We start from the raw sequence: 57671 nt of genomic DNA, 5'->3' as shown, positions 1-57671 counted from the left end.
GTAAATTGGCCTTCATGGATTTCTGTCGGCCCTTCACCGAAGGTGCGCCAGTATGACGTATCATAGATGGCTTCGCCATTGACTTTTAGCCATTCCCCAATCTCCAGAAGAATATTCTTGTCCTCCTCGGGAATGGAGCCATCCGCCTTAGGGCCAATGTTCAGCAGCAGATTGCCGTTTTTACTGACGATATCGACCAGATCCCTGATAATCTCTACAGCAGATTTGTAATTGTTGTTTTCGGTGTAGCACCAGGAATTCTTAGCCACGGCGGTGTCTGTCTGCCAGAAATAGGGCTTTAGCCCGGCGAATTGGCCCCGCTCCACATCGGGAACGGCAGCGCCGAACATAAAGGCATCATGCTTGTAATTGATTGCCACCGGATAACCCCATTCTTCACCCCGGTTGTAATAATAAGCAGCGAATTTCTTAAGGTAAGGCTTGAAGGCAGCGGTATGAATCCACCAGTCAAAATAAAACACCTTAGGCTGATACTGATCGACCAGCTCGCAGCAACGGATCAGCCAGTCCTCCAGATATTCATCTGTCGGGGGAGAACCATATAAGTCCTGATGCTCCGGTTCAAGCATTGCCGGCCAGTAGAAATCTCCGGGAACGAGCGGTTCATGAATATCGGATGCGAATTCTTTACCATGCGACATGAAGAACCAGTGCTCTGCACGGTGTGAAGACACGCACAGCTCCAGCTTCTGTTCGGCAAAGGCAGCCTTCATTTCACCCAGCAGATCACGTTTTGGCCCCATTTCGTACGTGTTATAATGAGAGAAAACGCTTTTATACATCTGGAAACCGTCATGATGCTCTGCAACTGGCATAATGTATTTGGCACCGGACTGCTTGAAAAGCTGTGCCCATTCGGCCGCATCGAAGTGCTCTGCTGTAAATAATGGAATAAAATCCTTATAACCGAAATCTGCATGCTTACCGTATACAGCCAGATGATGTTCATATTCCGGGGAGCCCTGAATGTACATATTGCGGGAATACCACTCGCTGCCAAACGCAGGAATAGAATAGAGGCCCCAATGAATGAATATTCCGAATTTAGCCTGCTCATACCACAAAGGAACCCGGAACTCACTTAACGAGTCCCAATTATCCTTGAATCTGCCACACCCAATCGTATCATTGATCACCTTTAAGTAGCTGGCTTTGTCCATTATTGTTCCCATCCTCTCGAAGTTCTTGTACCGCTCTCATTGTAGCGGGGGATGGAGAGAATAGGTATGTAGATCATTAACTTGTTGATGTACAAAAATAACCCTCTAAGGCGGTTTATTTATGAATAACTCTACGCTGCTCACCAGCTACATATCTAACCTGAAGATTGATTTAATTATGGCGGACTATAATCTGTGCAGTACGGATTGGATGGATCTCGGCTACACCCCTGACTATAGCAAGTTTTATTTCATTTGCGAAGGCGAGGGCTGGCTGAAGATCGGTGAACAAGAGTACTATCCCAAGCCCGGTGAGCTTTATTTGATGCCGGAGGGAGTGAAGCAATCTTATTCTTGTATCAGCAGCCAGCCCTTCCGCAAATATTGGTGCCACTTCAGTGTGAAGGCAGGAGATATGAATCTGTTCAAAATACTGGAGCTGAGTCATATATGCAGCTCCGTAGACCGCGAAATCGTCAAGGAGATGTTCAGCAGCATTGTATTCCATGCCAAATCGAGTGAGATTTACGCCCAGCTGCTTGCGAAGAGCAAGCTAATGGAGCTATTTGCCTATTACCTCAGCAAGCTGGACCTGAATGAAATTACCCTTAAGAATTTAACCACCGTTGAAAAGCTAACCAAAATCCTGAATCATATTGAAGCGAATATTGAACAAAATATTACAGTCCATGAGCTTGCCGAGATTGCCCACATGCACCCCAATTCCTTTATCCGCCTGTTCAAGAAGCAGTTAGGCGTGCCTCCCATACAGTACATTACACGAAAAAAAATCGAAAAAGCCAAGGAACTGCTCACTGCTACAACCAGCACGATCAGTGAAATCGCCATGCAGCTCGGCTTCAGCGACCTGTTCTACTTCTCCAAGCAGTTCAAGAAGAATGCAGGGCTTACGCCTACGGACTTCAGAAAACAGATGCAGATCCTTCATTTCGAATAACAGACTCCTGCCAGAGAAGTATTCCCTGGCAGGAGTTTTTGTTATGGGAACATCCTTTAACAACGATGGATGAAATTACCTTTGGAGAGTTTTATTAACTGTGACTAAAGAAATCTTTATTTTGGCACACTTTAGGTTATAGCCTCTCACCTGGAAACTGCAGATTTCATCACGGAGCGTTATTTCAAAAAAAACTACAGTTAAGGATGATCAGGATGTGGTCAACTATCGTTTCTTTTATTCCTGATTGGAAAACATTTATGCAGGCTGCAATAACGCTAGTGTGTCCATTAGGAATTTATTATCTATATAATTCGCTGTACTCTGTAGTGGGGAGCGGAAGGGCCTCGAAAGCGGGGAAAGCTTCAGGTCCTGCTTCACCTGAGAAAATGGCTACTCAAACCAGTCCACAGCTTAGCGGGAATTATAATGCTGATCTTATATCCATTAAACAAGCCATAGGCGAAAACAGTGATGTGCATTTTCGTGAATTTATGGTGTATGGGTTTAATGTACAGGCTGTGCTTATCTTCATAGATGGCATGCAGGATGAAGGGTTGATCAACAAACAAGTGCTGCAGGTTTTGATGCAAGACCTCAAAGTTGATAGTGAGGCTATAACCTTATCCAGTATAAAAGAAAAAATCCTTCCGCTTACGGAGCTTAGTGAAATCAATGAATTGGAAAAGCTCCAGGAGAAGATTCTGTTTGGCTATACAGCATTAATCATAGAAGGGATGTCCACAGCGCTCTTGGTGGGATTGCCAAGCGGTTCCAAACGGGCGATTACAGAACCAGTCTCAGAAGGATTGCTTCGCGGGCCGCGAATTTCATTTTCGGAGGTCCTAAGCGAGAATACCTCCATGCTGCGCCGCCAAGGTCTTAATAAAAATCTGGAGATGAAGCTCTATGAGGTTGGAACCAGCATCAAAAGAAAGCTGGTTGTTGCCTATATTAACGATATTGTAAATCCTGAGCTGCTTCAGGAGGTTAAGGACAGGATTTCAAAAATTGATATGGATTTTATCGCTGAATCCGGATATGTGGAGCAACTGATTGAAGATAATTATATGAGCCCTTTCCAGCAGACTCAGAATACGGAACGGCCCGACCGGGTTATTAACTCTCTGCTGGAAGGAAGAATAGCAATACTGCTGGACGGCACTCCGTTTGCACTCATCGTTCCTGTGACCTTTAGTATGCTGCTGCAATCCCCAGAGGATTATTATGAACGGTGGCTTCCAGGAACCATGTATCGGATCCTGAGGTTCTTCACAGCCTTTCTGGCGTTGCTGAGTCCGGCTTTGTACATTTCTTTTATCTCGTTCCATCCGGGGTTAATCCCCACTCAGCTGGCGATAACCATCATTCAGACCCGTCAAGGCGTTCCATTTCCATCCGTTATTGAAGTTATGATTCTTGAAGTGTCCATTGAGATATTACGTGAAGCTGGGATTCGGCTGCCCAAACCCATTGGACCAGCAATGGGCATCGTAGGGGGCTTGATTATTGGCGATGCCGCTGTGGCAGCCGGAATTGTTAGTCCATTCCTGGTTATCGTCGTGGCGGTGACAGCGATCTCTTCCTTTTCAGTACCGATGTACAGTACGGGCATTACACTCCGCATTTTGCGTTTTGCTGGCATGCTGTTTGCATCCGTACTCGGGATGTTTGGAACGATATTGTTTTTTCTGCTGATCATCATTCATCTCAGTAAATTAAAGAGTTTTGGGGTGCCTTATGTTACTCCCTTTGCTCCCATACGCTTTAGTGACTGGAAGGATCTCTACGTTCGCGCACCTCTGTCACTTATGAAACGAAGACCTGAAATGATGAAAACACAAAAGAAAAAGCGCAGATCCTAGCAAGTAAAAGGAAGGGGGGGAAGAAATGTTTGTACGCTCTGATGATAAAATCACATCGGGTCAGGCATCGTTATTCTTGACGAATACGGTACTGGGGGCGGGTATTCTGACTCTGCCCAGAAGTGTGACGGAATCAGCCAAAACTCCGGACTCCTGGATGTCCGTACTGCTGGGCGGGCTAATTGTAATGTTGGTTATTTTCGTAATGGTGAAATTAAGCCAGCAGTTTCCAGGGAAAACCGTTTATCAATACTCCAAAGGAATTATTGGTAAATTCCCGGGAGGTTTTTTAAGCTCGCTGCTCATTATTTACTTTATTATCATCGCCGGATTTGAAATTCGGGTATTGGCTGAAATTACGATGTTTTTTCTACTTGAAGGAACTCCCGTTTGGGCAATCGTCATTCCATTTATCTGGGTGGGGGCCTATCTGGTGTTTGGAGGCATTAATTCCATCGCCAGAGTCTATCAAATCATTTTCCCCATAAGCCTTTTTATCTTGATTTTATGTTATATCCTTAGCATAAGAGTATTTGATATTAACCATTTGCGTCCTGTACTGAGTGAAGGTCTTATGCCTGTAATTAAGGGACTGAAGTCCACTGTACTCGTCTATACGGGATGTGAGGTAGTGATGACGATTACAGCCTTCATGCAGCATCCCCAGCATGCGGTTAAATCCATGTTAGCGGGGATTGGCATACCTATGGTCTTATACCTTCTGACTGTGATTGTGGTTGTAGGAGGCCTGTCCATAGATTCTGTGACTACGAGCACTTGGCCTACAATTGATTTAGTCCGCAGTTTTGAGATCTCCGGATTCTTTTTTGAACGGTTCGAGTTTCCGCTATTGGTGATTTGGATGATGCAAATGTTTTGTAACTTCTGCAGTTTTTTCTTCAATGCTTCCCTCGGGATCTCTCAGGTGTTCAAGTTGAAAATTGTCCCTGTGATCTTCGGGCTAATGCCGTTGATTTTCATCTCGACCATGGTTCCCAAACGTATGAATGATGTATTTGCCGTTGGTGATGCCATTGGAAGGATGGGAATAATATTGTTTATTTTGCTTCCTGTGCTGCTTTCGGTAGTTTTGATCATTCGAAAGAAAGGATTGAAGCAGAATGTGTAAACGTCATCCTCTCCTTGTATTGCTAGCGGTTACGCTCCTGATCACGCAATCCGGCTGTTGGAGCAGTAAGGAAATTGAAGACCTAAGCCTCTATACCGGTGTGGCTCTTGATACAGGGGAACTATCTTCGACAGAGCAGACATTGGTGGATGAGGGCGGGGATTATTTTAAGAATAATAAGCTTACGGCGACACTTCAAATAGTGCCCAAAAAATCAGCTGGCGGTGCATCTAAATCATCAAATAGCGTAAATAAGCCACAATATATCAATGTCTCGGAAACGGGTGACTCTGTGCTGGAGATTTTTCGCCAATTCTCGGTTCGTCTGGACCGCCCGATCATTGGTCACCACCTGAAGGTAATCGTTATTTCTACAAAACTTGTGGAGCAGCAGAAGATAGAGCAATTGATGGATTTTATGCTTCGTGACAACGATATCCGTCCCAGCTGTGTTGTCTTCTTAAGTACCGGGCGGGCCTCAGATACTTTTACATTGAAAGATAAGGATGATATTCCTTCCTTTCATCTCAGGGAAATGGTCCGCAACCGCTTTAGAAGCAGCAAAGTAATGAAACCCGTCAACTTATCCACTCTGGATGCACGGATGCACTCTAAACAAAGCTTTGTGCTGCAAAATATTATAGAAGCCAAAGGTGATATCGAGTTGTCTGGGGCTGGGATCATCAAGGGGGAAACCGGCAAATGGATTGGGTCATTAGACCAGGACGACATGAGGAGTATGAACTGGATTAAAGGAGATGTCAATGGAGGGACGATCAAGACGTACAATAATAAACATGAAACCATAACCTATGAAATCAAGTCCGCAAAAAGTAAAATAACTTCTAAAATCACGGAAGACAACAAGGTCTCATTTCACGTGAATATAGAATCGGATGGACGCTTAATTGAAAATTGGGACCCGGAGCAGCGCTCAACTAAAATAGGCTCCCTTAAAGAGAGGGAAAAAATTTTTGAAGAGAGATTGAGCATTATGCTTAATCATTTGATGCAACAGATGCAGTCCACTTACAAGGTGGAGGTTGCCGGCTTCGGAGAACGCCTAAGTATTGAACACCCTAAGGTATGGAAAAAGCTGAAGGATCATTGGGATGATACCTTTAGCAAAGTACCGGTAACCTTTAGTATAAAGTTCACCATAACTGATTATGGGTCATTTAATGAATAAACGCACTTAGCAGACTTCTCAGTACTTGGTTGAACAGGCTCCTGACACACTAATTTGGAGAAAAGCAATCTACTGGGCCGTTTCTATGGCTGTACTCCATGCACGGAATCACCTTTACACCAGCGCCGCCCATAACCCCGGGCGGCGTTTTGCTCCATGTTTTATATTCTCCACGTTGAACTTCTGTTTGACAAAAGATCCATATAAATATATTCTGGATATATTAAGTCCGTGATTAAACTTGCATTTCGTTTACCCGGTAATCATGCCTGTGGTTTGCTGAACGAGTAGAAAATTTTTTTGGTACCATCAAGGAGTTAAAGAGTCTTTAATGTATTTCATTAGAAAAAGAGATAAGGCGGGGTAAGGAATGAGAAGTAAACCTGGGATTATGGTCTCCTCACTGGTGATCGCAAATTTTCTGGCACAGCTGATGCAGACGATGCTGAATACTGCACTGCCGCGTATCATGGTGGACCTGAGAATCAACGAGAACAAGGTGCAATGGCTGATTACAATTTATTATCTGGTTGCAGGTATTACTGTGCCTGTTGCCGGATTTTTGGTCGGAAGATTCACTACAAGAGCACTATTCTTTACTTCCGTAGGATTATTTGCCACAGGAACACTGCTGGCTGCAATCGCTCCAGAGTTTGGTTGGGTCCTGACAGGCCGTATCATTCAGGGGATAGGAGCAGGCCTGTTGATGCCGCTGTTTCAGACTACGATTCTAAGAGTTTTTCCAAAGGAAAAGATCGGTTCTGCGATGGGGCTGATCGGTCTGGTGATGGGACTCGCTCCGGCACTGGGCCCGACGTTGTTCGGTTTGGTCGTTCAGGAGCATTCCTGGAGAATTCTGTTCTACGCTGTGCTTCCCGTCGTGATTGCTAATTTGCTGCTGGCTACAGTTAGTCTGAAGAACGTAGGGGATACCCATCATGAGAAGCTGGATCTGAAATCCATCCTTTATTCAACCCTTGGATTTGCAGGATTACTGTATGGGGTAAATCGGGCGGGAGAACAGGGAGGTTCACGTTTGATCACGTGGGCAATCATTTTTGCGGGGATAATCATTATTGTTATGTTTATCCATCGTCAACTTAAGCTGGCCGTTCCGCTCTTGGATTTCAATATATTCCGCAACCGAAGATTTACCCAGTCCTCTATGATCGGAGTGCTGATGTTCATAGTCATGGTAGGGGTGGAACTGCTGATACCGCTATATGCCCAGAATGTCAGGGGATTGACTCCGAAAATGTCTGGTCTGTTGCTGTTGCCGGGGGCAATCCTCTTAGGTATAACCAGTATGGTCTCTGGCAGGCTCTATGACCGGTATGGTATACGGCTGATCATACGGGGAGGCTTTTCTATCATTGCCATCATCACGCTGCTTTTGACTCTTTTGTTGTCAACGCATACTTCAATGGTTCTTGTGGCCGCTATTTATGCGCTGCTTATGGTTGGCATCGGGTTCATTATGACACCGGTAACGGCCTATGCGATGGCAAGCGTTCCCGTCACCATGATTGCTCATGCTTCTCCTATGACAATTACCATACGCTCCTTAAGCAGTTCGATGGGTGGGGTAATGTTAATTTCCATAATGACTGCCTCGATGAGCCATGGTTCAATTCACTTCCCTGAGAGTATACTCCATGGGCTGCATGCCTCCTTCTGGACATTGACAGGGATCGCAGCAATTGGACTCTATATCTCCTTTTATCTGCGAGACCGTAAAGTGGGCCAAGTATAATAATCATAAGGTATGAAACAAATCTATTGTTAGAAAAGATCACCGCCCGCATCCAAATTTCAGGATGTTGGGCTATTTTCATGTAAAGACAGAATAACCAGACAGAAATATGGATCTGTGCTACAATATGAATGAATATTTTATTATTCATTCATTTAACTGGAAATAATAAGACACACTCTAAAAGGAGGACTTCGATGAAAAAAGTTACGGTATTTCTTGGCACTCCACGAAAGCAAGCAACGTATAAGGCGGTACTTGAATTTGAAAAGTATCTGACAAATGATGCAGAAATTGAATTTGAGTATGTGTTTTTAAAGAATTACCGGTTGGACTATTGTCTTGGCTGCAAGCTTTGTTTTAACAAAGGTGAGGAACATTGCCCTTTAAAAGATGATCGTGATTTGCTGTTGGAGAAGATGCAAGCGTCCGATGGCGTTATTTTTGCGACTCCGTTATATGCCTTTCAGGTATCGGCTCCTATGAAGAATTTGCTGGACCGGCTCGCGTTTGTATTCCATCGGCCGCAGTTTTTTGGCAAGACATTCACAGCAATCGTCTCACAAGGAATACTCGGAGGGGGAAAAATCGTGAAATACCTTGACGATATGGGAGGATACTACGGCTTTCAAGTCGCCAAGGGTTGTGTATTGAACGCATTAGAGCCAACCACAGCAGCCGTAGAGGCAAGAAACTCCCGCAAATTGAAGAACGCTGCAGCCAGGTTTCACAAGGAACTCATGCGTACTGCCATTCCTGTTCCTTCTTTGTTCCGTCTGCTGTTATTTCGAATGGCCCGAACAAGTATAAAAAGCATGCTGAATCCCCAGTACCGTGATTATCGGCACTACGAGGAGAAAGGCTGGTTTGAGTCTGGCTATTATTATCCTGTATCACTGGGGCCATACAAAAAATTATTAGGCCGCCTGTTTGATGTATTGGGGACACGTATGGTTAAACGCCCTTAACGGTTGAAGAAAGGAATATAACGATGAAGAAATTATGCCTGAAAATAGTAATGGGAATCTTCGTTCTGCTGATTATAGGCGGCGCTCTATTGTGGAACATGTTATCCAAAGAACATCGTGAAGCCAGGAGCCTGTCACTTGATTCGCATTATTTTAAACATCTCCAAGACGGCATTTATACGGGGAAATATGAAGGCGGGATGTACAAGTGGAGAGCCAACTCCGTTCAGATTACAATCTCCTCCGGAAAGGTTACAGCCATTGAACTGCTGCAGAACAAAGAGAATAAACCCCTTGAATTCACGAATACATTATACGGCAAGGTGATAGCTTCACAGTCTCTGCAGGTAGACACGTTGAGCGGTGCAACCCTCACTTCCAAGGCCTATCTCAAATCAGTGGAGAGTGCACTGTCCAAAGCACAAATTCCTGAATGAGCTGGCTAACGTTTTTCATTCACTGATAACCAGCTTGAAACGAACGAATGGCATGAAATTCGAGACTGTGATTCAGCGAAAAGAATAAACCTATACCCTAAAAATTATGCAAGGTGTCCGATCATTGAGGTATGCGGACACCTCGCCGCGTTTTCATCCAGGTATTATTTTACGATATAAATAATTGTACTTTAAGGCTCAATCCCATAGATCAGCTTCCCTTTATGATAGATTGTGATATGATTATTCGCTGCATAGCTGGTAATGGCCGGTTTGAAGGAATAATCATCCACTTGATTGTAATTCGTCCAATTGTTTTTATGAATGCGGAACTGAATGTCACCGGTTGTGCCGGATGCTGCAAGAGAGCCTGCGCTTGCTGTAAAACCGATCTCTGCATAGGTGTCGGCACCGCTCAATGGCTGCGCCATGGGAACAATTGATGCCAGCAGTTTTTCTTTTCCAATGGCAGCATAATCAAATTCCAAGGTCTGAGCGGTGTTTCCATCACTTGTGTACCAATAGCGGATCGTGAGTTCATTTAGAGGAATAGAGGTGCCTGACTCGTTCTTAAGCTGCAGGCTCGCCCCGATTGAGTTAACAGCAGTCCCCGTTTCACCCACCCGATAAAGAGATATGGCGTGCACGTCACCCGGGTTATCTCCCGGATCAGGAGGAAACGTAACCGGCTTCATGATAGGGTCAAGCATCGCTTGCTTAGGCTCATTCCACGAAACCCAGTCATCCAGTAATAGCCCCCCGGTATCTCCACTGTTAGGATTAAGACTCCAGTAGGTCCAGTAGAGATTATTCTGGCCAATGTAGCTTACAAGCGCATTTTGCCATTTCCCTTCTACGGTAAGGGTATCTACACTGCGGCCGCCGAATTCACCTGCAAGAACTGGAGCGATTTGTTCCTTGCTGATATAACCCCAGGTATCGTCCCACAACTTAGGCAGGTTGTTCGGAAAGTTGGCAGCACTGAACCAAGGCTGTGACGCTACACCGGGCCCGTAATCATGCGGAGAATAGACTACACGGTTCGGCTGGGTAAGCACAACCGGATGATTCCGCACACCAGTCAGGTTGCCGCCCCACCAATAGCTGGTGGAGTTTCCCTGCACGTTGGTTTCTACGCCTTCGACGATGATCAGCCAGTTCGGATTCGCGGCAAGAATCGCATTTCCCGCACGCTCACTGGCCAGCTGCCAGTCTGTGGCAAGATTCCCGGTGCCCCAGCTTGCCGTGCCGTGCGGCTCATTATGCAGATCTGCCCCAATGACCGTGGGGTTATTCGCGTAGCGTTCAGCCAGCATCACCCAATCACTGATCCAACGGGTTTCGGGATAGGACGTAGTGTACCAGAGTGTCGATTGCCCTCCCGAATCTGGACGATGACGGTCCAGAAAGATCCGAATACCACGTTTCCCGGCTTTTTCAACCAGTTTATCCATGATCTGAATCGGCTTTAGACCCACGAGGTCTGGATTTTTGGCATAATCGATACTGTTGGCGGCAGAACCTGCATCCAACATCTGGTTGCAGTAGGGCAGGCGGATCAAGTTATAGCCTTCTGCCTTAATTTGGTCGAGTACATCATCCATGGAACGTGACCATAAGCCGTGCGGAGAATAATTTGCGGTTTCGAAGCCAAACCAATTGAGTCCGTTGAATACTGCGGGGTTGCCTGATGAATCCACGATCCGGCTACCTGAAGTGTGATAATAGCCCTCTGCACCTTGAGCCTTTACCTTTTGGCCCGGAGACGCATAGGCACCTGCCAGCAATACCAATGCAACGAACAGTAAACCAAATTTCCTGAACCCAAACGTCATTCATTTTCCTCCTCTTTATCTTTTCAATGAGGTCAGACTGTATAGCATACGATAGAAATGTAAACGTATTCGTTAGAGCCAAGCTGCAAATATGTAGAAACAGCGACATCACTATAACTTTCATACAATTTCCCTCTTAATTTATGGCTGGAATGTGACGATAATAATGGAAAAATGCTTGAATTAGGAGAGAGACGTCATGGACAACTTAAATGCCTTAGTTTTAGCTGCACCATTCTTCAAACAGATTCATTCCCAGGATATTATGGTCGGGATCACCGACAAGGAAATATTCCATTATTATGCTCCCAGCAAGGTGCTGGATTTCGGTCTGACCAAAGGAAGCCCGATTCCTCCGGATGACCCTTCCCTCGGAAATGCGCTCGCAGGACGAGCCACAACCAACCGGCTGTCGCCCGAGCTGTATGGGGCTACCGTGATTTCTTCAGCTGTCCCGATTTATGATGCTGCAGGGGAGATCATTGGTGCTTTTGCGATCGCCTATACCTTGGAAAACGAGGATAAAATGGAGCAACTGACCGGCAGCATTAATCAAATCAGCGGTCAACTGGTTGATATGGTTCAAAATGTAGCTGCCCAGTCTGAAGAGTTATCGGCTACCACAGCACAGATTCTTGAGAATTCACGAAAGACGGTGGAAGAGTCTAATCAGGTCAGCAAGGTAGCGAGCTTTATCCGTGAAATTTCCGAACAGACCAATCTGCTGGGGTTGAATGCAGCCATCGAAGCCGCGCGTGTTGGACAGGAGGGGGCTGGCTTCGGTGTCGTCGCCACGGAAGTGCGTAAATTGTCCGTACATACGAGGGATGCGACCAAATCGATTGAGGATTCACTTCATACGGTTCAACGCTCAATCCGTCAAATGGAAACGGAAATCGAAGCCATAGCCGCTTCATCCTCTGAGCAGGCCGAAAGGGTCATCGAGTTCAGCGATGTTATTGAACGGCTGAACCAGACCAGCGTCGAGATGGCAAAATTCATTAACTCCATGATTCAGTAACGTCAAATCCCGTAAAAAAAATCCGCAGACAGGACTTCAAAGTCCATAATCTGCGGATTTTTACCCATTTCTAGACCTCAATGATAATGGGCAGAATCATAGGTCTGCGTTTTGTGCGTTCATACAGGAATTTACTTAATGTTCCTTTGATGGTTTCCTTGATGATATTCCATTGACCGAGATCTGCGGTGCTCATCTTCTGAAGAGTAGCTGTAATCAGCTGGTTGATCTCTTCCATCAGCGTATCCGAGTTGCGCACGTACACAAAACCTCTGGAGATCGTATCCGGCTCGTTCAGAATCCGCCCGTCACTTTGGCTTAATGTAATGACTGTAATCAGAATCCCATCCGCAGACAGCTGCCTGCGGTCGCGCAGTACAACACTGCCAATATCCCCGATTCCCAGTCCGTCCACGAAAATTTGTCCAGCTGTGATCCGTCCGGTTTGGCGGACATCTCCGCCATTTGACTCAACAATTTCCCCATTTTTCAAAATAAAGATATTCTCACTCTTCACCCCTACAGCTTCAGCCAGCAAACTGTGATGATGGAGCATCCGGTACTCCCCGTGAATCGGGATAAAATATTCGGGTTTCATCAAGGTCAGCATCAGCTTCAATTCCTCCTGGCTGCCATGCCCCGAGACATGAAGCTCACTCCGTGATCCGTAAATTACTCGTGCACCCAGCATATACAGATTATCAACGATTCTGGAAACGTTGCGTTCATTACCCGGAATCGGATTCGCCGCGAGAAGTACGGTATCTCCCCGGCTGATCTCAAGCTGCCTGTGACTGGAATTCGCGAGGCGGGATAGTGCTGCCATAGGCTCCCCCTGGCTTCCGGTACATAATATAGCGATCTTATCGCGTTCCACATTGCCCGCCTCAGCCGTCTCTACCAGCATGCCCTCGGGGATATGTAGATACCCCAGTTCTTGTGCTACTCCAACGACATTGACCATGCTTCTGCCCAGCAGGGCGATCTTGCGTCCTGTATGCTCTGCTGCGTCAACAATCTGCTGCAAACGGTGCACGTTCGAAGCAAAGGTAGAGATAAAGATTCGATTCTCCGCTTTTTGAAAGGCTTCCTCCAAATGAGCGCCTACCAGCCTTTCCGAAGGAGTAAAGCCAGGCCGTTCAGCATTTGTACTCTCCGATAAAAGAAATTTTACCCCCTTTTCTCCGATCGCCGCCATTTTATGTATATCTGGATACTGCTTGTTAACAGGAGTCATATCGAACTTGAAATCGCCGGTATGAACCACTGTTCCTTCGGGTGTATCGAAGACAATGCCAAGGCAATCCGGAATACTGTGGTTTGTCCGGAAAAAGGTAGTGGTGATGGAACCGAAATTCAGCGTGGACTCCGTATCAATGCAATGAAGCTCAGTCTGGCGCAGAAGTCCATGCTCCTTAAGTTTGATCTCAATTAAGCCGAGTGTCAGGCGGGAAGCATAGACCGGAATATTCAGTTGTTTGAGGAAATATGGGATTCCGCCAATATGATCTTCATGTCCGTGGGTAACCACCAAAGCCCTGACTTTATCTATATTACTAAGTAAATAGGAAATATCGGGAATAATTAGATCAATACCAAGAAGCGTCTCATCCGGGAATTTTGACCCGCAATCAATGACAATAATGTCTTCGGCGTATTGCAGAAGATACATGTTTTTGCCAATTTCATATACACCACCCAGAGCTGCAATCCACAGCCGGTCGCCCGTCATCTTCATGCTGATGCCTCCTTTATTTAGATAACGTATAGTATGAGTAATTCTTTGCAGGTTTATCCAGAGAGACTTGAATTCATATATTCTGCAGGAGAATCTTAATACAATCTTAATGCTTGATCCAAAACCGTAATGCTATGCTGATTTGCCTCATGCTATACTTACAGTAAAACGATTACAGCTGCATTAGCTGCGGATAGACAGAAAGAAGGCATGGAATGGCAGTACGGGGAAAGCTAAAAATATATTTCAGCTATGCGGCAGGAGCCGGCAAAACCTGTGCCATGCTGAGTGCTGCCCGGGAAGAGCAAAAAGACGGAATGGATGTTGTTGCCGGGATCATTGAGAACCGGGACAGGCCGGAAACGGAGGCACTGCTGGTTGGTATGGAACAGATTCCTCCTCAGGAAATATCCCGGGAAGGAACGGTCATGCATGAATTTGATTTGGACCGGGCGATCCGGAGACATCCCGAACTGATTCTGCTGGACGAGCTTGCACATACCAATCCTGCGGGAAGCCGGCACAAAAAAAGATATCAGGATATGGAGGAATTGCTTCGCGCTGGAATTAATGTCTATACTACCGTTAATGTCCAGCATATAGAAAGCCTGCAGGATCTGGTGGTATCCATCACTGGTCTTTCCGTACACGAACGCATTCCGGATCATGTATTAGACAGTGCTGATCAAGTGGAACTGATCGATATTGAACCTGATGATCTGATCGACCGTCTGAACAGAGGGAAAATCTATCATGAACAACCTCAAGGCCAAAATGCGAGCGGGTTTAGCCCGGAAAAGCTGATTGCGCTCCGCGAGATTGCCCTGCGCTACACGGCGAGCCAGCTGAACCGGATTGCGCTTCAAATTAGTAGCCAGGAAGCTAACCAAGAGCATTATTCCAATGAGCATATACTCGTTTGTCTGTCATCGGCAGCGTCTAATAAGAAGGTAATCCGTACTGCCGCGAGAATGGCTGAGGCGTTCCACGGGGATTTCACAGCGCTGTTCGTGGAAACACCGGAAACGAAGGGGCTCACCCAGAAGAATAAAACAGAGCTGAGAGCGAACCTGCGGCTTGCGGAACAGCTTGGTGCTCAGATTGCGACAACTTACGGGGAAGATATTTCAGGACAGATCGCAGAATATGCCAAAACAAGCCGGGTCTCCAAGATTATTTTGGGCCGCTCACACTCTAAAAAGAGCTGGTTCGGTAACACTAATATCATGGACAAACTGGCTGCGGCCTCCCCGAATATGGATATTTATATCATCCCGGATACCCAGCCTTCCCTTTACAACAGATTTCCGCAATATCGGATTTCGCCGCGGCTGTCACTGACCAGCACCTTCATAACTTTTGGAATACTCCTGGTCTGTACTCTCATCGGCTTGTGGTTTAGTGCACTGGGTTTCAGGGAAGCAAATATCATCACTGTATATATTCTGGGCGTTCTGCTAAGTGCGATGATTACCGAAGGAAGACTCTATAGTGCCGCAACCTCTATATTCAGTGTTCTGGTTTTCAATTATTTTTTTACCGCACCTTACTTTTCCCTGCGGGCATATGATTCGGGATATCCGGTCACCTTCCTGGTGATGCTGGCCGCTTCATTTATAACCAGTACGCTGACAATGCGGGTTAAAGAGCAGGCAAGACAATCTGCGAAAAAAGCCTTTCGTACCGAGGTGCTGCTGGAGACTAGCCGCAAGCTGCAGCAGGCCAAAGATCCGGCTGCCATCATCAATGAAACGGCGCAGCAAATGGTTAAGCTTTTGGACAGGACAGTGATTTTTTATTCTGTATTACCCGGTTCCTTGTCGGAACCGCTTATATTTCCCAAAGAAGATTCGGATGCCAATCTGCATATCTATACAAGCAGCAGTGAGCGTTCAGTAGCCGACTGGGTCTACAAAAACAATAAACGAGCCGGTGCCACCACGGATACTTTTTCTGCTGCCGGCTGTCTGTATCATGCGGTTCGTGGGGGAGACAGCGTTTTTGCCGTAGCCGCTATTGTGATGGAGAACGAAGACCCGCTGGAGGTTTTTGACAAGAGCCTGGTGATTGCTATGCTGGGAGAGTGTGCGCTTGCGCTGGAGAAAGAGCAATTGAATGAAAAACAAAAGGAAATCTCCATCCAGATTCAGCAGGAACAACTCCGGGCGAACCTGCTTCGGGCCATATCTCATGACTTACGCACACCGCTCACCAGCATTTCCGGAAATGCTGGCATTCTTATAGGGAATTCTGGCGTACTGAGCGAGGAACAGAAGACAGGACTGTATACAGATATTTATGACGATTCCATATGGCTGATCAATCTGGTAGAGAACCTGTTGTCGATTAGCCGGATCGAAAATGGAAGCTTAAATCTGAATGTTCAGGCAGAGCTTATCGAGGAAGTCATTGCTGAAGCGCTGCTGCACCTGAATCGAAAAAGCAATGAACATATCATTCGGACCGTGCTGAGTGATGAGCTGATCATGGCCAGAATGGATTCCAGATTGATTATCCAAGTGCTGATCAACCTGCTAGACAATGCGATAAAGTATACAGGAACCGGCTCTCATATCACTGTTTCGGCCAAAAGGGATAAACAAATGGTAGTGGTTGAGGTCGCTGATGACGGTCCTGGTATCTCTGATGAAGCCAAGACCAGGATATTCGATATGTTCTATACGGCGGATAATATCCGTGGGGATGGACGCCGGGGACTTGGTCTGGGCCTGTCTTTGTGCAAATCTATTATTAATGCCCATGGCGGCACATTTGCCGTGCATGACAACTTCCCGCAAGGGGCCCTATTCCGCTTCACCCTGCAAGCAGAGGAGGTAAATGTTCATGAATAAACCTTTGATTCTCGTTGTTGAAGACGACAAACCGATCCGTAAGCTGATAACCACCACACTAGAGACACAAGGGTACAAGTACCATACGGCTGAAACCGGGGAAGCTTCTATCCTTGAAGCAGTATCAGGGCAGCCCGATCTTATGATCCTGGATTTAGGTTTACCGGACATGGATGGTGTGGATATTATCCGAAAAGTACGTTCCTGGTCCAATCTTCCCATTATTGTGGTCAGTGCCCGCAGCGAGGACCGGGACAAGATAGATGCACTGGACGCAGGAGCAGATGATTATTTGACCAAACCATTCAGTGTGGAGGAACTGCTGGCCCGGCTCAGGGTGAGTCTGCGGCGCATCCGGTATGACAGCGAGAAGCTGTTGAAGGATGCCTCTGTTTTCACGAATGAGGGCCTCAAAATCGACTATGCGGCAGGCTGTGTATGGCTGGATGAAGAAGAAATTCATCTGACCCCTATAGAATACAAGCTGCTGGGCCTGCTCGCCAAAAATGTGGGTAAAGTGCTGACACATAATTACATTCTTCATGAAATCTGGGGCAGCCACACGTACGATATTCCCGCCCTGCGTGTTTTTATGGCCACCTTAAGGAAAAAGATCGAGAGAACTCCCTCGCAGCCCAAATTCATTCAAACGCATATCGGTGTCGGATACCGGATGCTGCAGGTTGGCGATGACAACAAAGCCATTTGAACGGGCATGTGTAAAAAGCGGAAGACCAAGGCTGTAAGTATAAGCCTTGGTCTTCCGCTTTTTTTGTCCGGAAAATGATCTTGATTCTCCTCTTTACCTTAACGTGATCTTTATCTGCTCCGGCAAATCCTAATCCTGAATAAATGGCTTCAGTGATACGCTGGAAGGGTAGTGAACAGCTGAAGAGAGAAGGAGTTATGTATGAATGAATTTTTTGAAAATGCAGGTCTTATCTCCATCATAACCGGAATTCTATTTGTTGTGAAAAAATTCTATGACCATTACTATTGGCAAAGCCTGCTTGATGAGGAGAATGAGGACGATAAAGAGACACGCCAATCTTAATGCAATCTTAATTCGCTGCCGGAATCTCTAATCCTTAACTAATGGCAGAAATGTTACGCTGAATTTAAGAAAAAGAGAAAGAGATCAAAAGATGATAGTGAGAGGAGTGGCAAAGAACATGATGGATGTGTATATGGTGGCAGCTCTGGCGGTGCTTTTCGTACTCCTTTACGCCTTTGCACAGTGGTGCGGACATATGACTGACGATACAGGGGGGACGGAACAATGACGGTGGTTATTGCTGCAACTTTACTTCTGTTTCTGTATTTGGTATATGCCTTGATTCATCCAGAGAAATTCTAAAGGTTCATTGAATGATGCGAAAAGAGAGAGTGTCAACTTAAGGAGGGGCCTTCGTGGGTATTGTGCAAATTGCCGCAGTCATTGTCATACTGCTGCTACTGGTTAAGCCAGTAGGAACTTATTTATATCATGTATTCTCAAATGAACCGAGCCGAACGGACCGCATATTTGGCGGCTTCGAACGTGGAATATTCAAACTGAGCGGACTAAAGAACCGTGAGGGAATGACTTGGAAGGGATATGCCATCAGCTTCCTGGGGACAAACATTGTACTGGTTGCTTTCAGTTACTTGTTCCTTCGTCTGCAAGGCGCACTTCCGATGAATCCCAATGGAACCGGGGGCATGGAACAGTCACTAACGTTCAATACAGTCATCAGTTTCATGACGAATACCAATCTGCAGCATTACAGCGGAGAAACGGGTCTATCCTATTTCTCGCAAATGGCTGTCATTACAATGATGATGTTTACTTCAGCGGCGAGCGGCTTCTCCGTGGCAGTCGCTTTTGTGAGAGGCATTACAGGAAGAGACACCGTGGGGAATTTCTTCGAAGATTTCGTGAAATCCATCACCCGCATCTTTCTCCCGCTTGCCCTGCTGGTGACATTGGTATTGGTGGCCCTGCAGGTTCCGCAGACACTACAGCCATCGCTACATGTAACAACGCTTGAGGGTGGTTCACAGCAGATCGCTATCGGTCCGGTTGCCTCACTTGAATCGATCAAGCACCTGGGTACGAACGGCGGCGGATTCTTTGGAGCCAACTCGGCCCATCCGTTTGAGAACCCTTCACCTTTGACGAATGTCATTGAAATCCTCTCGATGTGGACGCTGCCCGCATCCCTGCCTTATATGTACGGATTATTTGCCAAAAACAAACGTCAGGGCTGGATGATCTTCAGCGCGATGATGACCTTGTTCGTATTGCTGCTGGGCCTCAACTATTACGCGGAAACGGCAGGGAATCCGGCAATCAATGCCATGGGTATCGACGCCTCCCAGGGCAGTATGGAGGGGAAGGAAGTCCGATTTGGTATCGCGCAGTCTTCTTTGTTCACTGCTGTAACAACGGCGGCAACTACCGGTAGCGTTAATAATATGCATGACACCCTCACCCCGCTTGGCAGCATAACTCCGCTGTCCCTGATGATGCTGAATAATGTGTTCGGGGGCAAAGGTGTAGGTCTAGTCAACATGCTGATGTATGCGATCCTGGGAGTGTTCCTCTGCGGTCTGATGGTAGGGCGGACGCCGGAGTTCCTTGGACGGAAAATAGAAGCGAGGGAAATGAAGCTGATCGCCATCGCAATACTCATTCATCCGCTGATTATTCTGGCACCTACCGCTGCCGCCTTCTTGACCGAGCTGGGTAAGGGGAGCATCTCAAATCCGGGCTTCCATGGAATGACGCAGGTGCTCTACGAGTTCACCTCTTCTGCGGCCAACAACGGTTCGGGTTTCGAAGGGCTGGCCGATAACACCACCTTCTGGAATGTACTTACAGGGATTGTCATGCTGCTCGGAAGATATGTATCCATTATCGCCATGCTGGCGGTGGCCGGCTCCATGATCCGTAAGAAGCCCGTTCCGGAGACGATCGGCACGTTCCGCACCGACAATGGCCTATTTACAGGAATTCTGATCGGTACGGTGCTGATTATCGGTGCACTGACCTTTCTGCCGGTTGTGGTTCTCGGTCCGGTTGCAGAATATTTGACCTTACGTTAAGAGAGGGAGAACAAGATGAGTACCATACCTAAAAAGAAACTGCTAACCGGCCCTATTCTGCAAAGTGCGGTCAAGGACAGCTTCATGAAGCTGAATCCGGTGACCTTGATGAAGAATCCGGTGATGTTCGTTGTAGAAATCGGCACTATTGTCGTACTAATGATGGTGTTGGCCCCCGGCTATTTCCATACCGAAGACTCCATAGGCTTCAATATTACAGTGTTTTTGATTTTGCTGGTTACAGTATTGTTCGCTAATTTTGCAGAAGCACTGGCTGAAGGCCGAGGCAAGGCACAGGCGGATACCTTGAAGAAAACGAAACAGGATATTTCCGCAAACAAGCTGGTGGGCGGAGCTGTTAAGATCGTTTCTTCTTCTGATCTGCGCAAAGGAGATATTGTGGTCATCAGCCAAGGAGAACTCATTCCCGGTGACGGCGAAGTCATTGAAGGCCTTGCTTCCGTGGACGAATCTGCGATTACCGGAGAATCCGCGCCAGTCATCAAGGAGGCTGGAGGAGACTTCAACTCTGTCACAGGCGGCACAAGAGTAGTAAGTGATCAGATCAAGGTTCGGATCACCAGTGATCCCGGTGAATCGTTTCTGGACCGTATGATCTCGCTTGTCGAAGGGGCCAAACGCCAGAAAACACCTAATGAAATTGCACTCAATACCCTTTTAATAAGCTTAACCATTATCTTTCTGATTGTCGTAGTCACATTGCGTCCGATTGCCGCTTATCTGAATGTCGATTTGGAGATCCCCGTTCTGATCGCGCTGCTGGTCTGTCTGATCCCTACTACCATCGGCGGTCTACTGTCTGCAATCGGAATCGCAGGCATGGACCGGGTTACCCAGTTCAACGTGCTGGCGATGTCAGGTAAAGCGGTTGAAGCCGCCGGAGACATCAATACGATGATTCTCGATAAAACAGGCACCATCACCTTCGGGAACCGTATGGCCAGCGAATTTGTCCCCGTAGGGAATGAGAATGAAGCCGAACTGGCAGGGTGGGCAGCAGTCAGTTCACTGAAGGACGAGACGCCGGAAGGCCGATCCGTGATCGAACTGATCAAAAAACAGGGTCATCCTTATCAGGCCGTTCTGGCAGAAGAGGCAGAAATCATTGAGTTCCGTGCCGAAACACGAATGAGCGGACTGGATCTGAAGGATGGACGCAAGGTCCGTAAAGGGGCTGTTGATTCCATGAAGCGCTGGGTCTCATCCCAAGGCGGGCAGATTCCCGATAATCTGGACAAAAGGTCGAATGAAATAGCCGGTAAAGGCGGAACTCCGCTTGCGGTAGCCGTTGACGACCGGATATTCGGACTTATTTATCTGAAAGACACCGTGAAGCCCGGAATGAAGGAACGATTTGACGAGCTGCGCAAAATGGGCATCAAAACGATTATGTGTACCGGTGACAATCCGCTAACCGCTGCAACGATTGCTGCTGAAGCCGGAGTAGACGGTTTTATCGCCGAAAGCACGCCGGAGAATAAGATTGAAGTCATTCGCCGAGAACAGCAGGAAGGCAAGCTGGTCGCCATGACGGGTGACGGAACGAACGATGCTCCTGCTCTGGCCCAGGCGGATGTGGGGCTTGCCATGAATAGCGGAACCTCTGCCGCCAAGGAAGCGGCGAATATGGTCGATTTGGACTCAGACCCGTCCAAGATTATAGAGGTCGTTGCCATCGGCAAGCAGCTGCTGATGACCCGTGGTGCCCTGACTACCTTCAGTATTGCGAATGACATCGCCAAATATTTTGCAATTATTCCTGCTATGTTCACGCTCGCGATTCCGGAAATGGAGGTGCTGAACGTAATGGGGCTGGGATCGCCAAGCTCCGCTATTATCTCGGCACTGATCTTTAATGCGATTATTATTCCGCTCCTGATCCCCCTTGCCATGAGAGGGGTATCCTATAAGCCAATGAGCTCTGTCAAGCTGCTGCGCCGGAATATCTTCATCTATGGATTTGGAGGCGTACTGGTTCCTTTTCTGGGCATTAAGCTCATTGATATGCTCGTTAGTATTTGGATATAAGCTTAATAGGATTGTTAAGATAGAGAGGATGGGTCACGAATGAAGAACACTAGTTCTTATATACTCAGCATAGTAAGACTTAGCGCCATATTTATTATTCTTTGCGGAGTTGTGTATCCGCTGGCTTCCACTGCTATTGCCCAGGTGCTAATGCCTTCACAGGCGAACGGCAGCCTGCTGAAGAACAGTGCGGGCCAGGTTATCGGCTCCGAGCTGATTGGTCAGAACTTCACCAATCCGGCGCTGTTCCACGGGCGTGTGTCCAGCATTGATTACAAAGCGGAGGCTTCGGGCTCGAACAATTATGGCCCATCCAATACGGATATGCTGAAGCGTACCAGCGACTTTATCGCCCAGTGGAAGCTGGACAATCCGCAGGTTCCTGTGAATCAACTGCCTATCGATCTGGTTACGAACTCTGGCTCGGGCCTGGACCCGGATATTTCCCCCGCCTCGGCTATCGTGCAGGTTCCCAGAATCAGCAGTCTGACCGGTCTTTCTTCGGATAAGCTTGAACAATTAATTCAATCACATACAGAGGGCCGCGAACTTGGATTGTTCGGCGAAGAACGTGTGAATGTGCTGAAGCTGAATAAGGCTTTATTTGAATTGTCTGCTAAGTAATCAGGCGGTTACCCTGTTCGGTTCCACACGGACAGGGTAATTTATCTTCCTATAAGGAGGCCACCCGGATGTCCCCGTATAAACGTAAAACTCCGGAAGAAATTCTGTATTCCATCTACCGCCTGCGCCGGGGCCGTCTCAAGATCATCATCGGTTCTGTCAGTGGTTCAGGCAAGACCTATCACATGCTGGAGGAAGGCAAGCTTTTGCAGCAGCAAGGGATCGATGTGGTGATCAGTGCGGTCTCGACGATGCAACGGGCGGAGACTGTTCAGCAACTGGTGAATCTGGAGCGCGTACCTAGCCTTCACTGGATCAAGGATGGAAAGGAACAGAAGGATCTTCCTGTCGATATTCTGCTTCAGCGCAATCCTGAGGTCCTTTTGGTGGACAGTCTGGCCCACCGCAACCGGGAAGGAGCCCGTTTCGAGACACGACTCGACGATATCCGTTATTTAATGGATCACGGCATAAGTGTGATTACTACCATTAACGTGTATGAGCTGGCTGGGATGGCCGAAATTATTCAGCAGAAAACGGGCATCTGTGCGGAGGAAACGGTTCCGCTCAACACGCTGGAGCTGGCGGATGAGGTGCGCCTGATCGATGTGTCCCCCGAAACCATATTAAAACGTATTGAAGAAGGGGTTCTTGGCGGAGAGACGCCTCCGGCGCTGACCCGGCGCGGAAATCTCGGCGTCCTCCGTGAGCTCTCGCTCCGTCTGGTTGCCGAGGGGGTCAATGATTCGCTGGAAAGACACCGGGAGGAGCAAGGGTTAATTGGCCCTTCCGGCGCCACTGAGCGGATTCTCGTATCCACGCAATATCATTGGAACGGTTCGCTGTATGTCAGAAGAGGACAGCAAATCGCCAAGCGGCTGAACGGTGAGCTTATGGTGGTAACCTTTGTGCTCACAAAACGTCAGCTAACGAAAGATCAGCAGAGCTTCAAACGCGCGATCACCAAGCTGGCCCAGCGGGTCGATGCCCGCTTCGAAGAGCTGTCTCTTCCAAGTCTGCGTCTGCTCCCAGCAATATTGGTACGTTATGCCATCCGGAATAACGTCACCCGGATCGTCATGGGGCACTCCAAAAAAAGCCGCTGGCAGGAAAAGTGGCAGGGCTCCATCGCTAACCGGGTCCTCCGAAAGTCACGGAACATCGATGTATTCCTGATGGCTGACAGGGCAGAGCAGGAAGGGGAACGGATATTGCCGATCAAGCCCGGCTCCAAAGGGAAGGAGGAACCTTTTCACCGGTTAACCAGTCAGGAGATCGAACAGAAAATTGAGCGGATTCACCGCGGAACATTCAAGGTCTATATTGGTGCGGCGCCTGGTGTTGGAAAAACCTATAAAATGCTGCAAGAGGGGAATCTGCTGCTGACGAAAGGCATTGATGTTGTCATAGGTCTGCTGGAGACACATGGAAGGAAGGAGACCCAACGGCAAATCGGGGGATTGACCCTGATTCCGCGGGCCCGCATTCAGTATCAGTCCTCACAGCTGGAGGAGATGGACACAGATAGCATTATTGCCCGTCACCCGGAGGTCGTGCTGGTGGATGAATTGGCACATACCAATGTCCCCGGAAGTGTGACCAAAAAGCGCTATGAGGATGTTATGCGGCTGCTCGATAACGGCATTTCCGTAATCACAACCGTGAATGTTCAGCATCTGGAGAGCCTGAATGACGCAGTGGCACAGCTGACGGGCGTTCGTGTCCGGGAAACGGTCCCTGATGCGGTTTTGAAAATGGCCGGTGAGGTTGAACTCATTGACGTTACGCCACAAATGCTGCAGGAGCGGATGCGGGAAGGGAAAATATATGCAACGGAGAAAGTGAACCAGGCCTTAGAGTCTTTTTTTAAGATTGGGAATCTGATTGCTCTGCGCGAACTGGCTCTTCGTGAAATTGCGGACGATGTCGATGAACGGCTGGAAGCGTGGGACCGGGAGCCCTCCCTGCGGGGCCCATGGAGCCGCCGTGAGGTCATCTTTGTCTGTGTCGATCTCGGCCCGCGTGCAGAGCGCCTAATCCGCCGCGGCTTCCGTATTGCCCACCGGCTCAAGGCAGAATGGTATGTACACTATGTTCATTGCGGAGGGCACCATACCCCCGAAGAGCAAAAGCGGCTGGGGTCCCTGCGGCATTTGACGGAACGGCTGGGCGGGAAAATGGAGGTGGCTCTGGCGGGCAGCAGTGCTGTCGTACATCAGCAGCTGCTCTACAGAATGAATGAAGTACAGACCACTCAGCTGATTATCGGACACTCACGCAGGCCGCTGTGGCGCAGCTTATTCAAAGAGAGCTTCGTCCATTATTTGCTCCGGCATGCAAGGCATATGGATATGCTGATTGTGGCGGACTTTGACCCGGAGGCGGCCGAAGCGGTAAAGTATTGACAGATAGGCATACCCTAGTTGATCATAAAAAAAGTGTATGCTAAACTACAATTAATTAAATGAACGGAGTTGAAGAGGATAATGTAGGATTTTCTTGCTGATCGATATGAGAATAAAACCACTATAAGACTGGACTTCATGTTCAGCTATTGTAATGCGATCGATTTCGCATGTTTTATTTCTTGTTAAGCAAGAAAGTTACATTTCCTTTCACTCAAACGGTAGATCCTTAATCAGCCCCTCGGGGGCTTGATTTTCTGTATCTATTTGAGCTGCAAGAAATTAACTTTCTTGCGGCTTTTATTTTTTTATACAGGAGGATCACCAGATGTCATTAATTAATGTTACCAACCTGACGTTTGCCTATGAGGGCAGCTACGATAACATATTTGAAAATGTGAATTTTCAGATCGACACGGATTGGAAGCTGGGATTTACGGGGAGGAACGGAAGAGGGAAGACCACCTTTCTGCAGCTGCTGCTCGGTAAACATGAATACATTGGAGCCATTTCTGCTAATGTAACATTTGAATACTTTCCATACCCTGTGCCGAACAAGGAAAATATGACCCTGGATGTCATCAGCGAAATCTTTCCGGATTATATTCACTGGCAGTTGATGCGAGAGCTTTCTTTGCTGAAGGTAGATGAAGACGTTCTCTATCGGCCCTTTGCTTCACTGTCGAACGGAGAGCAGACGAAGGTGCTGCTCGCCGCATTGTTTATTAAGGAAAACAGCTTTCTGCTCATTGATGAACCTACCAATCATCTGGACATGCAAGCAAGAACATGGGTCAGTGATTATCTGAATACCAAAAGCGGCTACATTCTGGTCTCTCATGACAGAGCCTTTCTGGATAACTGTGTAGATCATATCCTGTCTATCAACAAAACCAACATTGAAATTCAGAAAGGGAATTTTTCGAGCTGGTGGGAGAATAAAAGGCGTTTGGATAACTTTGAGCTGGCACAAAATGAGAAGCTGAGAAGAGATATTAACCGGCTTGCGGATTCATCCAAAAGAACAGGAAACTGGTCACACGAAGTGGAAAAGACAAAAAACGGGACACGAAACTCCGGCTCCAAGGTAGATAAGGGGTACATTGGCCATAAGGCTGCCAAAATGATGAAACGTTCTAAATCTATCGAGCAAAGGCAGCAATCGGCAATTGACCAGAAGTCCAAGCTGCTGAAAAACATTGAAAGCTCGGAAACCCTGGAGATTGTACAGCTTCCTTATCATAAAAATACCTTTGCAGAGCTTGAACAAATCTCCATTTATTATGGTGAGAAACTAGTCTGTTCAGATGTGGATTTTACAATTGAGCAAGGAGACCGCATTGCACTTTCGGGTAAGAATGGCTCCGGCAAATCCAGTATCCTGAAACTGATTTGCGGCGAGGATATACAGTACACAGGCAGCTTCACTAAGGACAGTCAGCTCAAAATCTCCTACGTGTCCCAGGATACCTCGCATTTACAAGGCAATCTTACGGAATTCGCCCGCGACAATGGAATAGACGAGAGCCTGTTCAAATCCATCCTGAGAAAACTTGATTTCTCCAGAGTGCAATTTGAGAAGGATATTTCCACTTTCAGCGGTGGCCAGAAGAAGAAGGTGCTGATCGCCAAAAGTCTAAGTGAGCATGTTCATCTGCATATTTGGGATGAGCCGCTGAACTTTGTTGACGTTATTTCACGGATGCAAATAGAAGAGCTGCTGCTGGAATACACCCCGACCATCATTTTTGTGGAGCATGACCGGGAGTTCTGCGGCAATGTCGCTACGAAGATCATAGAGCTCTGAGCTTGCTTAAGGAAGGGAAGAAAGGGACTTATGAAGAAAGTCATCGTAATCGGTTCAGGAATTCTTGGGGCATCAACGGCCTATCACTTAGCCAAAATGGGGGCAGATGTCCTAGTCGTTGACCGCAAAGATAAAGGGCAAGCCACCGATGCTGCTGCCGGCATCATCTGTCCATGGCTGTCCCAGCGGCGTAATCAGGCTTGGTATCGTCTCGCCAAAGCAGGAGCCCGTTATTACCCGGAGTTAATTGCACAGCTTCGGGACGAAGGGGAGACTGATACCGGCTATGCTCAGGTAGGTGCTCTTAGTATACATCATGACATGATGAAACTGGGACAGATGGAGGAACGGGCAAAACTACGAAAGACAGATGCACCGGAAATCGGAGATATTACACGGCTCAACACAACACAGACCCGTGAGCTTTTTCCATTGCTGGCAGAAGGTTATTCCTCCATTCGTATCAGCGGTGCAGCCCGGGTAGATGGTCGTGCACTGCGCGATGCTCTCATACGGTCGGCACAGCACAATGGGGCTGTCTTTGTCAGCGGGGAGGCCAGGCTTGAACATCTAGCAAACCATGTAACCGGAGTAAATGTAGGAGCTCAACACTTTTCGGCAGATCTCATCCTTGTATGTGCGGGTGCATGGGCCAATCTATTGCTGCAGCCTTTAGGCATTGATTTTAAAGTCCATTTTCAAAAAGCTCAAATCGTTCACTTAGAGGTTCCGGACCGTCAAGACACAGATGCCTGGCCAGTAGTTATTCCGCCAAATGATCAGTATTTGCTTTCAATGGGATCACGTAGGATTGTTATTGGATCGACACACGAAAATGATATAGAAGGGTACGATACCAGGATAACTGCTGGCGGAATCCAGGAAATTCTGAATAAGGGGATCGATCTTGCACCTGGTTTAGCAAACAGCACATTTCTGGAGACGAGAGTCGGTTTTCGCCCCTTTACGCCTGGGTTTCTTCCTGTTATCGGGAATGTGCCCGGCTGGGAAGGTTTGCTTACAGCAAATGGCCTCGGAGCTTCAGGGTTAACCATGGGCCCTTATTTAGGAAGGCAATTGGCGAGGATGGCTCTTGAAAGGGAAATGGAAATAGACGTAAGTGATTATGATATCCGGAATGCAATAGATGAAGACTGATGAATTGCGACTTTCTGAATTCCCTGCTATACTTTTTTCGAAAGATAAGAAGTTATTAGCTTCACGCTGTAAATGTTCCTTGTCTTTCTTACAGTAAAGTGTTCATCTGACAGGGGGTTGTACTGATGGCAAAACCGAATTGCTCATTAGCTAGGAAGACCTCATGCAAAGCCTAATTCAGGGGCGATACTTTGCGTGAGGGCGAGAGAAGAGAAAGATCCGATCGCCCATACTTGACTTTATCGTTTCTAATAACGGCTTTGCACCTTATGTTTTTTCAACAAAAATAAGGGGCTGAAGAGCTATGAATACACCATTTATTAGAAACCATCAATATAATGTCATTAAGAAACAAGCCGAATTTCTTCAGAAAACACTGCGATCCGTCGCGGATCAGAGTGTCTTGAAAACAGTAAGATATCGAACAGCTGTGAATATGATTGAAGCGTTTTCTTCTCTGACAACAGAGCGGGAACACCTGCTGGAGCAAGTATCGAGCTTGGAAACAGCACATGAATTTCAGAATTATCTTATTGCATTAGAACCCTATCTGGAGCCATTTCCACCGATTACACTGAAGCAGATCCAGAAACTTTTTCCAAAAAATAAGAAGCTGAAGGTACCTGATCTGCAATCCATCGACTTTAGATATGTCACGTATCTGAGCTGGGTAGACATAGCCACGAACAAATTATATATTGTCTATCCATTCGAAGGACAGTTCATCGGCATCGAGGGAAGAATAACACCGACACACAAAAAAGGGTATTGCATGTTCTGCAACCGGCATCAGGAGCTTGCGTTCATAACAGTCAAGACGAAGCCTGCGGGTGCTTTGCCCGATCAATATTCTTCCATTGGCCAATACGTATGTATGGACGGCCATGCATGTAATCAGAGTATCACCGATACTAGTTCGCTGGAAAAGTTCATTGTCTCCGTTCGTAAATAATTCATCGATGCGGTTGCCTTTAGAGGCAGCCGTTTTTTAGTATAAATCTATGTTCAACGGTTGAAGAGATTCTCAGGTGAAAAACAAAGAGTACTTCTACCCAAAACCCGTAATCTTTTAATTTTCAAAATACATATATGAAGCAGGGCCTATATTCTGTACGATTTTTTTTGCCTGCTACACGTTAAAGTATTCTGACTATGTTTGGGAACAGATTTTGAGAAACCTTAACAGTCTTGATGAGCAGTATGCAACAATTATTCTTTTATTAATTGACATATTAAACTTGAGGCAAGATTGTTTGATAGAAATTAAGGGTCAATTCGATGTACAGTCTGGTAGAACTAACTCCAGAGATGAATTTCCAATGGGGAAATAGACTGCAACAAGGCCGGGGACAAGCCCCGGCCCTTCTATGTTGTGGGCAGAACGAAAAATATAATTATGCGCGCTCCCCTTCCGCGATTGTCCCTTCCGACGTCACCTTCATCATGCGCTTGCGGACCAGCGGTGGTAGTGCAGCCAGATAAAATAAACTGACCACTATGGTGCAAAAGCCAAGTATGTAGTGAAGCCAGGTGACGGAGATCAAGGCCGGAAAGGCTAGCGCGATGCCCCCCAAAGCCAGTGAATGGCCCAGCATCATTACCGGCTCAATCAAGGCGTTAACACGGCCCATATTCTGCGGAGGAACAAGCTCTGGCAACCAGCTACCGAGCGCGATATTGATGGGCGCGATGGCGATTCCAGCGAGCATTACAAGGAAAAAATAGACTTCAATCCTTTCGGTTAACCCAAGTCCCGTAATGAGCAGGCTGGAGATGAACAGACCCGCAATCAGGATCGGCGCTCTTGTGAAACGGCGAATCAGCCGGGGGCCTAAGACGCTGCCGAGCAGAAAGCCGACGCCCAGAAAGACGGTAATCAGCGAAGAGTGAACGACATAATTATCGGGACTGAGCTTGTATTTCATGGCGAAGATGGGAAGCACGGCGAATACGCCGTTCACAATGCCAAAGAACAGAAAACCGCTGATCAGAACCATAAGCAGTCGATTTCCTGTAATATAGCGGAGGCCCTGCCAAAAATCCTTCAGCAGCAGTGAGAACCGGAGCTCACGAATACGGTTTTTTCCGTTGGGGGTACGGGCATGTTCTGGGAAATCCCCCCAGGCAAGCAGCAGGCCGGACAATAAAAAGCTGAGTCCGTCGACGATGATGGCGCCTTCAATTCCAATAAAATGATAGGCCGTAGCCCCCAGGCTCATGCCGAAGAGCATAAACAGCCCCATCACCATTTGATTCAGCCCCGAAGCCTGGACATATTGGTCCTGGTCGATACTGCCCTGCAGAAGTCCCATTTCCGCAGGACCGAAGAATTTGGATATCGAGCTACGCAGAAATAGCACCAAAAAACAGGCGAAAAGCACGTTGAAATGAACAAACAGCAGCAGCAGCAAGGTTAGTCCCGCCCGTATCCAGTCGCTATAGGCGGCAATATTCTTGCGGTCGAACCGGTCCGCGATGACGCCGACGATCCAGAAGACCGCCAGGGTGGGCAGAGAATACATCAGCTCTGCTGTAGTGGCCAAAGCCGGCCGCTCGCTGTACCTGTCGATCAGATAGTAGGCGAATGCCATGTTCCCCACCACGGTGCCCAGCTGCGAGGCAAAAGCGGCAATGAACAACTTGTTGAACATTGGATTGCGAAAGAGCGTCCTCATTCAATTTCCTCCCTATGGTGCTCTCTGATAAGCACAGGTTTGAGCAGAACTTGCAAGTAGTGGACGAGCGACTCAAGCTGCATTCGGGTGTTCGCCTTCTCCAGACCCACAGTGATGGTATGGGTCATAATGCCTTCCTGATAGGAAGCGGCTAGTCTGGAGATGTCCGTAACGTCCATGACAGGGAAAAACTCACCGCGGTCAATTCCGGTCTGAAGCAGTTCTGCAAATTGGGCGATTCCCCGTTCATAACGGTTGAGGAGCAGTCCACGGCGTGTCTCATCGCGCCATCCGATCAGGAAATATTCATAGAAGGCCGGCATTAATCCGCCATTGGGTGATTGCTGAAGGTCTTGCAGCTGCTGCGAATACAGCGTAGTAATTACATCCCAAATGGACGGCGAAGATTCCAGAATCATCTCTAGGTACCGATCATGCTCCGTGTCCTGATGGTCTAACAGAGCTTCGAAGATCTCATCCTTGGTCTGATAGTACAAGTAAATCCAGCCCCGACTCATACCGATTTCATCGATAATATCCTTTAGTGTGACTGCCCCGTAGCCCTTCTCGGCAAAAACCCGCTTAGCCGCATCGAGGATTTGCAGGCTTCTCCATTCTTTTCGGCTGCTCGATAATTTAGGCGACATTCCGTTGCTTCCTTTCCGTTTTCGCAAAATGAACCGCGTGTCATTTATTATATTAATGACATGTGGTTCATTTTGCAACGAGAAATAACGTAATAATCTATAAATAATAATGATTGATATGTTTTTGATTATCTTGTTATAATGTATTAAAATTCCATTTGATTCGCCAGTATATTCCCCTTGCTGCTAGTTTCCAGCTTTTCCGATTTCCCCGTCTTACCTCACATCTATGATTACATCCATGATTACATCTATGATTACATCCGCTATTAATAGTTTATCTGAAGGGAATGTGATTATGAAAACGGCACTGCTGTTTCCAGGACAAGGTTCGCAGTATGTAGGGATGGGGAAATTTTTGTTCGTCCGGTTTGAAACGGCCCGAAGAACATTTGAAGAAGCCTCTGATGCGCTGGGCTACAATGTATCCCGTCTTTGCTTTGACGGAAGCCTCGAAGAATTGACGCGGACCGAGAATGCACAGCCCTGCATTCTTACTGTGAGCATCGCGGCTTATCGGGTTCTCTTGGAGAATCTGGACATTGAGCCGTATTATTGCGCCGGCCACAGTCTTGGCGAAATATCCGCGCTGACTGCATCCGGGGCTCTTGCTTTTACTGATGCGGTGCGCCTGGTTCGCCTTAGGGGACGGTTGATGCAGGAGTCGCAACAAGAGGGAGAAGGCGGAATGCTGGCGGTTCACAGACTGGACAGTTCCGTCATTGAAGCGGAATGCGGTCGGCCGGACGTTCGTGGAACCGTTGCGGTATCCAACCTGAATGGTGGCGGACAGACCGTTATCTCGGGACTTCAATGCTCCCTGAACCGCATAAGTGAAAAACTTGCATTGCTCGGAGGAAGAGTTGTCCCACTGAACGTGAGCGCCGCTTTTCACAGCCCCCTAATGAAAGAGGGCGCTGCAAAGTTTGCGGCTGAATTGTCCCGTATTCGATTTCAGCCTTTGCGCCATTGGGTATTGTCGAATGTGACGGCTCATCCTTATCCGGATGAGAATTTCATTCCGGCATTATTAGCCGAACAGATGGTCTCTGTTGTGAATTGGCATTATTGTATGCGCTTTCTTCTCAAGCGGGAAACGGAGCGCATGATCGAAGTTGGGCCCGGAAATGTGCTGGGCAATATGCTGAGAAGAGAGAAGCCGATTTCTTGCATCATTCAGTCGACCGATCAGGAAGATGACTGGAGGAATCTTCTCAGCGCCGGAAGCCGCGTGGCCCGGGGAACGGATTACGATGCTTATCTTAAAGCCGCATTGTGTGCAAAAAATTATAACGTTATAGATACCGCCTCTGACTATATGAACAAGATTGCAGAACCGTTTCGGGAACTGGAAAGCATGGCCTCTGGAGCACGAAAGGGAGAAGCGGAATCGGAGAGATGGAAGAGCCTGGCCGTTAGTGCCCTGGATAAGATTCTGGATGTCAAGATGACTCCTGCCATCCGACGAGTGGACATCTTAAACCGTTTGGCTGAAGAAGGGGGAAACGTGCAGAATGTACAATACGCTTAACGAAGCGCTAAGAAGCGAAGCCGCCAGAGGGGAACGGGGAATTACCTTCATCTCAGGTGAATTCGAGAGTGTATTTTGCAGTTATCCCGAGCTCTACGAGTCCGCCATGGGTACTCTGCATCACCTAAGAATGAAGGGGATAGGGGCCGGAGATGAAGTTATCCTGCAGCTGGACAACAACCGTGAATTTCTTATTGTCTTCTGGGCTTGCCTTCTCGGCGGTATCATTCCTGTTCCGTTATCGGTAGGTAATAATGAAGAACACCTTGCCAAGGTCGTCCGGATCGCAGCTGTGCTGAACAATCCTTTTATTGTCTCGGACCCACAGCATTTTGAGAAACTCGGAGATTGGGCGTCCCGGTTCGAGAATGCAGTCGATCGTCAACTGTCCATCGGAGACCTAATGAAGCAGCCAGAGGAAAAAATATCCGGTGAGAACGGAGCGGTGTTGCCCGGAGATATCGCTTTTATCCAGTTTTCTTCCGGTACCACAGGCGACCCCAAGGGAGTGGTGCTGACCCACAGCAATCTCCTGGCAAATATCCGGGCCCTGAAAGAACGTATTGGAGCCGGCGATGAGGATGCCTTTCTCAGCTGGATGCCGCTGACTCACGATCTGGGGATGATCATGTTCCATCTCCTTCCATTATTCTGCGGGACAAGCCAATACCTCATGCCAACCTGGCTGTTCATCAGGCGTCCGATTCTCTGGATGCAGAAAGCCGACCAGGTTGGAGCGACGATTCTGGCTTCCCCAAATTTCGGGCTCAAATATTTCCTAACCGCTTACCACAAAACTGCATCGAAACGAGATTTTGCTTGGGATCTGACACGCATCCATGCCATAGTCAACGGCGCCGAACCGATCGATGTCGGGGTATGCGAACAGTTTCTCGAAGAACTGAGCCCGTATGGCCTTGAAAGAAAGGCAATTAAAATGGGCTACGGAATGGCCGAAGCCTGTGTCGGCGTATGCATTCAGGAACAGGACGAGTCTTTTAGAACCTATTATGTGCGAAGGGATTTTTTGCGGGTTGGAGATTCAGCGGTTTTTCTACCCGGTGATGGTCAGGGTGACACCTTGGCGCTGGCCGGAACGGGAACACCCATACAGGATTGCCGTGTAAGGATATGCGATGATCTGGACCACCCGCTGCCGGAAGGCACTGTAGGCCATATCCAGATCGCCGGAGACAATGTGACATCGGGATACTATAACAACGCGGAGGCCACAGAGAAGCTGTTCACATCCGACGGCTGGGCCCGAACAGGAGACTTGGGATTTCTGGTAGAGGGCCGACTGACCGTAACCGGAAGAACTAAAGATATCATTTTTATCAACGGGTCCAATTATTTCCCCCATGATATTGAGCGAATCGCGGAAGAGTGTGCGGATTTAAAAGTCAAAAGAATGGTCGCATGTGGAATCTACAATGAAAGGACAGGTACCGAGGAAGCAGCATTATTCGTACAGTTTAGGGACAAGCCCGAAGAATTTCTGACGGTTTCCGAACAGATACGTAGACATCTGAACCGCGTGTTGGGTCTACAGATCTCTGTTATCCTTCCGGTTCACAAGTTATACCAGACAACCAGCGGCAAGCTGCAAAGATACAAATATGCTGCGAAATACAAGGAAGGCACCTATCGTGAGATTGAATCTGAACTGGCCCGTCTGCAGCGGGATCAGGAGGTCGCAGCCGCTTTAACGAGAAGGAAACCGGATGGCGAAATTGAGCAAGCGTTGTTCCGGGTATGGAGCGACCTTCTGGGAAGAGAGCGCTTTGATCTCGAGGACAGCTTCTTTGAACTCGGAGGCACGTCCATGCTGGTTGTGCAATTGTTCGAGCGGATCGAGGAGCTTTATCCAGGCGTCATTACGATGACCGATATTTTTGGTTCTCCCTCGGTAACCTTGCTGTCCCGGCTGATATCGGGCTCACACGAGCCTAAGCAGACCCGGTTTCATATGGAGACAGTGCACCTTTCTCCTCAATATTTCCAAGCGGCGGAGAACGGGGCTGAGAACCAGTACCGAATGAACTTATCAGGAACGGATCGAAATCGGTTGCGGTCATTATGTCTGAATCGTCGGGTCGCAGAAGAGGCGGTATATCTGGCTTTGCTGGCTAACACGCTGTATGAAATCTGCACAGAATCGAAAGTGGTTGTTCATACCATGATGGACGGACCCGGATGGGTCATTCCCTTTTGCGTCGATTTTGCCGCCATTGATACCATCGAGGAACTACTCGATTTAGCCAACGTGAAGAAAAATCCGGGGGAGGCCCTCCTGTACCATATCGGTGATATTGGCAAAGAGGTCGCCCGTCCGAAGGAAGGTCAGGCACTATGCTACCTGGGCAGAAAGGAATGGAGGCCACAGCAAGGCGGTCTGCCGGACCATTTCGATATGATGCTCGAGTGGGAAGAAGCTCCCGGTACAGCTGTGTTTACCTTTGGCTACAACGCCGCAAGAATGAATGGACCCCGGATGCGCGAGCTGTTTCTGTCTTTTGCTGACGCATTGGAATCCCTGCTGAGCCTGGATATTATGGCCGCCGAAACGGCACCGCAATAATACGGAAGGGAGAGGACTAGCGATGAAGAAGAATTTGCTGTCTCGGATGGGGAAAGAAAGAAGCGCGCCGCCTGCAATTGAGGAACTGTCGGGCCGGGATATAGCGATTATCGGAATGGCGGTGAAGGTGCCTGGAGCCGATACGCTGGATCAGTTTTGGAGCAATCTTTGCCGGGGCGAGGAATGGATCGGAGAAGCGCCGCCATCTAGGCTGGAGGCCGGAGGTCTCCGCCTGTCCCTAGATCTTCCACCGCGGGGAGGATATTTGGCGGAAGTGGATACCTTTGACTCGCTGTTCTTCCGTGTTCCTCCTAAAGAAGCCGATTTAATGGACCCGTATCAAAGGCTGTTTCTCGAAACGGCATGGAGCGCTATTGAAGATGCGGGATACGGAGGAGACAGGCTGAAGGGCAGCCGAACCGGAGTTTATGTCGGCTCCGGGCATGAACACGAGTATAAACAAATGATTGCCACCACGAACCCTAATCTTCTCTCGGCGGCTGCGGCCGGCAACCTGCCGCCTATCATTGCCAGCCGAATATCTTACCTGCTGGATTTGACAGGCCCTAGTCTGGTCGTTGACACGGCTTGTTCCTCATCCCTTCTGGCCGTTCATCTCGCTTGCCAGTCTTTGGCACTGCGGGAGTGCGACATGGCCATTGCCGGAGGCATTCAATTAATGGTCAATCTGTCCGGTCACCAGCCCAAGATCGGAATCGAATCGTCTTCATCGACTGTGAAGGCATTTGATGAAGATGCGGACGGCACGGTCAGGGGAGAGGGAATGGGAGCGGTGTTACTTAAGCCTTTGTCCAGAGCCATCGCCGACAATGATCTTGTCTATGCAGTGATCAAGAGCAGCGTATCCAATCAGGATGGGAAGTCCATAGGCATTACAGCACCGAATATGGCGGCTCAGGAGCGACTGCTGATCAGCGCATGGGAAAGGGCCGGCATCGATCCGGTATCAATATCTTATATTGAAACCCATGGTACGGGGACCCCTATTGGTGATCCCATCGAGGTCCATGCCATTCAGAACGCTTTTCAAGCGTACACGGACAGGAGACAATTCTGCGCCATCGGTTCGCTGAAGCCCAACATCGGGCATTTGTATCATGCGGCGGGGATCGTTAGTCTGATCAAGTCGGCGCTGGCTCTGCACCGGGAGCAGATCCCGCCGTCCATCCATTTTGAAAGACCCAACTCCCGAATCAACTTTCAGCAATCACCTGTATATGTCAATGCTGACCTGGCCGAATGGAAGAGGAGTGAAGAAGTCCGAAGATGCGGCGTCAGTTCGTTCGGAATGAGCGGAACAAACTGTCACGTCATTCTGGAGGAAGCCCGGGAGAATACGCGGCACCGTCTGTTGCCGATTGATGAAGACCAGCCGGCGATCTTGACCCTGTCAGCCAAATCAGTGACATCACTGCGTTCATTGATTGAGAAATACCGTCTCTTCTTGATCACGGCCGATCCGGACTCTTTCAGGGACATCTGCTACACCACGAATATTGGGAGAGGGCATTATGAATACAGGCTGGCCGTTGTGGCGCGGGACCCGCAAGAGCTGAGAGAGAAACTGGCTGGACTAAGGTATGAGTCTTTCTCCTGTACGTGCGGCGAACTGGAGGTAGGCATCTGGTTCGGCGGGCCGGAAACGGAGAATAAACCGGATCCGGGTGAAAAGAAGGAATGTGACCTCGAACAACTCAAGGACGACTTCTGGCGGCAAGCAGCATACCACTATGCCAGCGGCGGCATGGTCGATTGGAATAATCTGCATGCTGGAAGGAGCAGAAGAGTCGTGTCGGCGCCGACCTATGCATTTGACAAACTCAGGCACTGGACAGCCTTTTCCGAAGCGAACACTTCAGGTAACGCTGTCGAAGGCAAGACGGAGAACAAGGAGGTTGTTCAGGGAATGACGGTCATCAGTCAAACGGATCACAACCATTCTGTTACGGAGGCGGTACGCGGAATTATCGCCGACATTTCCGGATACGGACATGAAAACATTAGAAGCGATATAAGCTTTATGGAAATGGGTCTGGATTCCATCATGCTGGTAAATGCAAGGCATGCCATAAAGGAGCGGTTCGGTATCGATATTCCGTTACGGCTTTTCTTCGAGGAACTATCTACGGTATCGGATGTGGGACGATATATAGCCGGACTGTCCCCGGAACTTCCGATGCCGGTAACCGAGCTGCGGGATGAAAAGGCGGTGCAGGAGACGGCTAGTGCGCTTGCGGTGGATGAGAATGAGAGCAGGGAATATCCAGTCGAACAGGATGCCGGGATGCTGGCGGGAATGGAGGGAATCATCCATAAGCAGCTGGACCTTATGGCCCGGCAGCTCCTCATGATGGAGAACCGTTCATCCACTAAGCCGAGTCCTATTCCGGCCCCGGTGCTTCATATCGCCGCGAAGAAGGCTGAAAGCGAAGCAGTCATCATCAATCACCAGACGGAAAGACAACAGGAGCCGGCTATGCCGTTGTCTGCCCGTTCCCAGGACCGCTCATATGTGCCATACCAGAAGATTGAGACGTCGGTAAAGTCGGGTTTTACTTTGCCCCAGCAGCGGTTTATCGATGAATTTATCGTTAGATATACGGAGAAGACGAAGAAGTCACAGCTCCATACGCAGGCATATCGCGAGGTTGTCGCCAACAACCGGAACGTAGCCGGGTTTAGACCTTACTGGAAGGATATCGTATACCAGATTGTAGTGGATCGTGCCGAAGGCTCGTCCATCCGGGATATCGACGGTAACGAGTATATTGACCTGACGATGGGCTTTGGCGTGAATTTATTTGGGCATAATTCCTCCTTTATCAATGAAGCAGTGGACAGAGCCCTGGAGAAGGGAATGTGCATCGGACCGATTAATGACACAGCGGGTCAAGTGGCATCCGCTTTGCGCGATTTAACCGGTATGGACCGGGCCGCCTTCTTCAATTCAGGAACAGAAGCGGTTATGGTCGCCCTACGTCTGGCTCGTGCCGGAACGGGAAGGTCCAAAATCGCCATTTTCTCGGGCTCCTATCACGGCACCTTTGACGGTGTGCTGACGATGAGCTCCGGTACGGACGGTGCCGGAACACCGATTGCTCCGGGCATACCGGCCGGCATGATCGATGACGTTATCGTGCTGAACTATGACCATCCCGAATCGCTGCGCATCATCGAGAAGCGGGCGGGAGAACTGGCCGCGGTTCTGGTCGAACCGGTGCAGAGCCGAAAACCGGACGTGCAGCCTGCCGAGTTCCTGAAGCAACTCCGCGCCCTGACTGCCCGGCACGGAACCGCCCTTATCTTCGATGAAGTCATTACCGGCTTTCGAATCCATCCGGGAGGGGCACAGGCTTGGTTCGGCGTAGAAGCCGATATGGCGGTGTACGGCAAAATTATTGGCGGAGGGCTGCCGATCGGCATTGTCGCGGGCAAACCTCAATATTTGGACTGCATTGACGGCGGCATGTGGGCCTTCGGCAACGGTACATTTCCCCCGCATGAAGAGCGGAGGACCTTCGTGGCGGGAACCTTTTGCCAGCATCCTCTAACCATGAATGCTGCATTAGCAGTATTGCGGCGGCTGCAGGAGGATGGTCCCGCCCTGCAGGAGGAAGTGAACCGGAAGACGGCTGTACTGGTCGATACCCTTAACGTTTATTTTAAAGAAGAACAGCTGCCGCTTCACATTGCCCGTTTCGGCTCTTTATTCCGGTTTGTCCAAAAGACCGATTTGGAGCTGCTTTATTATTTGTTGATTGAAAAGGGCGTTTATATCTGGGAAGGCCGGAACTGCTTTCTGTCAACCGCACATACGATGGGGGACGTTGAGAGGATTATCGGTGCTGTCAAAACCAGCATAGAAGAGCTGCGGAATGCAGGTTTTCTTCCGCCGTCACCCTCACCTGGAAGCGGACAGGAACATCCGGAGCAGTCCAAAGGCTCCATGGAGACCCAGACCTTGCCGCTTACGGGAGAACAACGGCAGCTTTGGTTCGTCTCGCGGATGAAGCCGGAGATATCGGCGGCCTACACGGAAACGGCCATTCTGAGACTGCGGGGAAACGTGAATGCGGGCCGGCTGCAGACTGCTATACATCAAGTGATTCGAAGACACGGCATGCTGAGAACGCGGTTCGCCGAAGACGGAAGCGTTCAATATACGGAACCTTTTGGAGACGTTCTTTCGCGCTACGCGCTCTATGAAGCCGATGTGGATGATAAGTCCGGTGAGCTTCCGACCCCCTTGCTGCCAGAGACGGCGGAAGCTTTCGATTTGTCAACGGACCCATTAATCCGGTTCGGACTGCTTCATGTCGGCAAGCAAGATCACATGTTTGTTGTTCAGGCCCATCATATCGTGGCAGACGGATGGTCATTTATCCGGATTTTGGAGGAAATTTCCGGATACTACACGGAGCAGGACCGCTATCGGGTAGCGGAAGCTGTGCCGTTCTCTGCTTTCGCGGATTGGCAGCGCCGGATTTCTTCAGAGGAATCACTCCGTGCCCGGGAGTACTGGTCCGCCAAGCTGTCAGCTCCCGTTACGGATTTGATCTTTCCCGCATCGAACGGTCTGGGCAATACATCCGCGCGACTGGGAAGAAGAATCCGTAAGGTTATCGATTCGCGGTTGACCGCAGATCTGAAAGCATACTGCAGACAAAACGGAACTTCGTTGTACATGCTCATGCTCGCAACCTATAATGTCTTGTTATCCAGAATTTCGGGTCTTCAAGATATCACGATCGGCATTCCGACATCCGGCCAGCTCCAGATGGGCGCCGCGCATTTGGTCGGCCAGTGTGTTAATCTGCTTCCTTTTTCAAGCAAGCTTCCGAAATCAGCAAGCTTTGCCTCATACCTGTCCCTGATGATGAAAGAGCTGCTTGAAATGTTGGATCATCAGCAGTGCTCATATGCAGATATCGTCAAAGAACTAGGCATAAAGGGGGCGGCGGTGTTTCTTCCGTCCATCCGCACGATTTTTAACTTTGACAAGCCTTCGGTATTTCAGTTCGGAGATCTGGAAGCGACGCTGGAGTTGGCTCCGGCGGATGCAGTCAAATACCCTGTAAGCCTGAATGTTCTGGATCTGGAGCGGGAACTAGTTCTCGAATTGGACTATGAGAACGGTGTATGCGCCGATGAAGACGCAGATGCCTGGCTGATTACCTACTGCCGTCTGCTTGAAGACATTTTTGCCGATGACGGGAAAGAGCTCCGGCTGTATGGATTGCCTGATTCTACGGAAACAGAATGCGGAATACTGGAGCTTCCGCTGCCAGGGTTGCTCGACGAAACGTTCGACTTGGACGGAACCGGCTTCGTAGCGGACGGAACCGGCGTTCCCTGTCTGCCGGGGGTTCCGGGCCGACTATACTTGAGGGCAGACGGAGAAACCAGTGAAGGACATGCCACAGAAATAGCGGCGGTGCGCGGGGCAGAAGGACACATTCGCCTGCTTGGCCGTATGGAGCGGCTTGTCTGTGTAAGCGGCTTCCGCGTACATCTCGATCAGTTGGAGGCTCAACTGGAGCGGCTTCCGTGGATTTCTGCCGTTGCGGTTGCGCTTGAGTCTGACGTCCATGGCGCTGTTCGGCTGGTTGCTTACTATGAAGCAGTCAGCGGGAATGAACCGGATGATCGCGAAAGACGAGAATACGCGGCTTCGGTGTTGCCGGATTCACTAATTCCGGCCAGCTGGGTAAAAGTCTCAGGACCTTTGCCCAAGAAATCCGGAGGTGTGGATTATGAATCGTTGTCCACTGTAAACGCCGAGCCGGTCAAATCTCCCGCCGTTCCCGTTACAGACATGGAGAAGCTGCTGCACCGATTGTGGCAGGATGTTTTAAAGCGCAGGTATATCGGTATAACCGATCATTTTTTTGAACTGGGTGGCAATTCGCTTGCCGCCACCATTATTGCCGCCAAGCTGCAGGCTGAGCTCGGCAATGTGATTCCATTAAGCCTGCTGTTCCAACATACGACGATCGCGGAATTGGCCGAAGTATTGGACAACAAACCGAAAACCGGAGCCGCGCAGATTCCAAAGGCGGAAATGGCAACATACTATCCGCAGTCCGCGGCACAGCGTTCCATATTCGCAGTTGAGCAGCTTGGCGGCGCCGGAACGGCGTACAATGTCACCGGCCTGATTACAGTCGACGGGGAGCTGGACCTCAATCGCTTGAAGCAGGCCGCCAATGAATTGATCCAAAGGCACGAAAGCCTGCGGACTTCCTTTCACCTAGAGGACAATGAACCTGTACAACAGATTCATGCAGAACTATCCATCGACATTGTCGTCCATACGCTGGTTCGTTCAGGGGACGTGGCGTCGATTTTGGACACTGTCAAGCCATTTGATCTGGAGTCTGCGCCTTTATTGCGGATAGAAGCGTGGCGAGGGGAGACAGGCGGCAGGCAATATCTGCTTCTGGACATGCATCATATGATTGCGGACGGGATATCGGCCAATATGATCTTTGATGAACTGATCCGGGTGTATTCCGGGGAAAGCCTGCCGGATATGAAGATTCATTTCAAGGATTACACCCAGTGGCAGCTTGGTAGAATCGGAGCCGGTTACATGCGGGAAGGGGAAAAATACTGGAGCCGTCAGCTTCAAGGCGACATCCCCCGGCTTGATTGGACGACGGATTACCCTCGGCCCGCTGTCCGCAGTTTTGAAGGAGAACGCTATTCCTTCAGTCTTGCCCATGAATCACTGAAGAGCATCAGGGAATTCGCCTCGACTAACGGGATTACCATGTACAACTATTTGCTGGCCGCTTATTGCGTGCTGCTGTCCAAATACGCCAATCAGGAGGACATCATGGTCGGAACGTCGGTATCCGGGCGGGTCCATCCCGATATTGAGCGCGTTCCCGGCATGTTCGTCCATACGATTCCTCTCCGGAATCGCGTATCCCCGGACAATGTGTTCGCCGAGCTGGTTCAAGCGGTGCAGGCCGGCTCGATTCAAGCGTTCGAGCATCAGGAGTTCCCGCTGGAGCGGCTGCTTCCCCGACTGAACGATGACCGGGATATGAGCCGGAATCCGCTGTTTGATGTGATGTATGTATTTCAGCATGAAGCGCTTGAACCGCTGACCATGGCGGGCGGCAGCGCCGTCTTTACAGCGGCGGAATGCAAAAGCCGCACCGCCAAGTTCGATCTGACTCTGGAAGCGGTGGAGACGCCAGACGGAATGAGCCTACATTTGGAGTACTGCACGGCATTGTTCCATCCCGCCTCGATTGAAGCTATGGGCGGTCATTTGCTCACGATACTTGGTACGGTTGCCGCGAATCCATATATTCCGTTGTCCGAGATCGGACTGTTGTCTCCGGTGGAGAGAGAGCATCTCCAGCACGGATTCAATGACACAGCAGCCCAATATCCAGAGAACAAGCCGGTGTTCAGGCTGTTCGAGGAGCAGGCGCTGCGAACGCCGCTGGCCATCGCGATCTCGTGTGAAGGAGAGCATCTCACCTACGCCCGGCTGAACGCTGACGCGAACCGTCTGGCGTCCCTTTTGAAGAATAAGGAAGTCGGACCGGATGCCGTGGTTGGACTTGTGATGCGCCGATCCCCGGAGTTGATCGCGGCGATACTCGGAATTTGGAAAGCCGGCGGTTGCTACGTACCGATCGATCCTTCCTACCCGAAAGAGCGGATCGCCTATATTCTGTCCGACAGCGGGGCGCAATGGGTGATCACGGATGGAGAATACGAAGAATTGACCGGATACAAAGGGGATATTATCAGGGCAACGGATGGCATTTCCGAAAGCAGTGGGCCGGTCGACAATCCGGAGCCCGCAGCCAGTGCGGACAATCTAGCCTATATCATTTACACTTCCGGTTCAACAGGCAAGCCCAAAGGGGTGATGGTCGAGCACAGGGGTCTGACCCATTATATCTGGTGGGCCGATCAGATGTATGTGCGAGGCGAAGAACTCACTTTTTCTCTGTATTCCTCCATATCATTTGATCTGACAGTCACCTCGATGTTTACACCGCTGCTGTCCGGCAACCGGATAGTGATCTACCCGGAAAATGTGGAGACGGCGCTTGGGCGGATCATTGAGGACGGCGAGGCGGGGATCATCAAATTGACGCCTTCCCATTTGAAGCTGCTCCACTTATACAAGACGGAACGTTCTGGCCTGAGACGTTTTATTGTCGGCGGAGAAGCATTGGAGACGACCGCTGCCGCGGAAATTGTGGGTCTCTTCGGCCCCGACACCGAAGTGTACAACGAATACGGACCTACGGAAACGGTAGTAGGCTGCATGATCAAACGGTATGAGCCAAGGGATGTGCGAAATCAAGTGCCGATCGGCTTGCCGATCGACAATATAAGGCTCTATATAGCCGACTCTTCGGGCAGACTTCAGGCCAAGCATCTTCCGGGTGAGCTATGCATCGCCGGAGCCGGTGTAGCCCGCGGGTATTTGAATAGTCCTGAGTTGACGAAGGAGAAATTTGTCGCCGGAATGTTTGGAGAGCCGCAGAGAGTGTACAGAACCGGCGATCTGGTCCGCTGGCTGCCCGAGGGCGGCATGGCGTATATGGGCAGATTGGATGAGCAGGTCAAGATCAGGGGCTATCGCATCGAAACCGGTGAAATCCAGAACCTTCTGCTGGGTCATCCTCACATCCGTGAGGCAGCGGTAGCTGCCAAAACGAGAGCAAGCGGTGAGAAACGCCTTTGCGCCTACTATACAGCGGAAGATGAGTTGGAGGCTGAAGGGCTGGATGCTTACCTTTCCGCGAAGATTCCTTCGTACATGCTTCCTGCAGAATACATCCGGATGGACCGGCTTCCACTGTCTGCAAATGGCAAGGTGGACTATAGGAAGCTGCCAGAATCAGCGCGCAAGCCAGGTGGTGGAAACGAACCCGCCTTCCAAGAGCATTCCCTCGAAGCGGAGCTGATGGAAGTCTGGCGTGACATTCTCAGAGTCCCGGATGCCCATATCGACGAGGAGTTTATCAGGCTGGGCGGAGATTCGATCAAAGCCATACAGATTTCAGCACAATTGAAAAAAAGGGGCATTCGGCTGGAGGTCGGCGATATTCTGCGCGGACAGACCGTCCGGAGAATATCACGGCTTGCTGTCCGTCTGAGCGAAAGGACAGCGGCGCCAGCACAGCTTTCGCTGGAGGGGGAGGTTCCCCTGGCCCCGATTCAACAGTGGTTTTTCGACCAGCATTTCGCGGAGATGAATCACTGGAACCAGAGCTTGACACTGGCTGGAACCGTACGGTTTGACGGGCACAAGGTCAAGGAAACGCTAGCCCGGCTGGTGCGTTACCATGACGCGCTGAGAATGTCATACGTCCGAGCTTCCGGCGGCGGGATCAAGCAGCACTGCAATGGAGCGGAGCAGCAGGCCTTCGCCTACCGGTTCGTCGATGGAACCGATATGGGTGTGGAGGCAGCAGGCACGGCACGCGACCGGATGATTCTGGATATGCACCGGTCCATTAATCTGGAGAACGGGCCGCTAGTTCAGGCCGGGCTGTTCAGAAGTAAAGACGCAGATGAAGTGACCCTTGTGATCCATCACCTCGTGATCGACGCGGTTTCGTGGAGAATTCTGTTGGATGACTTTCACGACATCTACTCGGCGCTCCGGCAGGGAATCGAGCCGAAGCTGCCGGTGAAAACGGACTCTTACAAATTGTATACCAAAGCGCTGATTGATTATGCTTCAAGCGGGTTGCAGACCCGTGAATTGCAGTACTGGGAGAAGCAATCCCTTCTGCCCGCTTCGCTCATTCCCAAGGACACGGATGTCGGTAATGGTACGGTGCGGGATGCGGTTGCCCGCAGCCTGAATTTCACGGGAACGGCCACATCCGCACTGCTTGAAGTGGCAAAGGGACACTACCGTTCTGACACGGCCGTCCTGCTTCTAGCAGCACTGGGCCACACCTTGGGCAACCTGGGCATTATGGACGGAGCCTGGATTAATATGGAAGGTCACGGAAGAGAGCCGTTCGGCGGTCATCCCGATTATTCACGGACTGTGGGCTGGTTCACCTCTCATTATCCCGTGTATCTTGACACCGCCGCCGCAGGAGCTCCTGATCAGTATGCCGTGCTCCTGAACCATGCGCTGCGCGGGATTCCTCACAGGGGTGCGGGCTATAATGTGCTCAAATATTTACTGCAGGAGGAGCCCGGCGCAGGCAGGGAGGCACTGCGCATTCGTCCCGCCATCAGCTTTAATTATCTCGGGGAGATGAATGACGAAGCCTACCGCGATCTGTTCAGATTGGCCGAGCTTCCCTTGAATGGAACGGAAAGTCCGGATTCGGAACGGCCATTCTCCATCGCAGTCAACGCGCTTCTCACCGATAATCGGTTGACCGTTGAGGTGGAGTATAACAGATTCGAGTATGGTGAGGGGACGATACAGCGTTTCCTGCAAGGTTTTCTTTCCGGGATTGATAGGGTCATCTCATACAGTGGGCAGACCGGACTTATGGGGGCTGCGCCGGAGTACTGCGACCTCGTGCCTCCCGGGGAGCTTACTGCCTTAATGGCAGATTCCAGGGCCGATATTCAGAAGGTGTATCCGCTGTCCCCGATGCAGGAGAGCATGCTGTTTCATCACCTGCGCTACCCGGATTCGGAAGCTTACTTTGAGCAGTGCGTCATCCGCTTCAGGGGACCGATGAACCCAGAATTGCTCAAGCGCTGCTTCCAGACTGTGTCGGACCGGCATGACATCCTTCGCACGAGCTTTGCTGTTTGGCGTCTGGATCGTCCATTGCAGACGGTGGCGGAATCCTGGGATGTTCCTTTCCGTTACGAGGATTGGACGATAGCCGGAGAGAGGGGCGGAACGCGAGAACTGAACCTTTACTTAACGCAGGACAGGGACAAACGCTTTGATCTGCTGGGCGATATACCGCTGCGGGTCTCGCTGATCCGGACCGATGAGGAAGAATACTGCATAGTTTGGAGCTTCCATCATATTCTCCTCGACGGCTGGAGCGTCGGCATGATTATGCGGGAGCTGCTTAGTCTGTACTCTGCTCTGGACTCGGGAGATCAGCCACGAATGATTCATGCACCCGCTTACAGCGAGTATATAAGATGGGTCGAGAGCAGAGACCGGATAGCCGCTGAGGGATACTGGAGGTCATATTTGTCAGGCTATAGGGGAGCCCCTCTGCTGCCGAGGGATATTGATGAAGGTGTAAGCTCCTATGATCATGGCGAGCTGACCCGTACTCTGGCCGATGATCTTCGGGATAGGCTGATTAAGCTGTCCGCGGAACGGAGTGTTACGCTGAATATTCTGATTCAGGCCGCCTGGGGAACGGTGCTGCACAAGCTGAACGATACCGATGACGTGGTGTTCGGCGCGGTTGTATCCGGGAGAAGTCCAGAAGTGAAGGATATCGGCGAAATGATGGGGCTATTCATCAACACGGTCCCCGTACGGGTAAAGGCCGGTGCTCAGACCTTTCTCGAACTGGCGCTGGGCCTTCAAAGAGATATGCTGGACAGGGAGCCCAATTCGTATCTTCCTCTGTCGGCTATCCAGAATACGGGAGGGGGCGTCAGTCTCGATCATGTGCTTGTCTTTGAGAATTACCCGCTGCAGCTCGATCTTCCCCGGGGGCTGGAAATGGCGGGATACGAATGGTTTGAACACACCAACTATGATTTTAACGTCATTGTAGAGCCGCAGGAGGACATTCTGATTCGTTTTGTCTACAACCGGACGGTTTTTGATGAACTGGAACTGGAGGATGTGCTTGCCTGCTTCATCGCCGTTCTTTGCCGGATCGCCGATAATCCCGAAATTCCGCTGAGTGAGATTGCGCTTGAAGAAGCTACCGATGGGATGGAAAAAACCGGAACCGCCATTGAATTTCATTTTTGAGCCATGTGCCAAGGGGGAGAAGAACGAATGAAGACGGACGACGTTATTCCGGAGGGCGGTCCCTCCGTTCAGGAGATGAGAAGACAAAAGAAGCATTGGGTCAAAAAAATGCTGGAGCTGAAAGAAGAAGAGACGCTGCTTACGCTCTCTTCCTCACATTCAGCTGAAGGCCCTGTTGTCTATCAGGCCGCTTTCGAAGTACCTGAGGATCTGGATGAGCGTCTGCAGAAGATGAGCAGAGCGTCGGCAGAATCGCTGTACCTGATAATGCTGTCCGCATTTAAATGCATGGTGTACAAGCATACGGGCAGCGAATCGATTACGGTAGCCTGTCCACAGCGCAAGCTTCCAGCTCAACAGGCTGTGGCTTCAAGCGGTTCTTCCTGGATCCCTCTTATTGATCAGCCGCCGGGGGATCGGTCTTTCCGGGAATGGCTCTACGAGGTCAAAGCCACCTATGAAGCGGCATACAGCAATGGGCATTATCCCATTGAGAAGGTTGTACAGGATATGAAGGTGATTCATGACCGGGATTATTCTTTTTTGAAACACCTCCGTTTTGCGATGAAGGAGCTTCACGGTGAGTCGAACCCGGAGGAACACACTAGCGGTCTGTTCGTTGAATTCAGCCGTGAAAAGGGTGTTATTCAAGGCATCATTGCCGGATCAAGCCGATTCTTCTCCAGACAGGCGGTGGAAAGCTTCGCCAGACAGTACATCCACATGCTCGGCGAGCTGACCGCTCTTCCCAACTGTCCAGTGAAGGAGAGCGGTTGGCTGTCTGGCGATGAACGCCACAGGCTGCTGACCGAGTATGCCTCCGGCGCAAGTCTTCCTGGTGTATCAAATATTATGGAGCTGTTCGAGGAACAGGTCCTTCGCACACCGGAAGCAATCGCAGTCATTACCCCTGAGCAGACCATGAGCTACCTTGAACTGAATGAAGTGGTCAATCGGTGGGCCAAGGCTCTGGTCAAGAGCGGAACAAAGCCCGGACAGGTCATCGCGCTGTATCTGGAGCGTAGCGTGGAGGCGGCGGTTGCGGTGCTGGCCGTATTGAATGCGGGCGGATGTGTTCTGCCGATTGATATCCAGACCCCGGACGACCGCATCCATTTCATGCTGGAGGACGCCTCTGTAAGCCGGCTGATTACGCATTCGCGATATATAGAGAAGCCCGTCTTCGCCGGCGTGGAAAGGGTGCTCGAATGCGAATCCCTGAATGCGGAAAAGGAAAGCGGGGCAAACCTTGGCAGGGCAATCAGTGGAACGGCGGCATATATCATCTATACTTCCGGTACGACCGGAAAACCCAAAGGCGTGGTTGTCCGGCATGTGGGATTGGCGAACTCCATCTCCTGGAGAAGGAACGAATACCGCCTGAATTCTCAGGACCGGACAATCCAACTCTTCTCCTATTCATTTGACGGCTTCATGACCGGTTTCTTTACTCCGCTTGTCTCGGGAGCCAGCCTGTTCCTGCCGACCGAAAGTCAGGTGAAAGATCCGCTTCGCCTGAAGCAGCTGATCCATGTCCATCGGATCACGCATTTTATATGCGTTCCCGCCCTGTACCAGCTGCTGCTGGAGCAGATGAACACGGAAGACGGAGCCTCCCTTCGGATTATTACATTGGCGGGAGAGCGGTTGGCACCATCCTTGATCGGGGAAAGCCGGAGAAGGCTTCCCGGGGTCGAAATCGTGAACGAATACGGTCCTACCGAAGCCAGTATAGTCGCCGTTTTCAAAAGAAATGTAGGAGAATATGCGGAAATTGCAATCGGCCGTCCGATTGCCAATATGAACGCCTATATTCTCGATGAGCGGCTTGAGCCGGTGCCGACCGGCATCACCGGTGAGCTCTGTTTGTCTGGTCACGGTCTGGCAGTTGGCTACCTTAACCGTCCGGAATTAACCGCGGAGGCGTTTATTCCCCATCCGTTCATCCCTGGAGAACGGATGTATAGAACGGGAGACTTGGCAAAATGGACGGAGGACGGTGAAATCTGCTGTCTGGGCCGGAAGGATACCCAGGTCAAGCTGAGAGGGTACCGGATCGAGCTTTCAGAGATCGAGCAGCGCCTTATGGCTTATCCGGGGATTCAGGCGGCAGCCGTTCTGTGCATAGAAGAAGATGGCATTCCGTCCCGGCTTGCCGCCTATCTTCAATGTGAAGTGGTGCAGGCAAAGGAAATAAGGGCTTACATGGCCGATGAGCTGCCGCACTACATGCAGCTTGCCCGTTACTACCGGGTCGACCGGATGCCTCTATCCGAGAACGGGAAGACGGACAAGAAAGCGCTCCTTTCGCTTGAGGAACCTGCCGATCTCGATGTGGAATTCAGTGAACCGGCAAATGAAATTGAGCAGCAATTGTGCGAAATCTTCTCGGACGTCCTGCAGATCAAACGGGTGTCTGCCGAAGAAAGTTTCTTTGACGTCGGGGGGCACTCGCTGAAAGCGACGATGCTGATGTCCAGAATCCAAAAAGTGTTTGGTGTGAATATCGGTATCGATGACATCTTCGAGAAACAGACCGTCAGGGCGTTGGCGGCAGCGATCGTTGAGAAAGGGTCGAAGTCTTATCACGCAGTGACTCCGGCGGAACCGGCAGCCTGGTATCCGTTGTCTTCCGCGCAAAAACGAATGTATGCCTTGTTTTGCCATGATCCGCATTCGACCGCATACAATATGCCGGAGGCGCTGATAATCGACGGGGACCTGGATAGAGAAAGACTTGAACTTGCGATTAATATGCTGACGGCCCGGCATGAGATTCTTCGAACGTCTTTTGAGATGGTGAACGGCGAGCCGGTTCAGGTGGTGCATACCGACAGTTCCTTTACCCTGGACTATACCGAAGAACCTCCCACAAATACGGAGGAGACAATCCGAAATTTCGTGCGCCCCTTCGACCTTGGAGCACGTCCACTGTTTCGCATCGGCGCTGCGCGGATGGAGGAGCGGAAGCACCTCCTCTTGATCGATATTCATCATATCGTTGCCGATGGGGCCTCCGTGGGAATCTTCATCAACGAGCTTGCGGCACTATACAACGGTGACAAGCTTCCTGAAATATCGTTACATTATAAGGATTTCTCGGTATCGCAGCAGGGAAGAAGGGATCATAACGAATTTCAGGCGCAGGAGCAATACTGGCTGAAGCAGTTTGAGAATGGGGTTCCTGTATTGGATTTGCCGTATGATCTTCCTAGGCCGAGGTTTAAGAATTTTGAAGGGGCACGGATTCCCTTTACTGTCGATGCTGCCACTACGGCTTCTTTGAAGAAGCTGGCCGCCGTACATGGCGTTACTTTGTTTATGCTGTTGTTGTCGGCTTACAGTCTCATGCTATCCAAAATATCGGGTCAGGAGGAACTGGTTGTCGGCTCGCCGGTTTCGGGCCGCATGCAGGCGGAGCTGGAAGAGACGATGGGTATGTTCGTTAATGTCGTACCGCTTAAAAACACAGTGTCACCACAGCTCGATTTCACCCAGCTTCTGGCACAGGTCAAGAAGAGTGCGCTTGGAGCCTTCGAGAACCAGGCCTTTCAATACGAAGAGCTTGCGAGCAAGCTGGATTACAGCCGGGATACCGGCCGAAATCCTCTGTTTGACGTCATGTTCGTGCTGCAGAACATGCCGGAGAACCGCTTTGACTTCCGGGGACTTCATTTCACACACTGCGGGTTTGAGCAGACCATTTCGAAATTTGATCTTACCCTCGCCGGCTTCGAAGGAGGCGACGGGGTGCTGTATTTCGACTTGGAGTATAGCACCAGTCTGTTCCGGAAAGAGACGGCAGAGCGATTCGTTGCTTATTTCATGCATATAATACAATCCGTCATTGAAGAACCCGGGAAGCGGCTGGATTCCATTACCCTGCTGCCTGCGGAAGAGCTGCATCGGCAAATCGCCGGCTTCCACGCTTCCACAGGAATGGATGTGCCGAAGCTTACCCTGCCCGAGCAGTTTGCGGAACAGGTGAAACTGCATTCAAACCGGGAAGCCCTGCGGTTCGGGGAAGCACACCTGACCTATGGGGAGCTAGATGCCTTATCCGGTCGCTGGGCAGCGTGGCTGGAACATAACGGCATCGGCTTTGATGATGTCGTGGCCATCAAGCTGGAACGGTCTTTCGAAATGATCATCTGTTTCCTCGCCGTATTGAAGGCGGGAGCGGTTTATCTTCCAGTAGATCCATCCTTTCCGGTGGAACGAATTCAGTACATGCTTCAGGACAGCGGAGCGGCCTTGCTGATCACGGACGATTCCGAGGAGCGGAACATCGGTTTCATGGGAAGAACCGTCTTAACAGGTGCGGTGGAACTTCCAGAGGAAGGCGGAAATGTTCCAGCGCGCAAGCCGCAACTAGAAGATCGGGCTTATATCATATATACCTCCGGTACGACCGGAAGACCTAAAGGTGTAGCATTGGAACACGCGGGAGTGGCCAATCTGCCGGAAGTATTCCGCACTAAGCTTGGGATTGGACCGAAAGACCGGATTCTGCAGTTTGCTCCCTGCTCTTTCGACGCCTCCGTATGGGAATTCGCGATGGCGCTTACGTCAGGCGGCGCACTGTGCCTGGCAACGAAGGATACCATAGGCGATCCGGAATGGTTCGAGCGCTACGCGAACCAGATGGAGATCACGATCGCGACGTTCCCGCCTTCTTACATGGAACGGTTGCAGCCCGATAAACTTCAGAGTCTGCGGCTTGTCATTACGGCGGGGTCCGAGCCTTCGGCCACCATGCTCGGGGAGTGGGGACGACATATGCAGTGCATCAATGCATACGGCCCAACGGAAGCGTCCGTATGCGCTGCGATGTGGGAATATGATGAATTGATCCTCCCGCATAAATTACCGATCGGGTTCCCTATTTCAAACAGCAGGATCTGCATAGTGGATGCCGGGTTAAATCCGCTTCCGGTCGGTGTAACCGGCGAGCTTTGCATTGCAGGGGTTGGTCTGGCTAGAGAATATCTTAATCAGCCGGAGATGACCGCCCGGCAGTTCGTCTCCTCCAATATACCGGGATTCGAGAGAATGTACCGGACCGGGGATCTGGCGAAGCGACTTCCCGACGGCAGTCTGGTCTATCAAGGCAGAATGGACAGCCAGCTGAAAATCAGAGGCTACCGGGTGGAACCGGGCGAGGTCGAAGCTCGTCTGCATCAGCTGAATGGTGTAAAAAGTGCATCAGTTCTGTTAAAGCGGCAACCGGAAGGTCACGGAACTCTGATTGCCTATTACAGCGGGGAGACGGCGCCGCAGCCGAGGGAGATGAAACGCATGCTGTCGGAAATGCTTCCCGACTACATGATCCCTTCTGTGTTCATGAAGCTGGAAGCTCTGCCTTTGACAACGCATGGCAAAGTGGATGCAGCGGCGCTGAACAAACTGCCGCAATCCGTGGAGACCGGCAGCGGCTTCCGCCACCCGGTGAGCGAGCTGGAAGCGCTTGTGATCGAGGTGTTCGAGGAAGTGCTTGAGAATAAGGGCATCGGGGTGGAGAATTCTTTCAATGAACTTGGGGGAGATTCCATCTCGGCCATGAAGGCCGTGTTTCTTCTTAAGAGGAAAGGATTCTCCGTAGATGTCAGGGATCTGCTCGTCCGGCAATCGGCTGCTGCCCTAGGCGAATTGCTGCTTCAACGCTCCAGTCAGGGAAAGGCAATCACTGAACCACAACCGGAGCCAAGAGACTTGCAAGAGAAAATGCAGGCGGAATCCGGAGAGACAAAGGAGTTGTCCGACCTGCTTCACCATCTTGCTGTGCAGCAGCAAGCCTACGCACGTGATTTGGGCGAAAACCCGTTAATCGGGAAAATTCCAGTTACCGCCATTCAGTCCATGCATCTGGGGCGTTCCGAGAATGTCGGAGCCGTAATTCCTGTTTCTACGGAAAGAAGCAGGGAAGACATCGCGACTGCGGTGTTGAACCTTGTCCGTGAGCAGGAAATGCTTAGATGCTTTCTTTCAGGGGAGGGGGACGGAACCTGGAGCCTCCATGAACGGCCAAACCTTCTTTCGCTGCCTTATCTCCGACTGGACGGTCCTGCAGCAGAAGAGAAGATGAAGCAGATGATCCGGGAAGTGTATAACGGACGCTTTGATTATGACATTCCAGGCAGCTTATTATATCGGATGGTACTGATCGAGAATGGAGTTTCTGGAGAGAGGGTCCTGGTGTATGCGTCCCATCATTCGCTGTCGGACGGACTGAGCTGCAGCCTGATCGCGGAAACCCTGAGTCTTTCGGACGCTTCTTCTCCGTTCAGCGGGGGCGGAAATCCGGGCATGGGATACCGCGATTATGTCCGTCTCCTGGACGAGGGACCACAAGGAATCAGTCTAGCAGAGCTGGAGAACCGGTTCGAGCTGCCGGCATTCCGTCATTACCTCTTCGAGCTGGAGAGCAAGGTGAATACTTTCCCAAGAAGCCATCCGACCGTCATCGAGCTGGAAATCCCTCTGGCGGGCGACCTTCCCGAAGAAGGATGGCATACGGTGCTTGAAGTGCTGGCTACGTTTGGACGGGACTTCCTTCAGATGGAGCAGTTGTCCGTTCAATTGGTCAGCGGCGGCAGAAGGTACGGTGGCCATACCTTTTATCATCTTGCCGGAAACTTTATCGATTATATCCCCGTGGTCCTGAACGCCGGCGAACCGGCCGAAATCATCCTGAGTCGGATCAGGGAGCTGACGCAAGCCGCCGCGGCGCACCATATCAACTTCGCAGCTCTGGATATGGACTCGACCGGCAAGGCGGTCCTGCTGAATTATTTTGGCGCCATGCAGGAAGAAGCAACTACCAGTTGGAGTCCGGATGATGTTTCGTCCTACGAGGAGACTGCAGCACATTATGGCATTTGTTTTTATGTCAGACATATGGGACCTTCTCTCAGGATAGATATCGCACTTCCGTTTGAGGCGGACGCGGAGGAGCTGAAGAAGGAGCTCTCCGGCGATTCCGTACGCGGAATCCTGTAGTAGACGGAGCAGCGATTGATCAAGGCCCTCGGGCGCTGGCACAAATCTGCGCCCGAGGGCCTTGAAGTATTTTTTAATGAAAGGTCGTGGCCTCATGGGAAAAGTCGCAGTGTTCAGTTATCCGTATTTCGGGCATGTCAATCCGACGGTGACCCTGGTGAAAGAGCTCGTGGACAGAGGGGAGCAGGTCTATTACTATACGGCCGATCCCTATATGAAATTAATCCGTATGGAAGGCGTCGTCTGCCGCAGCTACGGTGATGTAATCGGATTGCTTGATGAGGAGATTCCGATCCGTTCCACGGACCCCATAGAAATCCTGAAGCTACTGGTTCCGCACAAGCTGGACAAATACCAACGGATGACGAACCTACTGATTGAACGTGTCATGGAAGACGACCCCGACTATATTATCCGGGATTGTGAGTCCTACTGGGGGAAGATGATCGGCGTCATGCTGGACGTTCCCATGATCTGCTACATTACGACGATTGCCTTAAATGAAGCAATTATGGACCAGCACACCGAGTTTTTTGTCCGGAACGTGCTCGGCAACCCGGCGGGACAAGTCGCTCTGCAGGTTGAAGGAACACGGTTCAGCGAAGTTCTGAATGCTTGCGCCCGTGAGCTTTCCCGTCCTTACTCGGTGGAATACAAAGCGATTGACGCCTTTTCGGGAGCTGATGAGTTCAATCTTGTCTTTACCTCCCGAGAATTTCAGCCATACGCAAATACATTCGGTCCCGATTATCTGTTTCTGGGACCATCCATCCGCAAAGAAGAAGAGGAAGACGGGGACAACTTCCATGAACTAACGTCTTCCGGGACTCTGGTCTACATATCCATGGGAACCGTGTACAATGACTGCCTGCCTTTCTACACCAAATGTATCGATGCGTTCAGGGATAACGGGTGGCGGGTTGCAATGTCCACCGGGCAGCGGATTAACACGGCAGATCTGGGTGCTCTTCCCGGCAACTTTACCGTCAGATCCCATATGCCTCAGATCCGCCTGTTGCAAATGGCTGATGTGTTTATCACTCATGGCGGCCATAACAGCACAAACGAAGCGTTGTATCATCATGTGCCGATGGTGATGTTTCCTCAAGCGGCGGATCAATTTGCCGTTTCAAGCCGCGTTGAGGAGATCGGAGCGGGAGTGGCGAGAAGTAGCCGGGACTGTACCCCGGAAGATATTGCTGACATGACACGGAAAGTTCTCGACGATCCGCGTTATCGCAAATCGTGTCAGGAGGCCGGGCAGGCGATACGGAATTCCGGAGGGGCGAAACTTGCGGTGGACGGTATTTTCGCCTTTTTGAACGGACAAGTACTTCAGAGCGCGGGTTGTCCATAAAGCTTGTAATCAAACAAACGGACGGAGGATCGGAATCATGGCTAAAGTGATGATATTCAGCCTTCCCTTTTTCAGTCACGTAAAGCCGACATTGCCTCTGGTGGCGGAACTTCTGGCAAGGGGAGAAGAAGTGATTTACTATTCCGACGAGGCCTACAGGGAGCTTCTGCAGGAATACGATGTTACGTTTCGAAGCTACGGCGATATGCAGGGATTATTCACCGACAATGACCCGAGAATCTATCTGAGTAATCCGCGAATGATGCTTGAATATCTCGTACCGGGAGTCATCAGCAAAAGTAAAACCGTGATGAATGCCATTCTGCATGAAGTCATAGCCGATTCACCAGACTATATTTTGCGGGATTGCGACGCCTTCTGGGGAAAACAAATCGGGGAATTGCTGGCACTGCCGGTTGCCTGCTATATTCTTACTTTCGCGATCAACCACAAGCTACTCGAACGGGATCCGGATTTCCTGATTCACAATGTTTTTAAGATAAAAGAAAAAGATTACAAGGAGAAGGTGTCAGTCAGCGAACTGGACCGGGCTGCCAAGGAAATCGCGCAGAGGCACCACATTCACGGCTTCGGCCTGATCGACGCGTTCAGCGGCAATGAAGAGTTGAATCTGGTGTACACGTCCAAAGCATTTCAGCCGCATGCCGACGCTTTCGATGAACGATTTGTCTTCCTGGGCCCGCAGTTTCCGGGAGCAGCTCCGGAATCCCTCCTTCGGAAAGAGCGGAAGAAAGAGGGGGGACTACCTCTCATTTATATTTCCTTCGGCTCGATCTATACAGACCGGCCTGAATTTTACCGGAAATGCATGGAGGCATTCAAGCACAGCGAAGCGAAGATCGTCATGTCCGTGGGACGGAACATGGATCTCTCTTTATTGGGTGAGCCGCCGGAAAACATGAAAATTCGAAGCTTTGTTCCCCAAATGGAAATACTCCGGGAAGCGGATGTGTTTATTTCGCATGCTGGCTATAACAGTGTCTGTGAAGCTTTGGTGTTCGGAGTTCCCATGGTGCTGCTGCCCCAGGGCGCGGATCAGTTCGCCATCGCCGCCCGGCTGGAGGAATTGGGGGCAGGGGTATATGTCCGGAATATGGAGATCACTGCCTCCCAGCTCAAAGAAATCACCTTCGAAACGATGAATAAAGAGCGTATTCAACATCAGGCGAGTACTCTGGGACAAAGCTTTTTCGGCGGCGGAGGGATCGCCAGTGGTATTGAGACACTGCTTGCATATGTCTCGGCTTTAAGCGTCTGAAATCCATCTTGCTGATTAGAGCTGCCGATAGCTTCATCAATCAGATCGAAATGTTTATTTTCATTTTAGTTTTTGTGCAACCAACGAGGCTCTAAGAACATGTGCCTAATGGAACCCGCGCTGGGCGCGGGTTTTTGGCTTAAGCTGCAAGTAATTGTTGAAGATCATCCTTTATTAGTTATATGATAAATTTGTAAAGAGGGTTATGGGGGGTAACGGTACACATTCTTGTCATCCGACAGCAAAAACTGTAAGAGACAAGAACTTGGCCCTATTGCCGCGAGGACATTACACAATAGTACCTACCGGGGACTTGGGTGTAAGCAAACGGTTCACGCAAGTTCGGCGAATTTTCGGCAAATTCATTCATTGATAAATTCTTTGCTGGTTGGTCATCACATGGGGGGCAGCTTTTGTAATTTTTTGCTTACTGTAATAATACTTGAATAATACTTGAGTTGATTAGGTTATTAATTGGTTTGCCTCTTACTTATTCACAAAACCCGTATTTCTTTTAATATGGAATTAATCAATATTTCATCATATTTTAAAGTAATTATATATATTGTGTCACTTATTATTAAATTCAAATTCCAACCTTTACTTTATAG

At 49.9% G+C, this 57671-nt stretch carries 30 protein-coding genes (1 of these 30 running past the window's edge); 25 read left to right on the top strand and 5 right to left on the bottom strand.

Annotated features, from left to right (window positions below; all coding sequences use genetic code 11):
- Nucleotides 1-1181: the 5' portion of an alpha-L-fucosidase gene (locus A3844_RS00145; protein ID WP_074106230.1), read on the bottom strand. The gene continues 277 nt to the left of window position 1, outside the view; the window shows 1181 of its 1458 coding nt (coding positions 1-1181); it begins with the start codon at nt 1179-1181; its stop codon lies beyond the left edge, outside the window.
- A gap of 121 nt (nt 1182-1302) precedes the next feature.
- On the opposite strand from A3844_RS00145, the gene A3844_RS00140 reads away from it, so the two are divergent.
- The 7 genes from A3844_RS00140 to A3844_RS00110 all read left to right on the top strand — a co-directional run bounded on the left by A3844_RS00140 (nt 1303) and on the right by A3844_RS00110 (nt 9480).
- A complete protein-coding gene (locus A3844_RS00140; RefSeq protein WP_074106229.1) occupies nt 1303-2139 on the top strand; it encodes an AraC family transcriptional regulator in 837 nt (278 codons plus the stop codon).
- A gap of 215 nt (nt 2140-2354) precedes the next feature.
- Nucleotides 2355-4004 carry a spore germination protein gene (locus A3844_RS00135; RefSeq protein WP_074106228.1) on the top strand — a complete coding sequence of 550 codons (1650 nt, stop codon included), beginning with the start codon at nt 2355-2357 and terminating at the stop codon, nt 4002-4004.
- A gap of 25 nt (nt 4005-4029) precedes the next feature.
- The gene (locus A3844_RS00130) at nt 4030-5133 is read left to right on the top strand and encodes a GerAB/ArcD/ProY family transporter (protein ID WP_074106227.1); all 1104 of its coding nucleotides are present in this window, start codon (nt 4030-4032) and stop codon (nt 5131-5133) included.
- Nucleotides 5126-6322, top strand: a complete 1197-nt coding sequence (locus A3844_RS00125) for a Ger(x)C family spore germination protein (RefSeq protein ID WP_074083398.1) — start codon at nt 5126-5128, stop codon at nt 6320-6322. The genes A3844_RS00130 and A3844_RS00125 overlap by 8 nt, the downstream gene beginning before the upstream one ends.
- 370 nt (nt 6323-6692) lie before the next feature.
- Entirely contained in the window at nt 6693-8075 is a 1383-nt protein-coding gene (locus A3844_RS00120) for a DHA2 family efflux MFS transporter permease subunit (protein WP_074106226.1), read from the top strand.
- Between the two features lie 197 nt (nt 8076-8272).
- Complete coding sequence (locus tag A3844_RS00115; RefSeq protein WP_074102214.1) at nt 8273-9043, top strand: NAD(P)H-dependent oxidoreductase; 771 nt, start codon at nt 8273-8275, stop codon at nt 9041-9043.
- 23 nt (nt 9044-9066) lie between these two features.
- Entirely contained in the window at nt 9067-9480 is a 414-nt protein-coding gene (locus A3844_RS00110) for an FMN-binding protein (RefSeq protein ID WP_074106225.1), read from the top strand.
- A 191-nt stretch (nt 9481-9671) separates the two neighbouring features.
- Here the strand turns inward: A3844_RS00110 and A3844_RS00105 are convergent, their stop codons facing one another.
- Nucleotides 9672-11315, bottom strand: coding sequence for a cellulase family glycosylhydrolase (locus A3844_RS00105; protein WP_074106224.1), 1644 nt, complete (start codon nt 11313-11315; stop codon nt 9672-9674).
- A 199-nt stretch (nt 11316-11514) separates the two neighbouring features.
- Here A3844_RS00105 and A3844_RS00100 point away from each other — a divergent pair, with 199 nt between their 5' ends.
- Nucleotides 11515-12336, top strand: coding sequence for a methyl-accepting chemotaxis protein (locus A3844_RS00100; protein ID WP_074083393.1), 822 nt, complete (start codon nt 11515-11517; stop codon nt 12334-12336).
- 70 nt (nt 12337-12406) lie between these two features.
- Here A3844_RS00100 and A3844_RS00095 read toward each other — a convergent pair whose 3' ends face one another.
- Complete coding sequence (locus A3844_RS00095) at nt 12407-14074, bottom strand: ribonuclease J (RefSeq protein ID WP_074083392.1); 1668 nt, start codon at nt 14072-14074, stop codon at nt 12407-12409.
- Between the two features lie 215 nt (nt 14075-14289).
- On the opposite strand from A3844_RS00095, the gene A3844_RS00090 reads away from it, so the two are divergent.
- From A3844_RS00090 to A3844_RS00045, 11 genes are all read left to right on the top strand, one after another.
- A complete protein-coding gene (locus tag A3844_RS00090) occupies nt 14290-16926 on the top strand; it encodes a sensor histidine kinase (RefSeq protein ID WP_074106223.1) in 2637 nt (878 codons plus the stop codon).
- Nucleotides 16919-17635 (top strand): response regulator, encoded by a 717-nt coding sequence (locus A3844_RS00085; protein ID WP_074083390.1) that lies wholly within the window; start codon nt 16919-16921, stop codon nt 17633-17635. Before A3844_RS00090 ends, A3844_RS00085 begins: the two co-directional genes overlap by 8 nt.
- Before the next feature lie 201 nt (nt 17636-17836).
- Nucleotides 17837-17980 carry a hypothetical protein gene (locus A3844_RS32590; protein ID WP_167374605.1) on the top strand — a complete coding sequence of 48 codons (144 nt, stop codon included), beginning with the start codon at nt 17837-17839 and terminating at the stop codon, nt 17978-17980.
- 225 nt (nt 17981-18205) lie between these two features.
- On the top strand, nt 18206-18283 hold the full coding sequence (gene kdpF, locus A3844_RS33930) for a K(+)-transporting ATPase subunit F (RefSeq protein WP_074083653.1): 78 nt from the start codon (nt 18206-18208) through the stop codon (nt 18281-18283).
- A gap of 53 nt (nt 18284-18336) precedes the next feature.
- Nucleotides 18337-20013 carry a potassium-transporting ATPase subunit KdpA gene (gene kdpA / locus A3844_RS00075; protein ID WP_074106222.1) on the top strand — a complete coding sequence of 559 codons (1677 nt, stop codon included), beginning with the start codon at nt 18337-18339 and terminating at the stop codon, nt 20011-20013.
- Nucleotides 20014-20028: 15 nt separating this feature from the next.
- The gene (kdpB, locus tag A3844_RS00070; RefSeq protein WP_074106221.1) at nt 20029-22062 is read left to right on the top strand and encodes a potassium-transporting ATPase subunit KdpB; all 2034 of its coding nucleotides are present in this window, start codon (nt 20029-20031) and stop codon (nt 22060-22062) included.
- A gap of 39 nt (nt 22063-22101) precedes the next feature.
- A complete protein-coding gene (gene kdpC, locus A3844_RS00065; RefSeq protein WP_074106220.1) occupies nt 22102-22686 on the top strand; it encodes a potassium-transporting ATPase subunit KdpC in 585 nt (194 codons plus the stop codon).
- A 68-nt stretch (nt 22687-22754) separates the two neighbouring features.
- A complete protein-coding gene (locus tag A3844_RS00060; protein ID WP_074106219.1) occupies nt 22755-25091 on the top strand; it encodes a histidine kinase in 2337 nt (778 codons plus the stop codon).
- 328 nt (nt 25092-25419) lie between these two features.
- On the top strand, nt 25420-26898 hold the full coding sequence (locus A3844_RS00055; protein WP_074106218.1) for an Lsa family ABC-F type ribosomal protection protein: 1479 nt from the start codon (nt 25420-25422) through the stop codon (nt 26896-26898).
- A gap of 30 nt (nt 26899-26928) precedes the next feature.
- Nucleotides 26929-28056, top strand: a complete 1128-nt coding sequence (locus A3844_RS00050) for an NAD(P)/FAD-dependent oxidoreductase (RefSeq protein ID WP_074106217.1) — start codon at nt 26929-26931, stop codon at nt 28054-28056.
- A 304-nt stretch (nt 28057-28360) separates the two neighbouring features.
- Nucleotides 28361-29008 carry a FusB/FusC family EF-G-binding protein gene (locus A3844_RS00045; RefSeq protein WP_074106216.1) on the top strand — a complete coding sequence of 216 codons (648 nt, stop codon included), beginning with the start codon at nt 28361-28363 and terminating at the stop codon, nt 29006-29008.
- Nucleotides 29009-29450: 442 nt separating this feature from the next.
- On the opposite strand, the gene A3844_RS00040 is transcribed toward A3844_RS00045, so the two are convergent.
- Nucleotides 29451-30731 carry an MFS transporter gene (locus A3844_RS00040; protein ID WP_083606614.1) on the bottom strand — a complete coding sequence of 427 codons (1281 nt, stop codon included), beginning with the start codon at nt 30729-30731 and terminating at the stop codon, nt 29451-29453.
- Nucleotides 30728-31378 carry a TetR/AcrR family transcriptional regulator gene (locus tag A3844_RS00035; RefSeq protein ID WP_074106215.1) on the bottom strand — a complete coding sequence of 217 codons (651 nt, stop codon included), beginning with the start codon at nt 31376-31378 and terminating at the stop codon, nt 30728-30730. The genes A3844_RS00040 and A3844_RS00035 overlap by 4 nt, the downstream gene beginning before the upstream one ends.
- 298 nt (nt 31379-31676) lie before the next feature.
- On the opposite strand from A3844_RS00035, the gene fabD reads away from it, so the two are divergent.
- The 6 genes from fabD to A3844_RS00005 all read left to right on the top strand — a co-directional run bounded on the left by fabD (nt 31677) and on the right by A3844_RS00005 (nt 57060).
- Nucleotides 31677-32909 carry an ACP S-malonyltransferase gene (gene fabD, locus A3844_RS00030; RefSeq protein ID WP_167374604.1) on the top strand — a complete coding sequence of 411 codons (1233 nt, stop codon included), beginning with the start codon at nt 31677-31679 and terminating at the stop codon, nt 32907-32909.
- Nucleotides 32893-35490, top strand: a complete 2598-nt coding sequence (locus A3844_RS00025; protein WP_074106214.1) for a non-ribosomal peptide synthetase — start codon at nt 32893-32895, stop codon at nt 35488-35490. Before fabD ends, A3844_RS00025 begins: the two co-directional genes overlap by 17 nt.
- A 22-nt stretch (nt 35491-35512) precedes the next feature.
- Nucleotides 35513-47425 (top strand): non-ribosomal peptide synthetase, encoded by an 11913-nt coding sequence (locus tag A3844_RS00020; protein WP_074106213.1) that lies wholly within the window; start codon nt 35513-35515, stop codon nt 47423-47425.
- A gap of 27 nt (nt 47426-47452) precedes the next feature.
- Nucleotides 47453-54424, top strand: coding sequence for a non-ribosomal peptide synthetase (locus tag A3844_RS00015; RefSeq protein ID WP_074106212.1), 6972 nt, complete (start codon nt 47453-47455; stop codon nt 54422-54424).
- A gap of 94 nt (nt 54425-54518) precedes the next feature.
- On the top strand, nt 54519-55781 hold the full coding sequence (locus tag A3844_RS00010) for a macrolide family glycosyltransferase (RefSeq protein WP_074106211.1): 1263 nt from the start codon (nt 54519-54521) through the stop codon (nt 55779-55781).
- Nucleotides 55782-55818: 37 nt separating this feature from the next.
- Nucleotides 55819-57060, top strand: coding sequence for a macrolide family glycosyltransferase (locus A3844_RS00005; RefSeq protein WP_074106210.1), 1242 nt, complete (start codon nt 55819-55821; stop codon nt 57058-57060).
- Nucleotides 57061-57671 lie beyond the last annotated feature (611 nt).

This window comes from Paenibacillus helianthi, from assembly GCF_001909055.1.
GTDB lineage: Bacteria > Bacillota > Bacilli > Paenibacillales > Paenibacillaceae > Paenibacillus_AQ > Paenibacillus_AQ helianthi.
The sequence above is the reverse complement of the archived record's forward strand: the minus strand, read 5'-3'. Positions and strand labels throughout refer to the sequence as shown.

Excerpts from the sequence above, each read along its gene's own strand:
- A3844_RS00140 (WP_074106229.1), top strand. The coding sequence starts at position 1,303 with ATGAATAACTCTACGCTGCTCACCAGCTACATATCTAACCTGAAGATT.
- A3844_RS00135 (WP_074106228.1), top strand. The coding sequence starts at position 2,355 with ATGTGGTCAACTATCGTTTCTTTTATTCCTGATTGGAAAACATTTATG.
- A3844_RS00130 (WP_074106227.1), top strand. The coding sequence starts at position 4,030 with ATGTTTGTACGCTCTGATGATAAAATCACATCGGGTCAGGCATCGTTA.
- A3844_RS00125 (WP_074083398.1), top strand. The coding sequence starts at position 5,126 with ATGTGTAAACGTCATCCTCTCCTTGTATTGCTAGCGGTTACGCTCCTG.
- A3844_RS00120 (WP_074106226.1), top strand. The coding sequence starts at position 6,693 with ATGAGAAGTAAACCTGGGATTATGGTCTCCTCACTGGTGATCGCAAAT.
- A3844_RS00115 (WP_074102214.1), top strand. The coding sequence starts at position 8,273 with ATGAAAAAAGTTACGGTATTTCTTGGCACTCCACGAAAGCAAGCAACG.
- A3844_RS00110 (WP_074106225.1), top strand. The coding sequence starts at position 9,067 with ATGAAGAAATTATGCCTGAAAATAGTAATGGGAATCTTCGTTCTGCTG.
- A3844_RS00105 (WP_074106224.1), bottom strand. The coding sequence starts at position 11,315 with ATGACGTTTGGGTTCAGGAAATTTGGTTTACTGTTCGTTGCATTGGTA.
- A3844_RS00100 (WP_074083393.1), top strand. The coding sequence starts at position 11,515 with ATGGACAACTTAAATGCCTTAGTTTTAGCTGCACCATTCTTCAAACAG.
- A3844_RS00095 (WP_074083392.1), bottom strand. The coding sequence starts at position 14,074 with ATGAAGATGACGGGCGACCGGCTGTGGATTGCAGCTCTGGGTGGTGTA.
- A3844_RS00090 (WP_074106223.1), top strand. The coding sequence starts at position 14,290 with ATGGCAGTACGGGGAAAGCTAAAAATATATTTCAGCTATGCGGCAGGA.
- A3844_RS00085 (WP_074083390.1), top strand. The coding sequence starts at position 16,919 with ATGAATAAACCTTTGATTCTCGTTGTTGAAGACGACAAACCGATCCGT.
- A3844_RS32590 (WP_167374605.1), top strand. The coding sequence starts at position 17,837 with ATGAATGAATTTTTTGAAAATGCAGGTCTTATCTCCATCATAACCGGA.
- kdpF (WP_074083653.1), top strand. The coding sequence starts at position 18,206 with ATGACGGTGGTTATTGCTGCAACTTTACTTCTGTTTCTGTATTTGGTA.
- kdpB (WP_074106221.1), top strand. The coding sequence starts at position 20,029 with ATGAGTACCATACCTAAAAAGAAACTGCTAACCGGCCCTATTCTGCAA.
- kdpC (WP_074106220.1), top strand. The coding sequence starts at position 22,102 with ATGAAGAACACTAGTTCTTATATACTCAGCATAGTAAGACTTAGCGCC.
- A3844_RS00060 (WP_074106219.1), top strand. The coding sequence starts at position 22,755 with ATGTCCCCGTATAAACGTAAAACTCCGGAAGAAATTCTGTATTCCATC.
- A3844_RS00055 (WP_074106218.1), top strand. The coding sequence starts at position 25,420 with ATGTCATTAATTAATGTTACCAACCTGACGTTTGCCTATGAGGGCAGC.
- A3844_RS00050 (WP_074106217.1), top strand. The coding sequence starts at position 26,929 with ATGAAGAAAGTCATCGTAATCGGTTCAGGAATTCTTGGGGCATCAACG.
- A3844_RS00045 (WP_074106216.1), top strand. The coding sequence starts at position 28,361 with ATGAATACACCATTTATTAGAAACCATCAATATAATGTCATTAAGAAA.
- A3844_RS00040 (WP_083606614.1), bottom strand. The coding sequence starts at position 30,731 with ATGAGGACGCTCTTTCGCAATCCAATGTTCAACAAGTTGTTCATTGCC.
- A3844_RS00035 (WP_074106215.1), bottom strand. The coding sequence starts at position 31,378 with ATGTCGCCTAAATTATCGAGCAGCCGAAAAGAATGGAGAAGCCTGCAA.
- fabD (WP_167374604.1), top strand. The coding sequence starts at position 31,677 with ATGAAAACGGCACTGCTGTTTCCAGGACAAGGTTCGCAGTATGTAGGG.
- A3844_RS00025 (WP_074106214.1), top strand. The coding sequence starts at position 32,893 with ATGTACAATACGCTTAACGAAGCGCTAAGAAGCGAAGCCGCCAGAGGG.
- A3844_RS00020 (WP_074106213.1), top strand. The coding sequence starts at position 35,513 with ATGAAGAAGAATTTGCTGTCTCGGATGGGGAAAGAAAGAAGCGCGCCG.
- A3844_RS00015 (WP_074106212.1), top strand. The coding sequence starts at position 47,453 with ATGAAGACGGACGACGTTATTCCGGAGGGCGGTCCCTCCGTTCAGGAG.
- A3844_RS00010 (WP_074106211.1), top strand. The coding sequence starts at position 54,519 with ATGGGAAAAGTCGCAGTGTTCAGTTATCCGTATTTCGGGCATGTCAAT.
- A3844_RS00005 (WP_074106210.1), top strand. The coding sequence starts at position 55,819 with ATGGCTAAAGTGATGATATTCAGCCTTCCCTTTTTCAGTCACGTAAAG.